General features: G+C 58.5%; 38 protein-coding genes and 1 tRNA gene (1 of these 39 cut by a window edge). 11 read left to right on the top strand and 28 right to left on the bottom strand.

Annotation, left to right across the window (positions count from 1 at the left end; translation table 11 throughout):
* The first annotated feature begins 16 nt into the window (after positions 1 to 16).
* A tRNA-Met gene (locus tag FHR98_RS15485) sits at positions 17 to 93 on the top strand.
* Positions 94 to 412: 319 nt separating this feature from the next.
* Here the strand turns inward: FHR98_RS15485 and yczE are convergent.
* On the bottom strand, positions 413 to 1,054 hold the full coding sequence (yczE, locus tag FHR98_RS15480) for a membrane protein YczE (protein ID WP_221205928.1): 642 nt from the start codon (positions 1,052 to 1,054) through the stop codon (positions 413 to 415).
* 640 nt (positions 1,055 to 1,694) lie between these two features.
* Positions 1,695 to 2,360, bottom strand: coding sequence for an FMN-dependent NADH-azoreductase (locus tag FHR98_RS15475; RefSeq protein WP_183417634.1), 666 nt, complete (start codon positions 2,358 to 2,360; stop codon positions 1,695 to 1,697).
* Positions 2,361 to 2,479: 119 nt separating this feature from the next.
* Between FHR98_RS15475 and FHR98_RS15470 the strand changes: the two genes are divergently transcribed.
* A complete protein-coding gene (locus FHR98_RS15470; RefSeq protein ID WP_183417633.1) occupies positions 2,480 to 3,382 on the top strand; it encodes a LysR substrate-binding domain-containing protein in 903 nt (300 codons plus the stop codon).
* A gap of 132 nt (positions 3,383 to 3,514) precedes the next feature.
* Here the strand turns inward: FHR98_RS15470 and FHR98_RS15465 are convergent, their stop codons facing one another.
* The 3 genes from FHR98_RS15465 to FHR98_RS15455 form a co-directional block, all read right to left on the bottom strand.
* Positions 3,515 to 4,174: a GNAT family N-acetyltransferase gene (locus tag FHR98_RS15465; protein WP_246377918.1), complete on the bottom strand. Its 660-nt coding sequence runs from the start codon at positions 4,172 to 4,174 to the stop codon at positions 3,515 to 3,517.
* Positions 4,162 to 4,401, bottom strand: coding sequence for a DUF1127 domain-containing protein (locus FHR98_RS15460; protein WP_183417632.1), 240 nt, complete (start codon positions 4,399 to 4,401; stop codon positions 4,162 to 4,164). Before FHR98_RS15460 ends, FHR98_RS15465 begins: the two co-directional genes overlap by 13 nt.
* 141 nt (positions 4,402 to 4,542) lie before the next feature.
* Complete coding sequence (locus FHR98_RS15455; RefSeq protein WP_183417631.1) at positions 4,543 to 5,481, bottom strand: homocysteine S-methyltransferase family protein; 939 nt, start codon at positions 5,479 to 5,481, stop codon at positions 4,543 to 4,545.
* Between the two features lie 213 nt (positions 5,482 to 5,694).
* On the opposite strand from FHR98_RS15455, the gene FHR98_RS15450 reads away from it, so the two are divergent.
* The gene (locus tag FHR98_RS15450) at positions 5,695 to 6,276 is read left to right on the top strand and encodes a TetR/AcrR family transcriptional regulator (protein WP_246377916.1); all 582 of its coding nucleotides are present in this window, start codon (positions 5,695 to 5,697) and stop codon (positions 6,274 to 6,276) included.
* 103 nt (positions 6,277 to 6,379) lie between these two features.
* On the opposite strand, the gene FHR98_RS15445 is transcribed toward FHR98_RS15450, so the two are convergent.
* Positions 6,380 to 7,237 carry a LysR family transcriptional regulator gene (locus FHR98_RS15445; protein WP_183417629.1) on the bottom strand — a complete coding sequence of 286 codons (858 nt, stop codon included), beginning with the start codon at positions 7,235 to 7,237 and terminating at the stop codon, positions 6,380 to 6,382.
* Between the two features lie 96 nt (positions 7,238 to 7,333).
* Here FHR98_RS15445 and FHR98_RS15440 point away from each other — a divergent pair, with 96 nt between their 5' ends.
* Together FHR98_RS15440 and FHR98_RS15435 are read left to right on the top strand one after the other, a co-directional pair.
* Positions 7,334 to 7,711, top strand: a complete 378-nt coding sequence (locus FHR98_RS15440) for a tautomerase family protein (protein ID WP_183417628.1) — start codon at positions 7,334 to 7,336, stop codon at positions 7,709 to 7,711.
* A 293-nt stretch (positions 7,712 to 8,004) separates the two neighbouring features.
* Entirely contained in the window at positions 8,005 to 8,193 is a 189-nt protein-coding gene (locus FHR98_RS15435) for a hypothetical protein (RefSeq protein ID WP_183417627.1), read from the top strand.
* 67 nt (positions 8,194 to 8,260) lie between these two features.
* On the opposite strand, the gene FHR98_RS15430 is transcribed toward FHR98_RS15435, so the two are convergent.
* From FHR98_RS15430 to FHR98_RS15400, 7 genes are all read right to left on the bottom strand, one after another.
* Entirely contained in the window at positions 8,261 to 9,112 is an 852-nt protein-coding gene (locus FHR98_RS15430; protein WP_183417626.1) for a peptidylprolyl isomerase, read from the bottom strand.
* Positions 9,109 to 9,846 carry a respiratory nitrate reductase subunit gamma gene (gene narI, locus FHR98_RS15425; RefSeq protein ID WP_183417625.1) on the bottom strand — a complete coding sequence of 246 codons (738 nt, stop codon included), beginning with the start codon at positions 9,844 to 9,846 and terminating at the stop codon, positions 9,109 to 9,111. The genes FHR98_RS15430 and narI overlap by 4 nt, the downstream gene beginning before the upstream one ends.
* Positions 9,839 to 10,576, bottom strand: a complete 738-nt coding sequence (gene narJ / locus FHR98_RS15420; RefSeq protein ID WP_183417624.1) for a nitrate reductase molybdenum cofactor assembly chaperone — start codon at positions 10,574 to 10,576, stop codon at positions 9,839 to 9,841. Before narJ ends, narI begins: the two co-directional genes overlap by 8 nt.
* Positions 10,576 to 12,102: a nitrate reductase subunit beta gene (narH, locus tag FHR98_RS15415; protein ID WP_183417623.1), complete on the bottom strand. Its 1,527-nt coding sequence runs from the start codon at positions 12,100 to 12,102 to the stop codon at positions 10,576 to 10,578. The genes narJ and narH overlap by 1 nt, the downstream gene beginning before the upstream one ends.
* Positions 12,099 to 15,845: a nitrate reductase subunit alpha gene (locus FHR98_RS15410; RefSeq protein WP_183417622.1), complete on the bottom strand. Its 3,747-nt coding sequence runs from the start codon at positions 15,843 to 15,845 to the stop codon at positions 12,099 to 12,101. The genes narH and FHR98_RS15410 overlap by 4 nt, the downstream gene beginning before the upstream one ends.
* A gap of 10 nt (positions 15,846 to 15,855) precedes the next feature.
* Positions 15,856 to 18,546 carry a nitrate/nitrite transporter gene (locus tag FHR98_RS15405; protein ID WP_183417621.1) on the bottom strand — a complete coding sequence of 897 codons (2,691 nt, stop codon included), beginning with the start codon at positions 18,544 to 18,546 and terminating at the stop codon, positions 15,856 to 15,858.
* A 524-nt stretch (positions 18,547 to 19,070) separates the two neighbouring features.
* Positions 19,071 to 19,421 carry a hypothetical protein gene (locus tag FHR98_RS15400; protein ID WP_183417620.1) on the bottom strand — a complete coding sequence of 117 codons (351 nt, stop codon included), beginning with the start codon at positions 19,419 to 19,421 and terminating at the stop codon, positions 19,071 to 19,073.
* A 363-nt stretch (positions 19,422 to 19,784) separates the two neighbouring features.
* Between FHR98_RS15400 and FHR98_RS15395 the strand changes: the two genes are divergently transcribed.
* The 3 genes from FHR98_RS15395 (at position 19,785) to FHR98_RS15385 (ending at position 23,114) form a co-directional block, all read left to right on the top strand.
* Positions 19,785 to 20,606, top strand: coding sequence for a transglutaminase-like domain-containing protein (locus tag FHR98_RS15395; protein WP_183417619.1), 822 nt, complete (start codon positions 19,785 to 19,787; stop codon positions 20,604 to 20,606).
* A 308-nt stretch (positions 20,607 to 20,914) separates the two neighbouring features.
* The gene (locus tag FHR98_RS15390) at positions 20,915 to 21,064 is read left to right on the top strand and encodes a hypothetical protein (RefSeq protein ID WP_183417618.1); all 150 of its coding nucleotides are present in this window, start codon (positions 20,915 to 20,917) and stop codon (positions 21,062 to 21,064) included.
* A 619-nt stretch (positions 21,065 to 21,683) separates the two neighbouring features.
* Complete coding sequence (locus tag FHR98_RS15385) at positions 21,684 to 23,114, top strand: aldehyde dehydrogenase family protein (protein WP_183417617.1); 1,431 nt, start codon at positions 21,684 to 21,686, stop codon at positions 23,112 to 23,114.
* A gap of 42 nt (positions 23,115 to 23,156) precedes the next feature.
* Here FHR98_RS15385 and FHR98_RS15380 read toward each other — a convergent pair whose 3' ends face one another.
* The 8 genes from FHR98_RS15380 to FHR98_RS15345 all read right to left on the bottom strand — a co-directional run bounded on the left by FHR98_RS15380 (position 23,157) and on the right by FHR98_RS15345 (position 32,987).
* Positions 23,157 to 23,816 (bottom strand): SPOR domain-containing protein, encoded by a 660-nt coding sequence (locus FHR98_RS15380; protein WP_183417616.1) that lies wholly within the window; start codon positions 23,814 to 23,816, stop codon positions 23,157 to 23,159.
* A 107-nt stretch (positions 23,817 to 23,923) separates the two neighbouring features.
* Positions 23,924 to 25,177: a DUF1302 family protein gene (locus tag FHR98_RS15375; protein WP_183417615.1), complete on the bottom strand. Its 1,254-nt coding sequence runs from the start codon at positions 25,175 to 25,177 to the stop codon at positions 23,924 to 23,926.
* 112 nt (positions 25,178 to 25,289) lie between these two features.
* A complete protein-coding gene (locus FHR98_RS15370; protein WP_183417614.1) occupies positions 25,290 to 28,490 on the bottom strand; it encodes an outer membrane lipoprotein-sorting protein in 3,201 nt (1,066 codons plus the stop codon).
* 71 nt (positions 28,491 to 28,561) lie between these two features.
* Positions 28,562 to 29,002 (bottom strand): MarR family winged helix-turn-helix transcriptional regulator, encoded by a 441-nt coding sequence (locus tag FHR98_RS15365; RefSeq protein ID WP_183417613.1) that lies wholly within the window; start codon positions 29,000 to 29,002, stop codon positions 28,562 to 28,564.
* Positions 29,003 to 29,117: 115 nt separating this feature from the next.
* Positions 29,118 to 29,900 carry a carbon-nitrogen hydrolase family protein gene (locus FHR98_RS15360; protein WP_183417612.1) on the bottom strand — a complete coding sequence of 261 codons (783 nt, stop codon included), beginning with the start codon at positions 29,898 to 29,900 and terminating at the stop codon, positions 29,118 to 29,120.
* A 12-nt stretch (positions 29,901 to 29,912) separates the two neighbouring features.
* Positions 29,913 to 31,064, bottom strand: coding sequence for a M24 family metallopeptidase (locus FHR98_RS15355; protein ID WP_183417611.1), 1,152 nt, complete (start codon positions 31,062 to 31,064; stop codon positions 29,913 to 29,915).
* Between the two features lie 44 nt (positions 31,065 to 31,108).
* Positions 31,109 to 32,497, bottom strand: a complete 1,389-nt coding sequence (locus tag FHR98_RS15350) for an aldehyde dehydrogenase family protein (RefSeq protein ID WP_183417610.1) — start codon at positions 32,495 to 32,497, stop codon at positions 31,109 to 31,111.
* 241 nt (positions 32,498 to 32,738) lie between these two features.
* Positions 32,739 to 32,987: a hypothetical protein gene (locus FHR98_RS15345; protein ID WP_183417609.1), complete on the bottom strand. Its 249-nt coding sequence runs from the start codon at positions 32,985 to 32,987 to the stop codon at positions 32,739 to 32,741.
* Between the two features lie 190 nt (positions 32,988 to 33,177).
* Here FHR98_RS15345 and FHR98_RS15340 point away from each other — a divergent pair, with 190 nt between their 5' ends.
* Entirely contained in the window at positions 33,178 to 33,978 is an 801-nt protein-coding gene (locus tag FHR98_RS15340) for a phytanoyl-CoA dioxygenase family protein (RefSeq protein WP_183417608.1), read from the top strand.
* 8 nt (positions 33,979 to 33,986) lie between these two features.
* A complete protein-coding gene (locus FHR98_RS16815; protein WP_183417607.1) occupies positions 33,987 to 35,744 on the top strand; it encodes a cobalamin-dependent protein in 1,758 nt (585 codons plus the stop codon).
* Here FHR98_RS16815 and FHR98_RS15330 read toward each other — a convergent pair.
* The 7 genes from FHR98_RS15330 to FHR98_RS15300 all read right to left on the bottom strand — a co-directional run bounded on the left by FHR98_RS15330 (position 35,718) and on the right by FHR98_RS15300 (position 44,343).
* Positions 35,718 to 36,377: a hypothetical protein gene (locus FHR98_RS15330; RefSeq protein WP_183417606.1), complete on the bottom strand. Its 660-nt coding sequence runs from the start codon at positions 36,375 to 36,377 to the stop codon at positions 35,718 to 35,720. The genes FHR98_RS16815 and FHR98_RS15330 overlap by 27 nt on opposite strands.
* Before the next feature lie 93 nt (positions 36,378 to 36,470).
* Positions 36,471 to 37,454, bottom strand: coding sequence for a hypothetical protein (locus tag FHR98_RS15325; RefSeq protein ID WP_183417605.1), 984 nt, complete (start codon positions 37,452 to 37,454; stop codon positions 36,471 to 36,473).
* A 54-nt stretch (positions 37,455 to 37,508) separates the two neighbouring features.
* Positions 37,509 to 39,413: a hypothetical protein gene (locus tag FHR98_RS15320; protein ID WP_183417604.1), complete on the bottom strand. Its 1,905-nt coding sequence runs from the start codon at positions 39,411 to 39,413 to the stop codon at positions 37,509 to 37,511.
* Positions 39,414 to 39,620: 207 nt separating this feature from the next.
* Positions 39,621 to 40,499 carry a TIGR01459 family HAD-type hydrolase gene (locus tag FHR98_RS15315; RefSeq protein ID WP_183417603.1) on the bottom strand — a complete coding sequence of 293 codons (879 nt, stop codon included), beginning with the start codon at positions 40,497 to 40,499 and terminating at the stop codon, positions 39,621 to 39,623.
* 111 nt (positions 40,500 to 40,610) lie between these two features.
* On the bottom strand, positions 40,611 to 40,973 hold the full coding sequence (locus tag FHR98_RS15310) for a TfoX/Sxy family protein (RefSeq protein WP_221205927.1): 363 nt from the start codon (positions 40,971 to 40,973) through the stop codon (positions 40,611 to 40,613).
* Between the two features lie 84 nt (positions 40,974 to 41,057).
* Positions 41,058 to 42,878, bottom strand: a complete 1,821-nt coding sequence (locus FHR98_RS15305; protein ID WP_183417602.1) for an ABC-F family ATP-binding cassette domain-containing protein — start codon at positions 42,876 to 42,878, stop codon at positions 41,058 to 41,060.
* A gap of 43 nt (positions 42,879 to 42,921) precedes the next feature.
* Complete coding sequence (locus tag FHR98_RS15300) at positions 42,922 to 44,343, bottom strand: multicopper oxidase family protein (protein ID WP_183417601.1); 1,422 nt, start codon at positions 44,341 to 44,343, stop codon at positions 42,922 to 42,924.
* A 189-nt stretch (positions 44,344 to 44,532) separates the two neighbouring features.
* Between FHR98_RS15300 and FHR98_RS15295 the strand changes: the two genes are divergently transcribed.
* Positions 44,533 to 45,413, top strand: the 5' portion of a protein-coding gene (locus FHR98_RS15295; protein ID WP_246377914.1) for a cytochrome ubiquinol oxidase subunit I. 550 nt of this gene lie beyond the right edge of the window; the window shows 881 of its 1,431 coding nt (coding positions 1-881); the start codon lies at positions 44,533 to 44,535; its stop codon lies off the right edge, out of view.

Here is a 45,413-nt window from a genome sequence, read left to right as displayed (position 1 = left end):
CGGACCAAAGCATTAACGCGGGGTGGAGCAGCCCGGTAGCTCGTCAGGCTCATAACCTGAAGGTCGTAGGTTCAAATCCTACCCCCGCAACCAATAATATCAAGGGCTTAGGCCGGTTCAGAAATGAGCCGGCTTTTCTCTTGTGGGCATGGTGTAGCCATTTGCCGGTGGCCCAGCAGGTCTGCGATCTGTCTCTGTGTTAGTCCAGCCCTATTCGCCAGGCTGCCAACGGTGTGCCGTAGGTCGTGCAATCTAACATCGCTCAGGCCAAGCGGCGTCACGGATCCTCCTCAATATCTTCTGGATCCTTCCAATCGGGCCGCCAGTGGTGCCGGGAAATTGAGCCTGCACACGGGGGCGGCACAGGTCTCCTCTCAACCGACGTTCTTTTGACAATACCGCCTTGTCCGCTTCAATGCGATTTGCTCTGACACTGCCTTTTTGGCTGTTCCGGTAACTTTGAGTGCGCGGTACTCCGAAGCTGCAGAATTTGCATACCGGCTGCCATTGCTGGTCCAATACCCAAGGCAAAGAAAACCGTGCCCAGGCCGAGCGTGCCACCCAAAGCCCAGCCGATCGCAACGACCGTCAACTCAAGACAGGTGCGCACGAGTGCGATGGGTTGATGTGTGACAGACTGAAGCCCGGTCATAAGGCCGTCTCTGGGGCCTGGACCCAAGTTCGCGATCAGGTAGATGGCCCCGCCGAATCCGGTCACCAGCACCCCCGCCAGAGCCAGCACCGCGTTTGCGGCGTAGGATTCAAATGTTGGCAGAAAGGGTAGCACAAATTCCAACACCAACGCTATTATGATTGCGTTGAGGACCGTTCCAATCCCGGGTGTCTGTTTGAGCGGAATCCATGAAATTAAAACGCATACGCTGGTGACAAAGGTCGCTAATCCCAGGCTCCAACCTGTTACATGGGTCACGCCCTGGGCGAACACGGTCCAGGGGCTCACGCCGACACCCGCGGCGACCAGTAATGCTTCTCCCAGACCAAATACCAACAAGCCAACGATGAGGAACGCGAGCGATATCAATGGCGGCCTCATGGTAAAAGCCTTTGGCGAACTCCATCGGAGAATTGGGACTGATTTGACCGAAAGAAATTTCAAAGCCAGATCCACGAAAAAGCGTTAGCGATTGGGGGTTGTGACCGTGTGGATGGTACACAGAAAGCTTGGCACTTACACGGCATTTACAGAGCACGCGCGCGAACGATGACGATCTCCAATTAGCTCCGCTCCCATCGTCGAAAGGGCAGGTGTGAGCTTTCTACTTGGTTGTTCGGCCAGCGGCCGCATTCCTTGCAATCAGCAGCCCTTACTTCCCTGAGTGCGGCGCCATACAATCGGAATCTATCCGTGACAATGAGTGTGCGCGGGCTAGGCGATGGCACAAGTTCTCTCAACCAAAACTCTTCTGACAATACCGGGTAAACGGTCGGTGGTTTCAGGCCCCCGCAACCAACAATATCAAGGGTTTAGCCAAACAAGGCTAAGCCCTTTTTCTATGCTGGGAAGCAAATAGGAAGCAGGCGGAGAGGCGGATAATTCACCGAAAAATCGAAGTGTTCAAATTCCGCCCACGAAACTAACGACAGTCTATCTTTGTGAGAGAACCCTTTAGAGTTCTCCGCAGAATGGGCGCACAGAATCGGTGTATATGATGATTCCCACTATCTGTACACTTTTAGAAATTGGCCAGTTTCAGAGCCAGACCTTCCGCTGCCTTGTGGGCGTTTGTGACAGAATCTCTGTGCCGGTCGTCGTTAAACTCTTGATACTCGGCGTTAATCTCGTGGAATGTTTCAACGCCCAAATAATGGCTCAATGTCTGTATATGAGGGCCTAAGTGATTCATTTTTTCGCGGATACCACCAATTCCGAAACCAAACTCACCGCTGGAAGTTATCAATACCAGTATTTTACCTGACATAATGGGTTCTAGCGGAAAGTCTCCACGAGCCAAGTCAAAGGAGAATGTCTTGTGGATGCGGATCACTTGATCAAACCAGGCCTTCAAGGTGGCAGGCATGCCGTAATTGTACATGGATGATGACATGACAATGATGTCAGCCTGCTCTACCTCACTGATCAATGTATCTGACAATGAAAGCAAAGCCTTTTGATTGTCGGTTTTGGCGTTATCTGGCGTAAAAACAGCGGCAATCCAGTCTTGACTGATAAAGTCAGGTGGGTTGTCGCCCACATCCCTATAGATGATTTTATCTTCATTATTAAATGTACGCCATGTCTCTATAAATGTGGCCGCAATTGATTTTGATATCGAGTTGTATGCTGGTACTGGATTGTCTGTTTTTCTTGCACTGGCATCTATGTGAAGCAGAGTTTTCATCTGGTGTCCTTTCATGGGCCTATTGACTGTTGAAAGAAATGTGGCCCTTGAAAGGGTATTTGACGAATGACGAATTCTTAGTTATGGATGAAAAAAATTCACCTAGACTGAGGTGTTTAATGTACTCGAAGCTGCCATCCCTTAATGTTCTTAGAACTTTTGATGCTGCTGCAAGACTGAAAAGCTTCAAAAAAGCAGCTGACGAGTTACATGTGACGCCAACGGCGGTCTCTCACCAAATCAAGACATTGGAGGAGGGGCTTGGGACTCGTTTGTTTGAGCGCCAGATCCGCGCTGTCAAGCTAACCAGAGACGGGGAATTACTTTCAGATACTACATTCAACGTCTTTCGGCAGATCAACGAGACCGTCAACGATATCGTCGGCTCAAAAGAGATGCTGACTATTAGTACAACATCTTCATTTGCCTCCATGTGGCTGGTGCCAAACCTAGAAAAATTTTACGAGGCAAATCCTGGTATTGATGTTTCCATTCAAACAGGAGAGCAAAAAATTGATGTCATGCGTGACCGTCGCATTGATCTTGCGATCAGCTATGGGCAGTACGATCCCGCGCAGCCTCACGCATCAAAACTAGTTACTGAAAAATTTGGAATGTACGCTACTCCAGCATACCTTGATAAATTCACTAACCTAAATGACGCTCAACTTCTGGAAACTGAGTGGGTGAACAAATCATTGCCGCCTATTGCCTGGGAAGCGCTTATCAATCAACAAGGACGCGAGGAAAGTCAAGCTAACTACACTGTAAGGCGGTTTGACCAGGAACATCACGTCATTCAGGCCGCTTTGGCGGGTCAGGGAATTGCCCTTGTAAGCTCGATACTGGTCCGAAACGCCGTGAAAGAACAATGGCTTGTTCCTTTTTCTAACAATGCCTTACAGGGTGAATTTATAGGTTTGACATATTACCTTGTCGTGCCCCCCCGTAATCAACGCAACAAAAACGTCGTGGCCTTTACTGAGTGGTTGTTTCCAGAAATCCAGAAGAGCCTCTTCTGACTGATATTGCTTTAGATTGTCGTTGCTTGCGTGCCCCCGCAACCAAACAAAAAAGCCCCCGGGAAGAACCCCGGGGGCTTTCTGATTCCAGCGGGATGTCTGTCAGGCGGCTCGAGTAGCACACCTTTTCACCTAGTCATGGTGGGAGTCGCCTGCGGCGCAGAAATCTATGGCCTTGCTCCCGGCCCACAAGAAGGTCTTGCGGACCATCAACAGCGCATCGCCATCCTTGTAGTGAAGCGTCGGGTGTGGAACGAGGGGGCGGCGATCCACGACAGTGAAGCCGCGTCTGGCATAGAATGCGCGTGCCGTGTCGTTCCGCTCGAAGCAGATGAGCGAGATCCTGGGCAGGGCCCTTGTAATAGCGAGCGCCTCCGCGCAGTCCATCAACGCATCGCCAACGCCCTGCTGCCTGTGGCGTGGATAGACGGCAAGCCCCGAGATGTAGAGCGATCCCGGATCTTCGAGTTCCGAGTAGGGGCGCAGCACCGGATCGGGGTCCGCTTCGCCCCCCGCACGATCGGGCATTGGAAAGGCGTGGAGCATGCCGATGACCTCCGGCCCGGAGGTCGCGATCAGGCAGTTCTGATATGAAAAGAGGACACCCTCTCGCGCGTAGCGGGCTGCGCCGGTCTCTTCCATTGACTGGCCGGGAGAGGTATTGCCGCCCCAGATGTAGGCGGCAAGCCCGTCGGAGGCTATCAGGAACAACCGGGCGATTTCAGTTGCGTCCCCGCTATGTGCCCAGCGGATATCGAAACCGGCGCCTGCCATAGGGGCTATGCGCGCCATTTTCCAGCCTCGGTGCGTTTGAGTTTGCCATGCACCGCGGGCTCGATCTGGTGGCGCAACAGCCCGATGTCGCGCAGCAAGTGGTCGTTCAACTCCGTGACATGCGCGATGGTCCGCCGGTCGTGATACCTGCGCGATGCATCGCGGCACGCTTTGAATAGCCAGTTGGCTGCGCGCAGCCTTCTCCCAACGGACTTCCCTACGCCGGGTGCAATGATTTCCGTCATGTCTTTCGTCTCCGTTCAATGTGATCGCCAGACCATGGGCATTCCGGCCAGGCGGTGGCGATGGCCCGCGCCAGCAAGACCGGCGCGGGCTCTGACCGGCCCTGCCGGTCTGGCTGCCCCGGAAGGGCTCGCCACCTGTCTTTACGCGGCCACCTTGCAGGCGAGGCAGACTTGCTCGATGTGCCGGTGATCGGTGCCACAGCATCCGCCCATGACCCGAAGCTGCGGCAACTTCCGAAAGAGCGCGCCGTAAAGATGGCCGAATTCTTCGGGATTGCCGGCATCCAGTTCCTCGGCCTCATCCAGTTCGGCATGGCTCATGCGGCTGGCGTTGGCACGGATGCCGCCGATGCGCGACACCCAATCACCGGCCAAAACGCCCGCAAAGTGATCGGGATGCGCGCAGTTGATCATGTAGAAAACCGGTGCGCCGCCGGTCGCGGCATCGGTTTCGGCGATGGCGTCGGCAACAGACTGGCCATTCGGCAGGCGGCCGTCGGTTTCGGTCGTGAAGCTGACCACGACGGGCAGGCCGTTTCCCTGGGCCGAGCGAACGATCCCGATGGCTTCGCCAGGGTGGGTCATTGTAACGGCTGAAACCATCTCGATACCTTCATCGGCCATCCAGCCGATCTGGTGCGCATGGACCGCCTCGGCGGCGTCGGGTGTGTAGAGCCGGTCGGGAGCATAGCCGTCACCCGCCGGACCTACCGCACCGTTGATGACCATCGGAACGCCGCTATGCCGCGCGCGGGTCGCATAAGCAAAGCGCACCGCCTCGCGGGTCGCCGCCTCGATATCAGCAAGAGACCGGCCGACGATGTCAGGCCAGTACGCCCCGGAGCGCCAGGTCGCCGTATCCAGGACGAAGCCGGTGCCCGCGCGACGGGCAATGTCGATGTAGCGATCATAGTATCGCGCCAGGGTCGCACGACCTTCCGTGGTATCGAAGACGTGGAACGAGGCGAAGTGGGGCAGGTCGAGCCCGTAAGAAAAAATCAGGTCGGTTTCCATTCCGCCGTCCGCCACCCAGGGCTGATCGGATGCGATAAAGGTTCTGAAATTAGCTGCGTAGTTCATTGCTGTCCTCCATTACTACTGGCGCGGCAGTTGTACTGGCGCGGTACTATCCTTGAACAGAGAACGCGTGGTATACTTACAGGATATTGCTATTTATTGTTTAATATCATTATGTTGGATAGGAGGTGCTTGTACCGCACGCTCCACGATGCGACGGAAACCTGACCAAGGGTTCAGTTTGAAATGCACAGGCCGAGCCAACGAGAGCAGATCATGGACATCGCGCAGGAGTCGATCCTAGCAAAGGGGTTCGACGCGACGTCCATTGAGGAGATCGTGGCGGCAGCGGATGTGACGCGTAGCGGGTTCTTCTATCATTTTTCCGATAAGAACGCATTGGCACTGGCGCTGATCGAGCGGCACATCGAAATCGAGGACCAGATATTCGACAATCTCTGGGCCCGCGCGTGGGAGTTGTCGGATGACCCGCTCCAACGCGTGCTGATCGGTTTCAAGCTTTTGGCTGAGCTTCTGGAAGACATGCAGACCGGGCATCCAGGCTGTCTCGTGGCCACGGCGGCATACCAGGATCGCCTGTTCAACCAGGCGGTCCGCGACGCCAATCGGCGTGCTGTCCTGGGTTGGCGCCAACGGTTCCGGGAGATGTTCGAGCAGATCGCGGAAAAGTATCCGCCCCAGGACGAGGTGGGTTTCGACGCGCTCGCCGATTTCGTCAGCACAGTCGTCGAAGGCGGTATCGTCATGGCCAAGGCGCTGGGCGAGCCAAGAATGACCGCAGGGCAGATCCTTTTGCTGCGTCAGTATGTCAAGCTGCTGTTCACGCCAAGGGACTGAAACCTGGTGCGAACAGCTTTAACCGCTGCCGGTGGATTCACGCCCCGCGACCAGCGACAAAAGCCTCCCGGATGCCGAGGCCGCCATCCCTGCCGTACAGGTGCTAGTCCCGCGCTACGTTCCTGAAGGCAGCGGAGAGGGCGGCAAGCGCAGCGCGGGATCGGTCATTCCTATCCCTCGCATGCAGCAGGATCGGCAGGCGCGGTAGATCCGGAAGGCCCAGCTTCTGCCCGACCTCGACCGCGTCGGACGGCAGCATGCGCCGCGCCATTGCGGCAATACCAAGTCCGGCCATGACGGCTGCCGACACAGCGGCGACGCCGCCGCCGACAAAGACCTCCATCCAGGCCACGCCGGCCGTATCGAGGTGCTCGCACGCCATGTTGCGAACCCCGCAAGGCGGCGGCATGGTGGCAAGCGGCAGCGGTTCGTCCGCTCGGGGTTGCCAATTCGGCGCTGCAAACCAGCCGATTTTCTCCTCGGCGATAACCTCCCCGTCGCTCCGCCCAGCGTGCAGGCGCGCGATCACCGCGTCCAGCTCACGCCGGTCGAAAGCCTGCAACAGGTCGCTCGAAGATCCAATCCGGATCTCGATCAGCAGCTGGGAGTCCTGTAGGTTCATGCGTGCAATCAGCTCGGGCAGTTCCGGTCCCGCGACGTGATCGCTGATACCGATGGTCAGGCGTTGCCGGGCGGCGGCGAAAGCGGCGAAGGCGCGGTCGTGAGCCTCCAGGAGCTCTCGGGCGTGCTGGAGGAAGGTAGCGCCCTGCGCCGACAGCTCGACGTGCCGCGGCGTCCGTTCGATGAGCCGGCAGCCGAGCCTCTCTTCCAACCGCTTCAGTTTCAGGCTGACCGCAGCCTGCGTCGTCATCATGGTCTCGGCGGTGCGCGTGAAGCTGCCGAGCTCGGCGATGTGCACGAAGGTCCGGACCGCGTCCAGGTCGAGGGGACGTTCAGTCATAATCAGACATTATCATTGATATCACAAGAAATAGCATTTCAAAATAATCAGTCGAAAGCTATCTAAACGCAAGTGAAACTGGAAAGGACACATCCCATGCCGTTCTGTCAGATCTCATTGCGCGCCGGAAAGCCGGAGGCCGACCGGCAGGCGATCCTCGACAACCTCTACAAGGCCTTTCGCGAAACGCTTGGCGTGCCGGAAGGCGACCAATTCATGACCATGACGGAGCATGATGCGGCCAACTTCCGCTATGGCAACGCTTTCGGTGTCACCCGCAGCGACGATCTCGTCTACATCGCGATCACCGTCTTCGACACGCGTACCCCGGAGCAGAAGAAAGCGCTTTACAAGCGAATTGCCGAGCTGCTTGGCGAGAGCCCCGGCATCCGGCCGGAAGACCTCTTCATCGTGCTGACCGGCTCGGCAAAGGAGAACTGGTCGTTCGGCCACGGTGTCGCGCAGTTCGCGTGAGGCGAGGGGGTGGATTCCTGAAGGGGCACTGCGTCGATACCGCCACCGGTGGACTCTGGTCTAGGATCTGGTGGTTTCTGGGCGGTGCCATCCTCCGCTCTCGGAGAAACCCCGCCCTCGTTTAGGCTGACGCGACTTCGTCACGGGGCTGGTCCAGACTCTTTGGGTCTGCAACTATGGTGAACTAAACACGAGGGCAAATCCGACGGGCGCTCGCACCATCGGCTGCGCGGCTAACTCCCGGGACAATTGGAGCAAAAGGCGGCGGTCTGACCGCCTCAACGGCAATCGTTATGGCCGAGGCGGCTCCGGGCACGCGTGTTTTGGCCGTCGATCACTTCAAGCTCGTAGCTGAACCCGGTACTGTCGTCGGGCTGGCCGCGGTGCTTAGCGGCCGAATCGACATTCGCGGACGGATCGTCGCAACCTTTATAACCGGCGGCAATGTTGATGCTTCCCGCTTCCAAGCTTTGATCGCATGAATAGAGGAAAGCCTGACAGCGCCGGGTGAGGAGCGCGTGATAGCACACAACCTCGCGGACTCCCTTCCTATCGGAAAGCCCGTGTGTTTCGCCCCTCTTGCAGGTCAATGCCCTCGATCTTCGCTTCGGCGGCGAGCAGGCTGATGTACTGCCCGACCGCCTGGGTCCAAGACGCGATCTGCAAATATTCGGCAATCTGTTCCCGGACCATCTCGAAAGGCATCTGGCGGCCGGGAATCTTGCGCTCCAGCAACACGACGTGGGCGCCGAAGTTCGTTCGGACGGGAACGGGACAGAGCTGACCCTCCTCCAGGTTGAAGAGGAAGGTTTCAAACTCAGGAACGGTTTGTCCCTTCGTGATCTGCCCAAGGCTACCGCCGGTCGCCGCCGATGGGCAGGCGGAGAACTCGCGGGCCAGATCGGCGAAGCGCTCGGGGCGGGCCTGCAGTTCGGCAATCAAAATCTCGGCCTGTCCGACGGCTGCGTTATAGGCATCCTGTTCGGCAGGGCGGGCCGGAAGCAGTATGTGGCTGGCTTCATAGAGGTCCTCGGAACGGAACTTCGCCTGATTGTTCTCAAAGTAACGCTGCAGATGGCTTTCCTCGATCTCCGGCGTTGATATCTCTTGCTCCAGCAACGCGGTTACCTGGCTGTCCTCCGTTGTTTCGATGCGCCCCTTTTCGTCTCGCTCGGGGCTTGCTTCCACACCCAGGCGCTGCGCTTCTTTAATCAAGAGTTCGCGAACCACCAGCGCTCGAGCGGCGGCCTCCAGGGCCAGCTTGGCGTCCGGTGCGGGATGGTTGGCGGCCTCGCGACGGATCGCCGCCGGGTCGATCACCACGCCGTTGACCGTAATCGCCGGCATGGCTTGCTCTTCCGGCGTCATCGGCTGTGGCGCTTTTATGGATGTCTCACTCATCGCTGGAGCCTTTCCACTAGGTGCTTTGTGTTTCCGGATTGGCCTGCGGCATTTCTCCCACGCACGACTTGGTAGCCGGGGCGCCATAGATAGCGGAGCGGGGCACTCAGCATGTGGACCAGACGCGTAAAGGGAAATACCAGGAAGATCGTCAGGCCCAGGAAGAGATGCAGCTTGAAGATCGGATGCACAGTAAGGATGGCGTCGGCTGCCCCCGTGCGGAAGGTAAAGATTCCCTGCGCCCAGGTCATGAAGCGCACCATTTCTCCACCATCCAGATGTTGCATCGAGATGGGGATGGTAAGCAGGCCCAGCAGGAGCTGTAGGTATAGCAGTGCCAGGATCGCGATATCGCCAAAGCTCGACGTTCGGCGAATACGGGGGTCGAACAGCCGGCGGTGCAGAAGGAGCGATGCGCCCGCCAGGGCCATGAGTCCTGCAACGCCGCCTACGACAATCGCCAAGATCTGTTTCGCGCCGTGCGATATGCCCAGCGCATCGAATATCTGAATCGGCGTGAGGAGACCAACCAAGTGCCCAAAGAACACGATCAGGACGCCGACATGAAACAGTACGGAGCCCCAGATCAATTGCTTTCGCCGCAATAACTGGCTGGAGCCGGAACGCCAAGTGTAGGGTTCTCGCTCATATCTCACGATCGAGCCGACGGCCAGAACCGACAGGGCGATGTAGGGGTAGATACCGAAAACCAAGGTATTCAGATACTCATGCATCGACCGACCCTCCGGTTCCTGTGCCGCGCATCGTGGTGACCGCCGCTTCCTCACGCGTCGCCGCCCGAAGGCGATCGCCGATGCGTTCGGCCGGACAAGCCTGTTTGCCGCTGCCGCCGCCAAAGCGCACGGCCTCCTCTTCCCATATCCGATCCAGGGCTTCGAAGTCGTTTGGGTCATCTTCCTCCAGGGTCAACAGGGCCTCGACGACCGTCGGGTCAAGTTTTGCGGCGGCTAGCGCCCGGATCGCGTCGAACAGGTCGGCATAGACGCTGTCGCGCCGTTTCAGCCGCTGGCCAAGCGCGGCGATGATCTGCAGTGGCTGGGCCAGAAAGTCCTGCGCTTCTGTCGCGGGAAGGGTCGACAGAAACTCCAGGAACAAGGGCAGGTGGTCCGGTAGTTCTTTTGTCCCCATCGCCAATCCGCGATCTTCGTAGACCTTGAGGAGATCGACCATCGCCTGACCGCGATCCCGGCTTTCGCCATGGACGTGTTCGAAAAGATGGAGCGAGAGCGAGCGGGTCTGATCGAACAGAAAGACGTAGCGCTCCTGCGAGTCCCAAAGGTCGCGTTCGGCGAGGTCATCCATGAAGCGATGGAGAAGTTGCCGTCCCTTCGCAGGCAGCAGATTTTCCTGCTCTACCACCGAACGCATATCCGCGAGTGCGGACAGAATCTCCGCCGTGGGGTAGGAGAGCAGAAGCGATAGCACCTTATAGGTCCTGGTCATCAGAACACCTCCGTCGGCGTCGAAACGCTCTTTTTGCGTTTCGGGGAAAAGAGATCGGCGTCCGAAGACCCACCCGAGCAGCCGTTGCCAAAGGAGAACCCGCAACCGCCGCGCAAGTCGTAAGCGTCTTCACTCACCTCACGATGGCTGGTCGGTATAACGAAGCGGTCCTCATAGTTGGCAATGGCCATGATCTCGTACATTTCATCGATCTGCCCGGGCGTCAGGCCGACCCGGTTGGCAACGGCGGTATCGATCACGCCGTCGATGGTTTTGGCGCGCATGTAGGCCCGCATCGCCAGCATGCGCTCCAGCGCCAGGATGACCGGCTCGTCCTTTCCGGCAGTCAAAAGATTGGAGAGATAGCGGACGGGAATGCGCAGGTTGCGCACGTCCGGCATTTCTCCATCCAGGCCGATCTTGCCGCCTTCCGCCGCCGCCTGGATGGGTGACAGGGGTGGCACGTACCAGACCATCGGCAGCGTTCGGTACTCCGGATGCAGCGGAAAGGCGACCTTCCAGTCCATGGCCATCTTGTAAACGGGTGAGCGTTTGGCCGCTTCTAGCCAGGCATCGGGAACGCCATCGGCGCGGGCCCTGGCTTGTATTTCGGGGTCGTTGGGGTCGAGGAATATGGCAAGCTGAGTCTCGTAAAGGTCCTGGGGGTCCTCCGCCGATGCGGCTTCCTCGATCCGGTCGGCGTCATAGAGCAGGACGCCCAGATAGCGGATGCGTCCAACACAGGTCTCCGAGCAGACCGTGGGTTGCCCGACCTCGATTCGCGGGTAGCAGAAGATGCACTTCTCCGATTTGCCGCTCGACCAATTGTAATAGATTTTCTTATAGGGACAGCCGGAGACGCACATCCGCCAGCCCCGGCATTTTTCCTGATCGATCAGGACAATACCGTCTTCCTCGCGTTTGTAGATTGCGCCCGACGGGCAGGCCGCTACACAGGTTGGATTGAGGCAATGCTCACAAAGCCGGGGCAGGTACATCATGAAGGTGTTTTCAAACTCGCCGTAGATCTCCTTCTCGATCCCCTCGAAGTTCGCGTCCTCGGAACGCTTGCTGAACTCGCCGCCCAGAATCTCCTCCCAGTTCGGACCCCACTCAATCTTCTCCATGCGCTCGCCGGATAAGAGGGAGCGTGGACGCGCCGTCGGTGTCGCCTTGCTCTCCGGTGCTTTCTGGAGATGCTCGTAATCGAAAGTGAAAGGTTCGTAGTAGTCGTCGATTTCCGGCAGGTCGGGATTGGCGAAGATTTTGGCTAGAACACGCCATTTGGCGCCCATCTTCGGGCGAATCTTGCCGTTGCGGCCACGTTCCCATCCACCATTCCAGCGTTTCTGGTTTTCCCAATCCTTGGGATACCCGATGCCGGGCTTCGTCTCGACGTTGTTGAACCAGGCGTATTCTACGCCTTCGCGGCTGGTCCAAACGTTCTTGCAGGTAACCGAACAGGTATGGCACCCGATGCACTTGTCGAGGTTCAGCACCATGCCGATCTGTGCGCGGATTTTCATTTTTGGACCTCCTGAGCGCCGCCAGCCGGTGAGTCCAGCCAATCGACTTTGTTCATTTTTCTGACGATGACGAACTCATCCCGATTGGAACCGACGGTGCCGTAATAGTTGAAGCCATAGGAAAGCTGGGCATAGCCGCCGATCATGTGTGTCGGCTTGAGCACAGCTCGGGTGACGGAATTGTGGATGCCGCCGCGATTCCCGGTGATCTCGGAGCCCGGCACGTTCACGATCTTCTCCTGTGCGTGATACATGAAGAGCGTGCCCTCCTTGATCCGCTGAGACACCACCGCTCTGGCGACCAAGGCGCCGTTGGCGTTGTAGGCCTCGACCCAGTCGTTATCGACGATGTCGGCGCGTTTTGCGTCGATTTCCGATAGCCAAACGATCGGTCCTCCTCGGGACAGGGTCAGCATCAGCAAGTTGTCCGTGTAGGTGGAATGGATGCCCCATTTCTGGTGCGGCGTTATGAAATTGAGGACTACCTGCGGATTGCCGTTTAGCTTGCTGTCGATGATCGGCTTGACCGACTTTGTGTCGATCGGCGGCCGATAGACGCAAAAACCCTCCCCGAAGGCGCGCATCCAGAGGTGATCCTGGTAGAGTTGCTGGCGTCCGGTTAGGGTCCGCCAAGGGATCAGTTCGTGGACATTGGTGTAGCCAGCGTTGTAGCAGACCTTTTCTGATTCCAAACCAGACCAGGTTGGCGACGAGATGATCTTGCGGGGTTGCGCCACCACGTCGCGGAAGCGAATTTTCTCATCTTCCTTCGGGATCGCCAGGTGAGCGTGTTCCCTACCTGTGGTCTTGGAGAGGGCTTCCCAGGCTTTGACAGCGACTTCACCATTGGTTTCCGGGGCCAGCATCAGAATGACTTCCGCCGCATCGATATCGGTTTCTATCCGCGGCAAGCCCTTGGATACACCTTCCTCGGTCACGGTGCCGTTGAGACTGCGAAGATTGCCGATCTCATGCTTGGTATCCCAAGCGATGCCCTTACCGCCGTTACCAATCTTTTCCATCAAGGGCCCAACAGCGGTGAACTGCTTGTAAAGGTTCGGATAATCGCGTGTCACCGTCGCGATCTGCGGCATCGTTTTGCCTGGAATCGGATCGGTCTCACCGCTTGCCCAATCTTGAACATCAAACGGTTGGGCCATTTCGGCGGGGGTATCGTGCTGGATCGGCACCAGAACCACATCGTCTTCGACACCCAGGACCTCCGGCGCAACCTCGGAGAAGGCCTTGGCGATGCCTTTATAGATTTCCCAGTCGCTGCGGGCTTCCCAGGCGGGGTCGGCCGCGGCCGTGAGGGGGTGAATGAAGGGATGCATGTCAGAGGTGTTGAGATCGTTCTTTTCGTACCAGGTGGCCGTCGGCAGCACGATGTCGGAGTACATGCAGGTCGTGGACATGCGGAAATCCAATGTGACCAGAAGGTCGAGCTTTCCTTCGGGCGCTTCCTCGTGCCACACCGCTTCTTGAGGCTTTTCAACACCGCTCTCGCCAAGATCCTTGCCCTGGACCCCGTGGGTGGTGCCGATAAGGTGTTTCAGGAAATACTCGTGCCCCTTTCCGGAGGATCCCAAAAGGTTTGATCGCCAAACGAATAGATTGCGCGGCCAATTCGCCGGATGATCCGGGTCCTCGCAGGACATCTTGAGGGTGCCGTCCTTGAGGCCCTGGACAACCAGTTCTTTTGCCGGCACACCGCTGCTCTTGGCCGATCGGCCGATGTCCAGCGGATTCGTGCGGAGTTGTGGCGCGGAGGGCAGCCAGCCCATGCGCTCGGCTCGGATGTTGTAGTCGATCAGCGCGCCGTCCCATGGCCCTTCCGGCGCAAGTGGTGAGAGAATCTCCTTCACGCCCAGGGTCTCGTAACGCCACTGGTCGCTATGTGCATAGAAAAAGGATGTCGAGTTCATCTGTCGTGGCGGGCGGTTCCAATCGAGAGCGAAGGCCAGTGGCAGCCAACCCGTTTGCGGACGCAGTTTTTCCTGTCCGACATAGTGTGACCAGCCGCCGCCGGATTGCCCCACGCAACCACACATCACGAGCATGTTGATGATGCCGCGGTAGTTCATGTCCATGTGGTACCAGTGGTTCAAACCGGCACCCAGGATGATCATGGACTTGCCTCGGGTCTTTTCGGCGTTGGTCGCGAACTCTCTCGCCACCGTTATGATTTGATCCGCCGGAACGCCCGTGATTCGTTCCGCCCAGGCCGGCGTATAAGGCTCGTTCTGGGCATAGTTCGTCGCTGTGTTTTCACCACCCAGGCCACGATCCAGTCCGTAGTTGGCGACGAAGAGATCGAAAACGGTTGCCGCAAGCACGCGCCCGTCCTTGGTTTCTACCTTCTTTACAGGCACGTTTCTGTGCAGGACTTCCGGATGGTCGCTGCCTTCGAAGTGATCGTGGTCCCGGCCCCCGAAATAGGGGAACGCGACCGTGGCGATTGTGTCGCGGCTATCGTCCAGGATGAAGGTCGTTTCCAATTCTACATCACGATCCTGGCCGTCTTTTTGCTCCAGATTCCACTTGCCCTCACCGCTCCAGCGATGGCCGACGGCACCGCGCGGCACCACGATTTCACCGGATACCTTATCGAAGGCGACGGTCTTCCACTCCTGGTTCTCCACCTCGCCCAGGTTGTCCGGGAAATCCGAAGCGCGCAGAAAGCGTTCAGGAACGTAAGCGCCGTTCTTTTCGACGAGCCGAACGAGCATCGGCATGTCGGTGTACTGACGGCAGTAGTTCTCGAAATACTCGGCTTGTCGGTCGAGATGGAATTCACGCAGGATGACGTGTCCCATAGCCATGGCCAAGGCGGCATCGGTCCCTGCCGTTGGATGGAGCCATAGGTCCGAGAACTTCGCGGCCTCGCTGTAATCGGGAGAGACAACGACCGACTTTGCGCCCTTGTAGCGCGCTTCGGTGTAGAAGTGCGCGTCGGGTGTACGTGTCTGGGGTACGTTGGAGCCCCAAAGGATGAGGAACCCGGAATTGTACCAATCTGCCGATTCCGGGACGTCGGTCTGTTCGCCCCAAGTTTGCGGCGATGCGGGCGGTAGATCGCAGTACCAGTCGTAAAAAGACATGCACACGCCGCCTAGCAGGGACAGATACCGGGAACCGGCGGCGTAGGAAACCATCGACATCGCGGGTATCGGAGAAAAACCTATCACGCGGTCGGGCCCGTAGGTGTTCACGGTGTAGGCGTTCGAAGCGGCGATAATCTCGTTGACTTCCGGCCAGCCCGCGCGGACGAAGCCGCCAAGACCGCGCTGCTTCACATAGGATTCGCGGGTGATAGGGTCTTCGACCAACGACGCCCAGGCCGCCACCGGCGCCATGGTGTTCCTGGCGGCGCGCCAGGCCTTGAGGAGGCGCGAGCGAATCAGCGGGTACTTCACCCTGTTACCGGAGTAAAGATACCAACTGTAGCTGGCGCCGCGCGAGCATCCGCGCGGCTCGTGATTGGGCAGGTCCGGTCTTGTACGGGGATAGTCGGTTTGCTGGGTTTCCCAGGTGACGATCCCGCCCTTGACGTAAATCTTCCACGAGCAGGAACCGGTGCAGTTAACACCGTGGGTCGACCGCACGATCTTGTCGTGCTGCCAGCGCTTGCGGTAGCTGTCTTCCCACCCACGGTCTTCCGAGGTCCTGGTGCCGTGTCCGTTCGAGAAGGCTTCGTTGCCGTTGGCTTTGAAGAACTGCAGTCTGTCCAGCAGATGGCTCATCGTGAAATTCCTATCGTGTAGTCGGGGAAGGGGAAGTATCGGCGGTGGCCCCGTTTCGCTCGATGTCGTGCAGCAGCCCGCCACGGCGCGTGTAAACGAACCAGGTGATGACCACGCAAGTGACGTAAAAGGCCATGAAACCCCAAAGCGCGAGGGATGGTCCGCCCGTAAGGGCGATTGAGCTGCCGTAAGCCTTGGGGATGAAGAATGCGCCGTAGGCGGCGATAGCCGAGGTGAAGCCTATGATCGCGGCAGACTCCTTCTCCGCCTGCCGGATGCGCTCCTGGGTCGACAGGCTTGGCATCAGGCGGCCCATCTCGCTCCTCATGATGACAGGGATCATCTGGAAGGTGGAAGCATTGCCGATGCCGGTTGCCAGGAAGAGCACCATGAACATCGCGAAGAACCCCCAGAACGCGCCTGGTTGATCCTTGATGCCCAAGAAGTAGAGCACGCCTGCTACCGCGGCGATCATCAGCAGGAAAACCCAAAGCGTGACCCGCGCACCGCCGAAACGGTCCGCGATCCAGCCGGTTGCGGCCCGTGAAAGAGCGCCGATCAGGGGGCCGAGGAACACGTACTGCAGGGAATCAACTTCCGGAAACTGCGTCCTGGCCAGCAAGGGAAATCCCGCTGAATAACCGATGAATGAACCGAAGGTTCCAGTGTAGAGCCAGCACATGATCCAGTTATGCCTGCGCGAAAAGATCACGGATTGCTCTTTGAAGGACGCCATGGCCGAGGCGATATCGTTCATGCCCAACCACGCAGCGACGGTGGCGACGATCAGGAAAGGCACCCAGATGAAGCCGGCGTTTTGCAGCCAAAGCCTTTCGGCATCGCTGGTCATCTGCGGCTCGCCGCCGATAACGCCGAACACGCCGGCCGTGATGACGATGGGCACGAGAAACTGCATGACACTGACACCGGCGTTCCCGAGCCCGGCGTTCAAAGCCAGCGCGTTGCCTTTCTGGCTTTTCGGGAAGAAGAAACTGATGTTCGCCATGGAGGAGGCGAAGTTTCCGCCGCCGAAGCCGCAAAGCAGAGCCAGAATCAGGAAAATCAGATAGGGCGTATCCGGGTTGCGCACGGCGTAGCCGATACCGAATGCCGGGATCAGGAGCGAGGCGGTGGTGAGTGTGGTCCAGAGCCTGCCGCCAAAAATCGGCACCATGAAGGAGTAGAAAATCCGCAGCGTGGCGCCGGAAACACCCGGTAGTGCCGCCAGCCAGAACAGCTGGTCCGTGGTGTAGGTGAAACCGACGGCGGGCAGTTTCGCGACGACGACGCTCCAGACCATCCAGATCGCAAACGACAGCAGGAGGCAGGGTATGGAAATCCATAGATTCCGTTGAGCGATGCGCCGTCCGGTGCTTTCCCAGAATGCCGCGTCGTCAGGCCGCCAGTCCTCGATGAGTGCGCTTGGTCCTTTAGCGTGCTCCGGTTTGTGTATGGGTTGCATTTCGGGAAGCTCTGGGAGCGAACCAAGCTCTTGCTCAAGGGCTGCCCGTTCCATCCGGCGAACTGCGAAGTGCATCCACAGCAAGGACACTGCGGCGACCGCGAAGAGCAGCATGAAACAGCTCGTCCAGATGCCCGTGAGGTCATTGACCACGCCGAAGGTTATGGGCAGCACGAAGCCGCCAAGACCGCCGATCATGCCGACGAGTCCCCCCACCGAACCGACGTGTTTGGGATAGTAGACCGGAATGTGCTTGTAGACGGCGGCCTTGCCCAGGGACATAAAGAAACCGAGGACGAAAATCGTGATGACGAAGGGGATCAGTCCCATCTCGGTGGAAAAGCTGATCGGCCCTTCGATGCCGTGGATGGTGTAGTCCGTCTTCGGATAGGACAGCATGAAGGTGCAGAGAATCGATATGCCAAAGGTCCAGTACATGACCTTGCGCGCGCCGTACCTGTCGGAAAGGTGCCCGCCGTAAGCGCGAAAAAGGCTGGCCGGCACCGAGTAGAAGGCTGCCAGGATACCCGCCGTCTTGATATCCAGGTCATAAACACCGACCAAATAACGCGGAAGCCATAACGCCAGCGCTACAAAAGCCCCGAAAACGAAGAAGTAATAAAGCGCGAAGCGCCAGACCTGCAGGTTTTTCAAAGGCTCCAGCGCCAGGAGGGTGCTCTGTGGCCGCTCATGCCTGGCGCGCCGCGCCGCCGTGACGGGGTCCTCCTTGGTGAAGAAGTAGAAAAGCGCGGCGGCAACCAAGAGCGCTACGGAATAGACCTGCGCCGTCGTCTCCCAGCCGAAAGCCACCAACAGAAATGGCGCGCCGAAATTGGTGATCGCCGCGCCCACGTTGCCGACACCGAATATACCCAGCGCGGTCCCTTGCTTTTCTTGAGGGTACCATTTGGTGACGTAGGCAACGCCTACGGCGAAGGCCCCGCCAGCCAATCCCACACCCAACGCCGCCAGCAGGAACATTGGATAGGTTTCGACCGATGACAGCAGCCAGGCGGCGGCGGCCGAACAGACCATGACCAAGACAAAGACAAGCCGCCCGCCATACTGGTCCGTCCAGATGCCAAGGAAAATGCGGCTCAAGGACCCTGTGAGTATCGGGGTGGCAACCAGCAGCCCAAACTCTGTCTCGGAAAGTCCGAGGTCTTGTTTGATACGCACGCCGATGATGGAAAAGAGCGTCCAAACTGCAAAGCAGACCGCAAAGGCAAAGGTGCTCATGCCGAGCGCGGTGACCTCCGGTCCAGTAGATCTTTTTGTGTGAACGTCTGACACTGCGCAGCCTCCTGCCGAGCCACATAAGCGGGATGAGCCTTTGTGGCTCGCTGTGCAGATTGCGTCGGTTATTGGAAGGGCGCTTTGACGTATATCAAAAACCAAAAAACTTATTTTTGGGGGTGTATGCAAGCAACGTAGCGCCAATTGTGCTGCGGTCCGCTAGGCCAGGAACCGGCCCGGTTCCTGGCCGCTCAAGGACTGGCGTTAGGTCGAGAGTCGATTCAGGGCCGGCAACAAACAAAGCCCACCAAACTGATCATCTGGCGGGCTTATTGCGGCCTGGAGGTCTTGCCCCGGGATTTCTTGCTTGGTTAGGGAAATGCGGCCCGGTCCTCAAGCTGGGATCAACCGGCAAGGCTCCGGGCCGCTCTAGTGTCTCTTACCGCTCACACCTAAGATAGCTCCCCGCTTAGTTTGAAAGCGCTTTATGCCGCTGCAGGGTCAGGTTGAACGCCGCTGATACAAACTCAGAACTCGTCGGAAAGCTTTTCCAGACAAGCCGTCGCAACGTATCGGTTGGCTTCACTCGAGCCCGGCATGGTGGCCCAACCTGCCTCCATCAAGATGCCCCGACGCTGATAGCTACTGGCTTCCTTGAGCTTCAAGAAAGTTTGGCTCGCGAGGGGGTCCATCTTGGACAGTTGAACGCAAACCGGCACCAAGGCGGTGACGACTTCTGCTTGTGCCATGTCCGAGGCCATTTTGTTGGCGGAACCTTCAGTCAACCAACCGCCCCAGGAAAATCCAACGATGGCGAGCGCAGTGGCGCCCGCGGCGGCGCCTACTAAACCTGGCTTAAGCCATTCAGGCATGTCCATTTTTCTATTCCTTATGATGTACAATAATTGAAAAGCATTGAGGTCTTGATATGGTAGTAAAAATGTAAAAAACAACCAGTTTTATCATAATATTTGTGATTAAATTATTTGTAGAAATAATGTAATAGAAAAAAGTGATGACGATACAAATATAAATAATATGATTTTTTAAAATAATTCCGGGATTTTTTGTTGGACTAATGTTGGGCGTCTGATCAGACTGTAAAGAAAACTGCTTTGAAACTGCCGCGGTAGCAAAGGCGGGCTTGTCCTTCCAGTTCGTGTTTTTCGCTAGCGAAGCGGTGATGCATTTGGGGTACACAAGAAAGGCGCGACGCATGAAATTGCGGTGCGGAATACACTATGCTCATCCGGTACGGATACGACATCACGGTTAATTGCCAGCAGGCCACCCCGATGGTCTGCCTGATGGCTGTGCATGATGATCGCGCCAAGGACATTCGGTCACCTGAAGTGGTCGTCACCAATCCGCACGTTCAGACTCGCACTTACCGAGATCTGTTTGGAAATATTTGTCGCCGATTCCTGGCGCCGGCAGGCGATTTTTCGATCTGGAGCGATGGCACGATAGAAGATGACGGTATCTGTGACCCGATCCGGTCAGAGGCGAAGGAAATACCGGTTGCAGATCTGCCTGACGGATGCCTGCTCTATTTGATGGGCAGTCGCTATTGCGAAACCGATAGACTTAGCCAAATCGCTTGGGATTTGTTTCAAAACGTCAGCCCGGGGTGGGCTCGTGTTCAGGCGATTTGTGATTTCGTGCATCAGCATATCGCGTTTGGATACCAAAACGCGCGCGCTACAAGAACCGCCCTCGACGCTTATCAAGAGCGGGTTGGTGTATGCCGAGATTATGCACACCTGGCGATCGCGCTCTGTAGATGCATGAACATTCCTGCGCGATATGTGAATGGATACCTCGGCGATATCGGCGTTCCCATAGTTGACCCGGCGGACTTCAGTGCGTGGATTGAAGTGTTTCTAGACGGACGCTGGATGGTCTTCGACCCTCGCAACAATGTGCCGCGCATCGGCAGGATCGTCGTGGCGCGTGGGCGCGATGCTGCCGACATCCCCCTGATCAACTCGTTCGGCCCGCATGTCATGAAATCATTCCGTGTTTGGACTTATGACATCACTGAATTGGCCGTAGAAGCGTGATCGTCTGGCAATGGGGGCAGCGTCGAGAAAGTCCGGCTCCTGTTGAACTTTCCGGGTTGTGTGGGATTGAGAAAATGCCTGCGGCGGCATGCCGCGTTACCCTATCTCCAGCTAAATACTGCAAGTCATTTCACGATTCCGGACGGCGAACGTCGACGCGCTATTAATAAAAACAGACTAAATACAAACTATTTATTTACATTAACAATCTGCTCATTAATAAATAACGCTCATTGAAAAAATAAAAATAACCACCATATAAGTATTTAGCAAGATATCATGCTTGTGTTTAACAGGAGATTTTTCACATGTCATTCAAGAACTTCTCAATGGCGCAAGATCACACGAAGAAACCGCAGGCAGATGGTCAATCCAAGGCCGCATCAAAGACCGAACAGTCGGCTAAGGCTTCGGACGCGGGCGCCTCGGCTGAGCCCGCCCCGGTTTCCAAATCATAACGGGCAGCCCAGACAACTTTTTTGTTTCCGCATTCTTCTAAGACCCCCTGTTTCGTGGGTGAGGTGAATGCGGAAACGGCTGTCTTTCTCGGCGGGCTGTTGACGTTCGATATTGGTTGGTGGGGTGCAGGCGGTGGCTTGTAAGTTTACGGGAGCACAAGATGATGAAATCCCAGCAGAATCTGGCGTTTGACAAAACGCCTCTTCGCAGCGAGCGGAGAAACCGAAAATGCCTGAGGTGTCGTACAGAATTTAACAGCGAATGGGTTGGCGAAAGAATTTGTACCCGCTGTAAGTCGTCCAATGCTTGGCGTTCGGGCGTTCCGGTAACTTTCCGGCCGTCTGGGAAGTGATGGCTTCGTCGTGAAGGACCAATGCCATTTGTCGGCACCTCTTTGATGTTCAAGATTCTACAAGAGTCCGGAAAAGTGCAATCTCGGCCTGTAGCTCTTCCTGCCCTCTGGTTACCAGTGGGACTGATCGCTCGGTAACAAAGGCTGCAGATTCTAGTGTTCTCCCGATTCTTCGGCTGATACAAAGCGGCTCCGGGATTAGGCCTCTAAGCTGGCGGCGTGGATAGCGTCGAGGGCGCAAGTATCAGGAAGCGAAGGATGCAGGTATGATTAGCAAGCGCGAGTTCTTCATTGATGGAAGGTGGGTTGCTCCCGCCAGGCCCCACGATTTGGAGGTCATCAACCCCTCGAATGAGGAACCCTGCGCGGTGATCTCGTTGGGCGGACAGTCGGATACGGACGCGGCAGTGGCCGCCGCCCGGCGCGCCTTTGCGAGCTGGTCCATGACCGCGAGGGAAGAGCGCTTGGCCTTGGTCGAGCGGATTCTTGAACTCTATAATGCGCGAACCGAAGAGATGGCACAGGCCATAAGTTTGGAGATGGGGGCGCCGATTGAACTTGCGCGAACCCAACAGGCGCCGGCGGGAAGCTGGCACATAAAGAACTTCCTGCGTGCCGCTAAGACCTTTTCGTTTGAGCGGATGCTGGGCGACCATGCCCCCAATGATCGCATCCTTTATGAGCCGATTGGCGTGTGCGGCTTGATCACTCCCTGGAACTGGCCAATGAACCAAGTCACGCTAAAGGTCATTCCTGCGCTGTTGACGGGCTGCACGATGGTCTTGAAGCCTTCCGAAATCGCGCCGTTGTCGTCATTGCTTTTTGCCGAGATCGTGGCGCAGGCGGGCGCTCCAGCGGGTGTATTCAACCTCGTGAACGGCGACGGTCCGGGCGTTGGCACCCAGCTCTCGACCCACCCGGACGTCGACATGATATCCTTCACCGGGTCGGCGCGCGCCGGCACGGCAATATCCAAGAATGCAGCCGATACGCTCAAGCGTGTACATCTGGAACTAGGTGGCAAGGGCGCGAATATAGTCTTCCCCGATGCCGACGAGAAAGCGGTCAAGCGCGGGGCGCTGCATTGCTTCAATAACAGCGGTCAATCCTGCAATGCGCCGACCCGCATGCTCGTCCAGCGTGATCACTACGACCAAGCGGTGGAGATCGCGCGTGCCGTTGCCGACGCCATGCCTGTCGGTCCGTCCAATGAGCAAGGTCGGCACATGGGCCCTGTGGTCAGCCAGATGCAATTCGACAAGATTCAAGGCCTGATTCAGAAGGGCATCGACGAAGGGGCGCGGCTCGTAGCCGGAGGGCCCGGTCGACCGGAAGGTTTCAACCGCGGTTACTTCGTCCGTCCAACGGTGTTCGCCGATGTGTCCAACGATATGACCATTGCTCGTGAGGAAATCTTTGGCCCGGTGCTGTCGATCCTGCCGTTCGAGACCGAGGAGGAGGCGATTGCCATCGCCAACGACACGACCTATGGCCTGACCAACTACGTGCAGAGCCAGAACAGCGAAACGCGGCAGCGGGTCGCCAGACGTTTGCGCTCGGGCATGGTCGAGATGAACGGTCAGCCACGCGGCGCGGGAAGCCCCTTTGGCGGTATGAAGGCGTCGGGCAATGGACGTGAAGGCGGCGTTTGGGGGCTCGAAGACTTCCTTGAGGTAAAGGCTGTTAGCGGCTGGTGAGTTGGTCGCCGACCTGAGTGAGAGCAGCGCTGCCCCGTTCGTCTAGGGGGCGACGAAGCAGTCGACCCCCTGTGCCCGAAGCGTATCGCAGCGTTCGCCCGCCAAGGCCGCACTCATGAAAGGCCCGGCACGAAGTCGATGGAAGACGCCACGACCTTCGATATCCCTGGTGTCGATGATAATCTCCAGATCACCAAACAGGCCCGGAAATGTCTCGGCTAGGCGTTTACCCTCTGCCTGGGCGACATTTTGATCGCGATAGGCACCTAGCTGAAACCAGTAGCCGGAACGCGCCGACTGCGTGTTGGGGACAGGAGCAGGCGAGGGGCCGTTAGTGCTCGCAGCCTCGTTGTTTGGTGTTTGCTTTGCGGGCGCGGTCGTTGCCACCGGGGGCGCGGCTTTGGGTGCTTTCGCGGACAGTTGGTCAGCGATCTGGTTAGCCGTTGCAGCCCGATCAGGTTGTCCGGCGGCCATGTAAGCCTCGGCCAGCGCGCGCATTGCCTCTGCGGATTGAGGCGCTTTGCGAACGGCTGATTCGCAGAACACCACGGCGAGTTGTGCCTCGTTCCGATCCAAGGCTTGTCTGCATTGTTCCAGCACCAGTTGTTCATAGCTGGTCTGTGCGGCCAGCGGTGGGGCGATGGCAATAGTAAGCAGGCAAATCCAGGATACTTTTATCAGCCGTTGTATCCTGGATTGCATCCTTGCCTCAGCCCTGATTCCAAATACTTACGATTAGTTGCGCCGCCTACCGCGCACCCTTTGGATTCTAGCACCGGACCACCGATCTCGGTAGGCCTTGGTTGGCGTCAGAAGCCTAACTCGACCCCGAACGTCAAGCGGGTGGCGTCTTGAAATTGACCGAACAGGCCGGAACGGTCGCCATAAAAGAGGTCCGCGCCTAACTTGAGAATCACATCAGAGCGCCATTCGTAGTTTAGGTCTGCCTGTAAGACGCCGTCGCCATCATTGAGGCTTTGAATAATCAACAAGCTGGCGCGGCCGCGATCGTTCAGAAACTGCTGGTCCAAGCGTAATGTTGCTTGACTTTCAACGCGGTCTCGAAGGAATCCCGTATCATATTCCGTCAGTAAGCTTTGAAAGAACTGAGTACTGATGAGTAAATCGGCGTCCACGCTGTAATCGAGGGCAGCGACATATCCCAGTTCCCCGGACCGGGCGATTCCGTCGCTGTCATCCGGATCATTCGACAGGAAGAATCTGTCGGTTGAATAGCCGAGTTCGCCCCGCAATGTGAAATCACCAAAGGCATTGGCAAATGTTCCGCCGACCAGATGGGTTCGTTCGTATCGCGGTGTGATCGTGATACCTCCAGCGTCTCGCGTCTGATAGAGGACCGCTTGGTCGTGATGGTGGTAAAGATAATTGAGGGTCAGGTCCCATCCGCCCAGGAACGCGGACACCCGACCTCCGATATCCGAATCGGCGACTGTGCGGTTTGGTCGGTTTGGCGGTTCAACAGTTACCGGAACACCCGGTGGTGCTGCTGGAACGACCAGCGGCGAGGTGAAGGCGAATGTCCCGTTTGCTTGGGGCGGTTGGTCGTACGTTTGGTCGGGAATCCAGATAAACTGACTCGCGATAGGACCAACAGGCGCTTCGATACTCAGGGTCCACAACGGTATGCGCCGGTCTTCGAAATCCGGCAGGATGAACTCTCGAAAGTCAAAAGGATTGACGATGTCGAGGACGCGCAAACCATCGGCTTGCCCCCAGACCGTTTGCTGCTTTCCAACCCGGAGCAAGCTGTTTCCGATACTGGTGTCGAGATATAGCTCCCGAAGCTCCAAGTCGTCGTAATCGCCCGTGAAGTAACGGCGCGACAGAGGCGAGCGATTGTCGTTGAGCGACGTTGGTCGGCCTGGTTCGAGTTTGTCGATCGGGTCGAACCGCAGGTGACCCAGCGCGGTCAGGCGAAGATTATCGTTGAAGTCGACTGTTAGCTCGGGTTTCAAGATAAAGTCCCACTTCTGCAACTTCCCGTCGCTAAGTTCCACGGCGGCGGCGCTCTCAAAAAGCCCGCGTAGCTCGATCTGTTTCACGCCGGTCTCCTGGGCTAGCAGGGTTGTGGCCGAAACGGTCGTCATAACGCAGACTACGAGCAAGAGAACGTGCCGAGGATACGGAGCGGATGCCTGCAATCCCGGCATGTTGCTAGAACCCTCTCTTGAGCAGGCTTTGCTCAAATCGTTGGTCGGCAACGGGGGAACTGTAGTCGACGTTGGAGAAAGCGAAGTTCGTGCGATGGCCGGTCTTATGATTCACGGCCTGTATTCTCAAGGCTGTCCAAATGCCATCAATCTGTTCGACCTGCGGCAAGGTGATCGTTTTCAGATGATTGCCGTTGGTATCCCAAAACTCCGTCTTGCGTGACATCCAGATCGTCGGATCCACCCTCCAGAGCACGCGGCTGTAGCCCAGCTCTTTTGCCACGTCTTCATCGACAGGCAATCCTTCGACAACAATGGTCGGGCTGCCTGCGACATCCTCCCAGCCAACGCTTTTGAAGGCGTAGTCGGAGAGTTCCAGCTTATTTTCCTTCTTGATCTCCTCGTATGTGAAGTCGGTGCCCAGGAAGTAGTCACCGCGATTGGAAGCGGATATGCGCCGAACCTTTCTGAGCGCTGGCAGGTAAAGCCACTGATCGTCGTCCACCTCCGCGTCAGGGTAGTCGTAGGTCAGAAAGGCCGTTCCTTTGATGTTGGTTGGGTTGACGTAGAAAATGACCGTCCGCTTTTCGGCCCCGTAGTACTTTCGGAAGGCTTTGGTCTCCTGCACACGCGTCGTGCCGGAGCGATCCGTGAGTTCCATTCTCAGGTCACGCGTGACCCAAGGGCCTTCGTTTCGAGCGACGACCTGCTCCATGACTTTCGTTCCGTCGGGCAGTTCCTCGGCGGCGGCATGAAGTGCGAGCACGCTGGCGAGGCTGCCGACCAGAAGCAGCAATCCAGTGCGCGCGATCTTACTGCGTACCCAGGCCGCCTGGTCGCTCGAGGTCGGTTGCCTTCCGAGGAACGACGGCCTGGCAAGCTTTACGATTGCGGGAAGCAGAGTCATCGAGGCCAGGAAGGCTGTCGAAACCGCAACTGCGACGAGAGAGCCGAAGCGCACCAGGGGTGGTACGTCACTTGTGATCAGAATGGCAAACCCGAGGGCGACTGCGGCAAAGTTGTAGAATAGCGCGCGGCCCGTTTCCGGGTATAGCTTCAGCAACGTCTGATCGGTCAACCCCTCCGCCTGCACAAGGGTTTTCAAACGGTCCAGCGAGTGAATGGCGAAGTCGATGCCAAGGCCAATGGCGATAGAGGCGAACATGGATGTGCCTACACCCAACCAGACGCCGCCGAAACCCATCACGGCATAGACGATCAGGACCGCAAGGCCTATCGGCAATATGCAAATTGCCGCGGCTACGAGAGATCGGAACACGATGGCTGCCATGGCGGTCACCGCCAGCAGCGCCAGGAGGACGCTGCTGGCGTGGTTGTCGGCGATGTTCTTGATCCAGTGGTAATTGACGTTGATGCGCCCTGTCACCGTGCCGACAATGCCGGGTGAATTGAACGAGTCGGTTAGGTATGCCTCAACCGCGTTTACCAGCAAGCGGTTGCTCGAGTGGACGCCGGTGCTCACATTCGCGCGGACAAGGGCGTTCTGATAGTTGGAATCCACTTCCTCCTCGAAGTCGGTGGGATCGGCGGAGGCGGAATAAAGTAGGAAGAGTTGGGAAATGAGGAGGGGATCGTCCGGCACCACATAGAATTCTTTGCGGTTTTCGTTCACCGCCCGATTCATCTGCTTGATGTAATCGACCAGTGATGTCGTGCCGCCGACCTGTGGCAGGGTTTCCAGGAATCGTTGCAGCTGCTCAATTTTCCTTAGATTTTCGGGACGATGCAGGCCCTCCGGATTGGGTGTTTCAACGACGATATCAAGGTAATAGGTGCCGTCCATCGACCGGTTGATGGCCTTGTCCGCCTGATAGATTGGTTCCGAGGGATGGAAGTTTTCGATCTGCTGGTCTTCAACAATGACCCGTGCTGCCCCCAGGGCGCCAGCGACGGCGACTACAACGCCGAGTGCGACAACTCTTTTCGGATTAGCCAGGACCAAGCGACCGAAGGCCAACATGAGACGGCTGGCGAAATCGCCCTGCCGTTGGGCTGATTTTGGGCGGAAGGGCCGGCTTATGCGCTGGCTGGGCCAGAGCGTCAGCGCGGCCGGAAGAAACGTCATCGAATAGACCCAGGCCACCGCGACACCCAACGCACCGAATAGACCGAAGGCGCGCATGGGCGGCATGTCCGATGCCGCCGCCAGGGCGAGGAATCCCGCAATGGTCGTCAAGGTCGTCAGGGTCACCGGGCGCCACATTGCCGCCATGGCTCGGGTGACGATCTCGCGTTTGGGTGCTGTCGGCTGCGCCCGCTGTTCCTCGTAGTACTGGCTCAGGATGTGGATCGAATCTGCAACGGCGATGCCAATCAGATTAACGATCAAGGCGTTGGTGATCACATAGAAGCGCACGCCGAAGGCGGCCATCGTGCCGAATGTAAAGGCCGCCGTCGCCAGTACGATAATGTTTGGCAGCAGCGCGCCTCTCACGCTCAGGAAGGTCACCACGAGGACAAGAGTGATGATTAGGCCGGCGAGTGGATTCAGGCGCTGCGCGTCACGGTCTATGTAGGTCGCCAAGTAGCCCGCGACGGCTCCTTCGCCTGCTACATAGACCTGATCTAAACCACCGAGAGGAGCGTCATCAAGAAGGTTAAGGATGACATCATAGGTTTCCTGGGCCTGCTCCTCATCGACCAATTCCACGACAATGAGCGTGGCCGTGCCATCTCGGGCGACAAGGTTTCCCCGATACAACGGGAAATCGTCAATGGCCGCACGAATCTCATCGGCGCGCGCTTGTGTTCCAAGAGGAGCGGCGAATCCTTCCGCATCTTCCTCGAAAAAATCCTCGACCAGCATCCCGTCGTCGGTGCCGACGATGTTACTCTCAGTCGCGATGCTAAACACCCTTTCGGGATCGACATTCGCGGTGCCTTCTATTTTCTCGGTGAGCCATGCCACCAGTTCAAGACTGGTGGGGTTGAAAACCCCGGTTTCTCCACGGTTGACCACAGCCAGCACGATAGGATCGCGCAAGCCGAAGGTTTCCTTGACTTTGTTTCGATAGATTAGCGCCGGGTTCTGTGGGTCAATGAAAGCATCGGCCCCGGTATCCTTGACGATCTTGGGAACGAACGCGCCCGCGGCAGCGATCGCCAGGAAGCTGAAAACAAGGATCGGCCACCGGAACCCAGTGATATGCCAGAATGTTTTTTGCAGGGTGCTTATCCGGGTCATTCGATCGTTCCTCACTTGTATCTACACATATCGAGATGTAACTACACATGTAGGCTTACAGCAGAACTGGCTTATGCGGTTGAGATAATCTCCGACAACAGTGCCTTTGCCTCGATCCAGCGGCCCTTGCCCAATTTGCGTACAAGTTGATCCTGGGCTTGTCGCCAAACAGGCAGGGCGGCGGCCAGTTTCTCCTCACCCAACGGTGTCAATTGCATGCTACGGGCCCGGCGATAGCCTTCAGGCCCAATGGTCGCCAGCCCCTGCTTCTCAAGCAGTTGCAGATTGCGTGTCAGCGTCGTGCGTTCCATGGCAAGCGATTCGGCGAGTTCGGATATCGAATCAGGGATGCCGTGTTTGATCGCGACCAACAGCGTAAACTGCGTGACCTTTAGGCCCAGAGGCCGTAGGGCCTCATCGTAGGTGCGGGTCACCTTACGGGCGGCCATACGGGTCCGCAACACGGCGCATTCCTGCTCGACCACCGCCACCGTCACTTCTTCCTTGGTCATTCGCTCGTCCTCTTTTATAGAAAATGTATCTACACATGTTATCTGATTTGTCAAGGAACGGCCGCGTTGTTGCTTCCCACTTTGGGAGCTATGCGTCCAACGGATTGGCAGCGTTCTAGAGTTGAAGGTTTGCCTGATCGGTAAGATATGCCAGACGCTTGCGGGCCCTTTCGACGGCATCCCTTTCCAAGTCGGCGAAAATGAGAGCAGGGCTATGTTTCGCGGTTGCGAGCTCCAACCCGTCGGGCCCGACAATCCGGCTGCCTCCAAAGTAGCGAAGATCTTTCTCTATGCCCGCGAAGTTGGCATAGGCCAGATAGATGCCGTTCTCGAAGGCGCGGGCCGGTATGACTTTCTCGGCGACCACCGACCATTCCTCTGCAAGTGCGGTGGGCGCCAGGATAAGCTCTGCGCCGGCCAGCGCTGCGGCGCGCGCGGTTTCGGGAAACTCAACGTCGTAACAGATCAACATAGCCACACGCCAACCCGCGAAAGTGCAAAGCGTCAAGCCGTGGTGGCTGTCGAAATAGAGCTTTTCATAAGCGCTCGGGAGGGCAAGCTTGCGGTGATTGGCAAGCAGATTGCCCTCGGCATCGACCAAGGCGACTGCATTGTAGAGCCTATCTCCGGCAGCTTCGGGATACCCGTAGGCGACCGCGACGCCCCAGCGCCGGGTTAGCTCTTGGACGCCTCGAAAAAAGGGGCCGTCGCTGGGCTCCGCGCGGTCGCGTATCGCCGCGCCCGCATTATAGCCGCACAGATAGAGTTCCGGACAAAGCAGTAGTTGCGTTTCTGTTTGAGCAGCCTGCTCGATTGCCGATTCGAGGCGTTCCAACTTTCGGGCCGGCGCATCGTAAGCCGCATCGGGTTGTAATACTGCGATCCGAAGGTTGTGCATGATCATCGGGCCTCAGACAACCAGTAGGCGGCGGGGGTAGTCGGTCAGGTAATCGCAGCCCGTTTCCGTCACGACCACGGAATCGCCAATGCGGCCCCCGCATGACCCATCGACGGAAATGCCGCCATCGACGGCGAAGGTCATGCCCGGTCGAAGGATTGTCTTGTCGCCTTCCTTCAACTCCGGGGCTTCCAGATAAGCCACCCCGATCGATCGCCCTGTGCGGTAACCGGTTTTATAGCCCCGCTGCCGGTAGACCTCGTTGGCTGCGAAAGCGATCTCCTCGGCAAGGACGCCGGGGCGGATTGCGGCGATGGCGGCCTGCTGTGCATCGATTGCGGCCTGTTGGACCCGTGCGGCCTCATCGCCCACCTCGCCAATGTGGAACATGCGGTCGAAGCCCAGCTTGTATTGTTTGAACTGGGCCATGTTGCAAAAACAGAAGTAGACCGGGTCGCCGCGGCGGTAGGTCTTTACGCTGGCGCGACGATGAACCATAGAGGTATCGCTACCGCTCTGCAGTATCTGCAGATTGTGGATCATCGGCGACACAAAGGCCTCCCAGCCCTTGGCAGTCAAAAACCCTGCGGCTGCGCGTGTCCCGGCGTTAATGACCGCCAGCGCGGACTCATACTCGGGCAAGCCTTCCTTCAGGGACCCTTCCGCCGCACGCATCATGTCTCCGGCGATACGGCCCGCCTGTCGCATGACGTCGATTTCCTCCGGTGCCTTGATCATGCGCTGTGCGCCCAGAATCTGAGAGATATCGTGCAAGGGCACACTGGGATAACGTTCGTCAAGGAAGGCGCGCACGACTGCTGGCAGGCTCATGCTCTCGACCCAAATTTTCTCCGGTGCGCTACCAAGGGTCTCGTTGAGCACCCGGGTCCAGTTGTTTTGGCCAAAATCCTCCCATGGCCGGATGTCGCTTACCCAAGTCATGGCCGAGACCATTTCGCTTTCCATCAGTGGCGTGATCACCGTGGGTTCGCCTTCGGGACGCAGGATCAGGAAAGTCGGACGGCCAAACTCGATACCCAAGTACCCCCAGAACCCCGCCAGATAGGCTATGGAGCTTTCATCGGTGAAAAGGGCGAGATTGATACCTGCTTCCTTCATGCGGCTTTGCAGTTCAACCGTCCGGCGTTTCGCGTGGTCAAGCATCCGCTATCCCTCCTGTTTCGCGCGGGGGCGGGATCGCAGTCACATTACGCGCTGCGTTTCCTCAGGTGATAGGATTTAGGCCGGGTTAGATTGTGGTAGCCAATCTCCGACAAGGCTCCGCCACGGCCGGTGTTTTTGCAACCTGTCCAGCAGAGCGCAGGGTCCAGATAGTCTGCCCGGTTCATCATCACGGTGCCGGTTTCGATCCTTGCCCCGATGCGCGCGGCGCGAACCGGGTCACTGGTCCAGAGCGACGCCGTAAGACCGAACTCACAGTCGTTCATCAGGGCTATGGCTTCCTCATCGTCTCTGACCCTCATGATCCCAACAACCGGGCCGAAGCTCTCGTCACGCATCACGCGCATGTCGTGAGTGACGTTCACCAGGACTTGAGGCATCAGATAGGTGCCGCCATCGTCCTCAGGAAAAAGCGTCGGGTCGACCAATGGCGTTGCTCCGGCCGCTATGGCCTCCGCCGTCTGCGCGCGAACCTCGGATGCGAAGCGCGCGTTGGCCATCGGCCCCAGGGTGGTTTCCTGCACCAGGGGATTGCCGAGTTTCAACTTCCTGGCCCAGGCCGCGGCCTTTTCGACGAAGGCATCATAAAGTGTATCGGTGACGTAGATGCGTTCGATACCACAGCAACACTGCCCTGCGTTGTAGAGCGCGCCATCCATCAAGACGTCGACGGCCCAGTCGAGGTTTGCGTCTTCCATGACATAGCCGGGATCCTTGCCGCCAAGTTCCAATCCCAGACCGGTGAAAGTACCCGCAGCAGCGCGCTCGATCGCGCGGCCGCCGCCGACGGAGCCGGTGAAGTTGATAAAGTTGAAGCTCCCCGCGGCAATCAGTGCTTCGGTTCCTTCGTGGTCAAGGAAAAGGTTGATGAAGAGGTCGTCCGGGAACCCGGATTCGGCAAAGGCACGGACGATCCGCTCTCCCACCAGCAACGTCTGGGTCGCATGCTTCAAGACGACGGCGTTTCCAGCGATCAGTGCGGGGACAATAGTATTGATGGCGGTTAGGTAGGGATAATTCCAAGGCGCGATGACCAATACGACCCCTTGCGGCTCCCGCTCAATCCTCCGTTCGAAGGTCTCGGATTCCTCGACGACCATGGGCGCCAGCGCGCGGGCCGCGATCTTCGCCATGTAGTCGGCTCGCTCGTTCACGCCACCGAACTCACCGCCATAACGCACCGGACGCCCCATCATATGGGCCAGTTCCGGGACGACCTCGTCGGACATGCTGTTCAATTGGCGAACCCCTGCCTGCACCAAGGCGATACGTTCCTCAAGCGGCCGTCCGGCCCAAGCTTTCTGGGCGGCGCGCGCGCGGGCAACGGACGCGGCGGCCTCTGCCGGTGAGGCGACGGGACGCTCCGCAAAAACCGAACCGTCGATCGGCGAGATGCATTTCAGGGTCTTGCTCATTGTCTTATGATTCCCGCTGTTGATGCTGTAATCCCGGGCGCTGGACGTGGAAGAAGGTCCGCGCACTTCTCCGCAGCCTATGCCGGATTGCGGGCTGGCGGCAAGGTAGGCTGCGGTGGCGCGCTGCGGTTAATTAGGCCGTCTCCTCATCGTCCAGCAGGAAGGCTTCGAACTGAAAAGGCTTGGTGGCGATAGCGCGCCAGTTCTGCACGACCTCCGGGTCGAAAACGGTCAGGAAGTGCTACCACCACTCAATCTCTTCGGTAACATCATCGAGCCATTGCGCATCGAGGTCTTCGTTATGGTGCCGAATTTCCTTGGTGCAGCGCTTCGCCAGCACCCGTGCCGTGTGCTTGAAGGCAGCGCATTTGTCGAAGAAGACCTTCGTGGTTCGCGCAAATTCCGCCCGCTCTTCCGGCGGCAGAGGGCGCCCTTTCCGGATTGAGGATATCAAGCGGGTGATTTGCTCTTTGGTAAAACGTTCATCCATTCGCTTTTCCAGCTACCAGAGTGGATCGGAAAATAGAGTAACGTTTCAAATGTTTCGCCAATGTAGTGATTTGTCGTGCAGTGAGGACATGCCAGCCGTCAGATTTAGATCCTTCATGGTGCCAGGTTGGCGGGTTATCCTCGGGGTCAGATAGTGTGGGAAAGCGCAATTGCAGGGAGTATCGGTGGCAATGGCTCTGAGTGATTCTGAGATGGAGACTTACAACAGGGATGGACTCGTAATTCCGAACTTCCGGTTATCCGAAGAAGCTCTTTTGCGCATCGGCGGGGCCTACGACCGCCTCTTGGAATCCCATAAGGATGATCCGAAATTTTCGCCCGATTTTATTCTGGGTCCTCACTTGCAGTCCGGTGGGTACGGCGTCAAAGGCGACCCCGAGTGGCTGCGCATCGCCACGCGGCCGGAGATACTGGACATGGTCGAACAGGTCATGGGCCCGGATATCATCCTTTGGGGCGTTACGATCTTTGGTAAACCGGCTGGGCAGGGTAAAGCCACGCCCTGGCATCAAGACGGCGACTACTACCCCATCGAGCCGCTGGAGACCTGCACGGTTTGGATATCCCTGGACGGGTCTTATCCGGAAAACGGCTGTATGCGCTTCATTCCCGGATCGCATCGGGAACGGAAGGTCTTCAAGCATCACTGGGAAGAACGACCGGACTACACACTGGCGCAGGTCATTGACGAGGATCAGGTGGACCTAGCTTCTGCCCGCGACATCGTCTTGGAGCCGGGGCAGGTTTCCCTGCACGATGTCTATCTGGTGCACGGCTCCAATGCGAACACCTCCGATCGTCGTCGCATGGGCCTGGTCCTACGCTTCATGCCGGGCAGTTCCTATTACAATCACGCCGGCGGCCAGTCGACCGAGCAGGCGGGATCGGCGCACGGCTACTCCAAGCGCGCTCTCTTTCTGGTGCGCGGCGAGGACCGCACGGGCCGCAACGACTTCACGCTTGGGCATTGAGCTGTCCGGTGCTTGATCCAGTCACCAACCCTCTGTTCGGCGACGGCTTACCCTCCGGCAAGGTAGCGCTGGAGTCAGGCCGAAAGCGCAGCCGAGAAGTTCAAGTGGGCGCCAGTGCCTTCCTCGATCACTATGGAGTCGATTGCGAGATAACCTATAAGCGCCAGGCAATTGCCGAGGGGCGCATCATGCAACATGCGCAGATCGGCTTCCGTGACCCGGCATTGAGCCGAGAGGCTTGGACCGCGATTGCGCGTGCGGTCGAAGCCGAAGGAGGACGGATCGACCGGTATGGCATTTGTCTCGATTGGTCGATGGGTTACCCGCTTGCCGAGCGCACGCATCGCGGCAAGGGCACAGGGCTGATACTGGAGGGTGCCGAGGCCTTTCGCGCCTTGACGGCGGCTGGTCCCGTTGCACCCCACTTCGGTGATTTCGTGATTGGGCTTCCCGCTGCGCTGGAGAACACCGCGTTCGCCTTGCAGGCCGGGGCGACGGCTATCGGTAACTTGGGTCAGTATTTTACCTTCCGCATGCCCGGTTGTACTGAGGATGTAGCGACCACCCAGGCGACCGTCGAAGCTTTGGCGCTCTGCGCCGCTCAACCTGTCCCAATCCTGATTCATTCCAATCTGGACGACGGCTTTGCCGCGCTCTTCACGGACCTGGCCTGCGCCTTCGGGGCGGTACTGCTGGAACGCTACATTGTCGAGGACCTGATCGGCGGTGTTATCGGTCACTGCTACGGTCATACTTTTTCCGATCCCCTGGCGCGTCTGGCCTTTCAAAGGGCGCTGGCGTGGGATCGCGACATTCCCGGCACGATGGTCTACGGCAACACGACGCTTTACCGCGAGGCCGTACCCGCTGCGATCAATCAGGCGAAGCTCGGCAGTTACCTGACGATTGATATGGTGGCTCAGGTCTTGCTGCCCAGCGGGCACGCGGTGACGCCCATACCCGTAACCGAAGCCGATCGCATTCCCGACATCGGCGAGGTGATCGACGCGCAACTTCATGCCGTCGGATTGGCGCCGCGCGCTGCCGCCCTCGCAGATCTATTCGATATTGCCGCCGCCGAGGCGCAAACGGCTTTACTGCTGGAGGCGGGCGGTCGATTCAAGCAGCGTGTTCTCGACGGGCTTCAAACCGCCGGTGTTGCCATCGACGATCCTTTGCACCTGTTGTTGGCACTCCGCCGGATTGGTGCGCGTCGCTTGGAGGAACTTTACGGCCCGGGTGAGGCGGATCCGGCGGTGTTGCGCGGCAGGCGGCCGGTGATCGAGGCTTCCCCGGTGCGTGAGTTGCGCGATCAGGCGGAGGCCGTGACGGCCTGTCTCAGCGATACCGAGCGGGACGCGCTTTCAGCGGCGAATCTGTGTGTCTGCATCGCCTCCAGCGATGTGCATGAGTACGGCAAGATGCTGTTGGCCGAGACGCTCCGGCGCAGCGGAATTCGGACCTCGGACGCCGGTGTGCATGCCGAGCCGGAGGCACTGGCCGCGCTTGCGGCGAAGGAAGGCGCGAGTGCGTTGGCCATCAGCACCTACAATGGTGTGGCGCTTGATTATCTGCGCAGCGTGAAGGCGGCATTTGAGGCCGCCGGGCTCTCGATTCCCATCTTTATCGGCGGCAAGCTGAATCAGATTCCCAAGGATAGCAATTCGGCCTTGCCGCAGGATGTGAGCGGCCAGCTCCGGACCCTGGGCGCCGTCCCCTGCCGACGGGTGGAGGACATGCTACGGACGTTGGCCAAGGGACTCTGATAGCGGATTGGGACCGCCCGCTGCCAACCTTGTTGGCGAGCCGGAAATCAGCCAGCGTGGTTCCTGGAGAAGAAAAAAGACAGGCTGCAAGGTTGGGTCGGTGATCTGGAAGGTGAATTGAGCGGCCGCGCCGGAATCGACACCGCCGTCGATAAAGCTGATCCGGTCAAGCGGTTCGTCGAGTTGGTGCCAGATATTGAAGCTGTCGGATTCAAGCTTGCGTTCCGAACCTGCCATTTGCCCAAACGAGAGACCGTCGCCATAGGGGCTGGGTGTGTTCTCCTCCTCACGCAGTTCCATATCGAATGCCGACCATGCGCGCTCCGTCCGGTTGATGACGACCTTGATCACTGACAGGTTCAAAGTTGAAGTCATACCGGATTTGCCCCTGTGCAAATCCAGCGTGTCACTGTCTGCGCGAATCACCAGGAGTACCGGTCCAAAGTCGGTTATCTCCTCGACAATCACCAGGGGGTCCAGCTTGTGTCCGCTTCCCGATACGGACAGCAAATTGAAACCGCCGCGTTCGTCGCTGAAGGTGAAGCCGGCGGCGCGAAAGCTTTCGCCTGCTGTACCCCTACCCGACGAGAGGAGGCCGCAAAACAGGAGCGTCATGACGGCAAGGCTTCTCATGGAATGCCCCCCGGTTTGGTTGCGCCATGCGGGCGCCTTTCTGTCCACCGGTTACTATGCACCGCGATGCCGCCTGCTGCCAGAGGCGTCGGTTCAAGGATCGATCATGTTTCTGTTGAGGAGTGTTTGGACGAAGGTCCATTCGTCGAGGCCGGGGGTGATGGCCGGGTGGTAAAGCAGCTTGAGGGCGGCTAGAGCCTTAGCCTGTTCCTCCGGGGTTACGGGGCCCTCCTTAAAGAAGAATGCCTCGGTCGGGTGCAGCCCCAGCGTCACCATCAGCGCGCGAAACAGGCAGTGTTCCACCGTCGGCTCCCCCAGGCGATGAAAGATGCCTATGCGGCCCTGATGCACCCGGTATTTTTCGGCGGGCGGCATTTCACCCTCTCCAGTCCAGGCATTCTCCGTGGCATGGAACGCTGGATGGGCGCTGCAGCCCTGCGCAACCATGCGCTCGCCGATCTTGCCCGACAGGAACGGATTCCAGGCGCCGCCGCGATGTTTTGGCTTCCACTCCTTCAAGGCGGAATAGACGCTGATCTCCGCATTGGTTTCGGGGTCCCCAGGCGGCGTATCGTCACCGATTGCCAGATAAGCTTCGGGCAGTGCAGGTACCGCTTCGCGGATATGGCTGTAGAAGTCCAGCACATAGGTGTTGCCAAATTCACCACTACCGGCTCCCCAAATCCCTACCGGTCGCCCATCGAAGCGCCGAGTGACGAGGCCAAACCGCTCCGGGTCGGTGAGGGGAATGTCGTCTTCTGTTCCCTCTTGAAAGAAGAAGCGCTTGAGATCGGCGCGGGTCAGGCGGGGCAGTGTCTGCACCCTGCCTGACCCGCTAGAGGTCTCTGCCCCAGAACCCTCAGGTCCCAAAACCTCAGGTCCCAGTATCGCGGGCCAGGGTGCAACCGGGGCCGGGGCCGGGTCGATCTCATCGGGCGGCAGGTAGCTGCCGTAACCATCGTCGGTGAAGTGCCTCCAGAAAAAGGGGATGTCATCGATGGTCACAAGGAACATGATGAAGAGCGTGCGGTAGATTCCCTTGCGGGTGGGGCGAAATATCTCCCAGAACAGGTGCATTCTAGCATTCCTACAAAAATACTATTTTCTTTGCAACTGGAGAGAGATGAGAACTTACTTCTTATTGATGATGATCTCCACCAGATCAGGAGAGACGCTGAGGATCTGTCCCAAGAGCTCCAGGTCCTCTAGATTACCCACGACGTCGATCGCCTTTTGTGGGTCCTCGCGCAGCAAACGCGGCAGGTCGTCCAGGCTGCCATCCGCCAGCATCTGCTGCAGGCCAGCGACCGTCCCATCGGTCAGCCCGCCGAAAACAGCCCCCTTTGCAAAACCGCCAGCGGCTCTCGTCACCATCCGTGGAACATTGGGAAAGGCCTTCGCACCCTCTAGCGCCCCGGTTGCTACACCGCCGATCAAACTCCCCTCTTTTATCGCCTCGCCGACCTGGAAGACCTGATCCAATACCTCCCGGCCATTGCGGGCCTCCACCAAGGCCGCCAAGCCGTGGCCGACTTCCAGTTGGATCAAGGTCTTGGACTTCTCCGTCAGGGTCTCCTGCGCTGTTGCGGCTTCTTTTGCAGCATCGCTTTGCTGGTCTTTCAGTTCGCGCAGTTCCTGACGTTCGCCCGCAGTCAGGGTCCCGTCAAACTTCTTCTGTCCCAAGGCGGCGATGGGTGCGGCCAGAGTATCTAGCGCCGCATTCTTCTCCTCCAGCGTTTTGGCCAGCTTGGGAAGGTCTGAGGCATCCTCACTTCGCTTGTTATAAAAGCCCTTTGCCGCGTCATTCAATTCTCCCCTGGTTTCGGCCTGCTGGCGTAACTCGCCCAGCCGCCCGGCGGCTTCTCCAGCCTTTGCCGGATCGCCGAAGGACGATTGTTCCAGGGTCCGCGCACCGGCGGCCACAAGCCCCTTGTTGAACTGCTCGTGGATCGGATCCTCTGCACCAAAAGCCGTTCTGGCCTGGGCCTGAGCCTCCTTCACGGAAGTATCACCCGTTTCAAACTGTTTCAGAATGTCGTCCCGAGCCATTACCCGGGCCTTACCCAGGTTGCGTTGAGCCTCCTCAATGTCCTTCGCTACGGCCTGTTGACGTTGGGGTCGCGTCGCAGGGTCGTCACGCTCCTCAGCCGACTGTTCCAGGATCGCGCGTTGGCGCTGGCGTTGGCGCTCCAAATCGGCCTGCGCCCGCTCTACGTCTTCGAGGTTACGGCGGGTTGCATCGTTGAAAGGTTGCAGGTTGCTCTCGCGTTCTCGCGCATCGGCCTGGGCTGGTGCCTCGTTGCGTGTGGCATCAAAGTCAGGGGACGATGACCGCGACGGCACGGAGGTTTCGCGGATTTGCTTCTCGCGGGCGAAGTCGGTTTCCATCTCGCCCAGGTCTTCCTCCATGATGGCCAGACCCTTGCGCTCCAGTCCGTCGTTGGAGGCCGCCCTGCGGCTGCGCAAGGCCGTCATGCCTTCGTCCAGGTGCTTGCCGGTGGCCGCGAACTCCGCCTCGTCGGTCTGGCTCAGCCCTTGCCGGAAGGCGGTCTTGCGGGCCAGGCGTTCGCGGCTGTTCGGGGTAAAGCGCGCGCCGGCGTCCTTGGCCAGGCCCGAGAGGATACCCCGCTGCGCGCCGCCCTCCCGCAGGCCCCGGCCCGGCGTCAGGTTAAGCGGGTTGCTGGAGCGCTCCTGACCCTCACCCTGAGGAGAGGCCGGATCGAAAAGCAAAGCCCCGCGGGGCCCGAAGGCAAAGCCGTCACGGGCCAGCGCCCGGCGCTGCTCTTCGCCGATGCGGTCCTGGGGCGCGCGGGCCTTGTCCAGCAACTGGCGGTTCATCTTGAGGGACAGATCGGCAGGGCTACCCTGTTCCGCACCCAGAGCGTCGCCGCGCTCGAGCGCCTGCATGACCTCGGGCGCGCGGCCCCGCGTGCCATCCGCCCGCTTGGGCTGCGCCAGCGCCTGGCCCAGGGTCTTCTCAGCCCGCTGCCGGCGCGTCTCCTCCTCCGCCATGAAGGCGGCCAGAAACTCTTTCATAGTCATACGATCCTTGTCGCTTGTCGGGGAAAGGCCGCAGTCCCAGCAGCCCGCATGGTATTACGGCCGACAAACTACAAGAAACAACGACAACAAAACCACAAGAAAAGTGTATTAACTTGTCACATCAACAACCACCCGCCCGAAAGCAGGGCAGGGAGAGCGGGTCGACAGTGTTGCTGCTGGAAAGGCTAGAGGCTCTGTAGATTACCAGCGCAGCCAGTCCTGGGCGTAGGTCGGATACAAGCCTTGCGAGGCACAAAAATCAGACAGCGCAGTGGGGGAGGGCGTCTTATCAGGCGTCAGGTCGAGCGCCTGCGCATGGATGCCCGATAGAATCCAGAGCGAGTCGAGTCCCGCGACCTGGGCTCCGGCGACATCCGTGCGCAGCGTATCACCGATGCAAAGAATGGGGTCGCCAGGTGCAAGGCCGAGCAAGCCCAGCGCGCGTTCATAGATGTCGGGGTGCGGCTTGCCGTGGTAACGAACTTCACCACCCAAGGTTTCGTAGTAGGCGGCCACCGCGCCGGCGCAGATTTCCCGCGTTGAACCGCGCAGGACCTCCAGGTCCGGGTTGGCGCAGATCATCGGCAAATTCAATGCGGCGCATCGCTGGGTGACCGCGGCGAACCGTTCTAGGGAATCCTCTGGCATGTGCGCGCCGGTGTGCAACACAAAGTCCGCTTCCTCAGGCGCTTCGACGAAACTGAGGTCCAGGCCCGCGCGCATTCCCGGATCCTGATCGGGCCCCATGTGAAAGCAGCGATTACCCAGGTTCACATACCAGGAATCCGGCCTCTCTTTCAGGTGCCGCCAGGTTTCCTCGCCCGAAGACAGGAGTTCGTCGTACACACTGCCATCAATGCCCATGGCCGCGCAGCTTTCCCGCACGGCGCAATTGCGGCGCGGGGCGTTGGAGAGGATCAAGAGTTTCCCGCCACCAGCGCGGTAGCGCCGCGCCGCCTCGACGGCTCCTGGAAGCGCCGCAACACCATTGTGCAGCACACCGAACAGATCGACGATCAGGCCCTTGTAACGCTTGGCCAAGGGCTCAAAGCCGGTCATCAGTGGAATGTTGCTGTTCATACAGGGATCCCGATACTCGGATGGCGAGGCAAGGTGGAGAGGAATTAGCCCGGAAGCGCCTAGGCCTCAAGTGCGCAGTTGCCAAAAGCGCCTTGGTTGCCGGATTTCTTGCTAGGAACGGCTCCTGGATTTCTTGGAGCGCCGGGCTGCGGCCAAGGCGCTTTCGGCCCAGGCCGTGAAACGGTCGAAATCCTTCATGACCGTCGCTGGCGGACTCCAATAGGACATGGCGACGGCCTTGCCTTTGGCGTTATAGGTGAATTGCTTGGCCTTTGCCTGTCGGAAGGTTGCTTCGTTTTCAGCGTCGGCTTTCAGATAGAGGTCGCCGTCCGCAACCAGAGCGAACATGATACCGTCGAGAAAAATGCCCCAACCGCCGAACATCCGCCGCGGCGCCACGGGACCCAATGGCATCAGCATGGCCTGATAGCTGGCAATGTATGGCGGTTCTTTGCGGCGCGTATCGTTCATCATTGGCAGCATAGTGTGGGTGCCGGAATATGAAAGCCTGAATGGCGCCCCCGCGATCGGCAATCTACCTGCAAAGCAGGACCGGCCTCAGGACTCTTCGATTTCCTGCCGCAGAATTTCAAGCTCCAGCCAGCGTTCCTCGGCCTGCTCGAGAGCGCCGCGTTTTGCTTCCAGTGCTTTTGCGATTTTCTCGAAAGCTTCCGGGTCGCGCTGAAACAGCTGAGGATCGGCAAGTTTTTTCTCGAGTGCCGCACTTTCAGCCAGCAGGTTTTCAATGTTGCCGGGCAGGGTTTCAAGCGCGTGCTTTTCCTTGAAGGATAATTTCCGCTTTGCGGTCAGGCGCGCTTTGGGTGTCGCTTCCGGCGCTTCCTTTGCGGGTTTGGCCGCTGTTGCCACCAAACCTAGGCGTCCCGGAAGCGCTGTACCGCGCTGGTTCAGCATATCCGAATAGCCACCGGCGTACTCGGTCCATAACCCTTTGCCTTCGGCAGCTATGACGGAGGTGGCGACACGGTCCAGGAAGTCGCGATCATGACTGACCAGGATAACCGTACCCTCGTAGTCGGCCAGAAGCTCTTGCAGCAGATCCAACGTTTCCAAATCCAAGTCGTTGGTCGGTTCGTCAAGCACCAGAAGATTGGCCGGCTGGGCGAAAGCGCGGGCGAGCATCAACCGTCCGCGTTCGCCGCCCGACAGACGCGATATAGGGGTGCGTGCCTGCTCCGGCGAAAAGAGAAAATCTTTCATGTAGCTCATGACATGCCGTGATTGGCCGCCGACCCACACGCTATCGCCGCGACCACCAGTCAACGCCTCGGTCAGGGTCCAGTTCGGGTCCAGGCTTTCCCGTTTTTGGTCAAGCGTCACCATTTGCAGGGTCACGCCCAGTTTCACGCGGCCGGCGTCCGGCACCAGGGAGCCGGTCAAGAGGCGGAGCAGTGTGGTTTTCCCCGCACCGTTCGGCCCGACGATTCCGATCCGGTCGCCGCGCAGAATCCGGGTTGAGAAGTTTTCGATAAGAGGGCGCTTACTATAGGCCTTCGACAGGCCTTCGGCTTCGATCACCAGCTTGCTGGATCCACCCGCCTTCTCCAGGGTAACCCGCATTTTGCCGGGTGCCTTGCGCTGCTCCCTGCGTTGCCGCCGCAGATCTTGCAGGGCGCGCAGGCGGCCTTGATTGCGCTTACGTCTTGCGGTCACGCCGTAACGCAGCCAATCGGCCTCGGCGACCAGTTTTCGATCCAGCTTGTGCCGCTCCGCCGCTTCTTGCTCAAGCACGTCGTCGCGCCAGGACTCAAAGTCGCCAAAACCCTTATTCAGCAACCGCGCTTGGCCTCTGTCTATCCAAACAGTGCTGCGCGACAACGCTTCGAGGAAACGTCGGTCGTGGCTGATCAGCACGAGCGCCGAGCTGCTGCTCTGCAGCTCGCTTTCCAACCACTCGATGGTTGGCAAATCCAGATGATTTGTCGGCTCGTCGAGCAGCAGAATATCGGGCGCCGGCGCCAGCACCTTTGCAAGGGCCGCACGGCGTGCTTCCCCGCCGGAAAGCGTCGCGGGGTCTTCGTCTCCGGTGAGCCCAAGGTGTTCCAGCAAGTAGCGCGCCCGGTAAGGGTCGGCGACCTCGTCGAGTCCGTCTTCCACGTAGGCCAGGGTCGTCTTGAAGCCTGATAACTCCGGCTCTTGAGGCAGGTACCGGAGTGTCACGCCTTTTTGCAGGACCCGGTCGCCGCGATCCGCTTCGATCATTCCGGCTGCGATCTTCAGCAAGGTCGACTTGCCGCTGCCGTTACGGCCAACCAGGCACAGCCGCTCACCCATACCGACGGTCAAGTCGGCACCCTCCAGCAGCGCCGGACCGCCGAAGCTTAGATGAATATTCTGCAGGGTGAGTAATGGAGCCGCCATGACGTGCGAAGGTGTAGAGTGCCGACGCCGCTGCCGCAAGGGGTCAAGTGCCGACCTCCAGCCAGGTTCCCATTCCGGCAGCGTGGTGTTCGAGCATGTGACAGTGGAACAGCCACTTGCCCGGGTTGTCCGCCACAAAGCCGATCTTGAGACGCTCGCCCGGGAACATCAGCACCGTATCCATCCAGTCCTGATGACGCGCTGGTTCGCGATCGATTTCCAGCACTTGGAAGTGATGGCCATGAAGATGCATCGCATGGGGAAAGCGCGTGTCGTTAAACATGTCGATTGCAACGCTCCGGCCTCGCTCGACACGCAGCAGCGGGTCGTGCATGTCGCTCATGTCGCCTGCAACCCCGTTGAATGTCCAAATCTTACCAAAGGACATTAACTCTCTTGGCGTCATTTCCTGTCCTTGGAACCGTCCGCTTTCCATTCTGCCCATAGCGCCGCCTTCCATCAGCAGACCCTGTTCGACCATGTTGGCATGATCCAAAGGCGGTCGTTGCGGCGCCTCGAGCGCACCTTCGGGACGGCCCGCGATGCGGTCGCGCCCTTCGGTTTGGTCATACTCGAAAACCGCGGCCTCAACGGGATCTCCACCGCTCACGGCGTTCAACACCAACCTGCTTCCGGGCTCGCCCGTCAGATCGACGATGAGGTCGGCGCGTTGACCCGGTGCCAGCTTGAGCGGCCCGTCCAACCGCCGCGGCGTGACGGGCTGTCCGTCCAGCGCAATCAAGGTCGATTCGGCGGGCGATAAGTCGAGGTCGAAAATGCGCGCATTCGCGGCGTTGAGGAGACGCAGCCGTAAGCGGTCGCCGGCGCTTACGTTGAACTTGGCGAGCGATTTCCCGTTGACGGTGAGCCAGTTGCCCATGCGCCCGGCATGCGACAAGTCCATCATCGAGCCGAACGAATCCTCGTGGATTTGCCCGTCGTCGGCTATGCGCCAATCGTCGATTGCCAAGGTCAGATCATGATCGACTGCCGGAGGGTTCTCTTCCTCAACCACCAACGTGCCGTAAAGGCCGCGCGCGACCTGTTCCCAGGAGCGGTTGTGGCTGTGATACCAATAGGTGCCGCTGTCCGGCACGACAAACTCATAATCGAAGGAGTCGCCGGGCTCGACCGCGGCCTGTGTCAATCCTGCGACGCCGTCCATGGCATTGGGGACACGCAGGCCGTGCCAGTGAATGCTCGTCGGCTGTTCCAGTCCGTTCTGCAGGCGGATTTTTGCGCGCTCGCCTTTGCGAAACCGCAAAGGGAGACCGGGGACCGTCCCCTCATAGGCCCAAACGGCGGTCATGGGGTCATCAGGCTTGCCGTCCAGCAGCATCGCCTCTGCGGGAGCCGCTCGCAGCCGTGTCCAACCGCCTTCGTCGCTTCGGGCAACGCCGGGCAACAACAGTCCGCCGGTGGTAAGCGCCGCAGTCTGTAAAAATTGCCGCCGGGTGATAGTCATAGTCACTCCCAGATCGCTAGATTGCGTGTTCCATCATATAGCGGTTTTCGGTTTGAGTATCGATAGTTGGCTGCTTGGCTGCGACAAAGCGGCCACTGGTAAGACGGCTTGTTGGCAATTAGATGGGCAGGTGATGCTCAACCGCCGAATGTCTGGTAATCTACACGAACCAAGAGGGAGGTTCCCAGTATGGACGGCTTGATGGACAGCTTGTTCGATCCCGTGATGTTGGCACGGATACAGTTCGCCTTCACGATTTCCTTTCACATCATATTCCCGGCGTTCACGATCGGTTTGGCAAGCTACCTGGCGGTTCTTGAAGGTCTCTGGTTGTGGAAAAAGGACAGCGTATTTCTGGACCTGTTTGATTTTTGGAAAAAGGTCTTCGCGATCGTGTTTGGAATGGGCGTCGTCTCCGGGATCGTGATGAGCTACGAGTTCGGTACCAACTGGAGCGTCTTCTCTGATAAAGCAGGTCCCGTTATTGGCCCGTTGATGGGGTATGAGGTTCTTTCCGCCTTTTTCTTGGAAGCGGGGTTCCTGGGTGTGATGCTCTTCGGGAAGGAACGTGTCGGGCCCGGATTACACTTTTTCGCCACTCTGATGGTTGCAGTCGGCACCCTGTTCTCGGCTTTCTGGATTCTCTCGGTCAATAGTTGGATGCAGACGCCGGCAGGATACGGGATGAACGATGTCGGGCAGTTCATCCCGGTTGATTGGTGGGCTGTGGTGTTCAATCCCTCCTTCCCCTATCGGCTGGTGCATATGGTTCTGGCCGCCTATCTGACGACCGCATTCGCCGTGGGGGCCGTGGGGGCGTGGCATCTTCTGCACGACAGGGATAATCGTCCCGCACTGATCATGTTCTCCATGGCCATGTGGATGGCGGCCTTGGTGGCGCCCTTGCAGATCGTCGCCGGCGACCTCCATGGTCTCAACACGTTGGAGCACCAACCAGCCAAGATAGCTGCGATGGAAGGCCATTACGAAACGCGACAAGGCGCACCCTTGATCTTGTTCGGCCTGCCGGACGACGAGGCCGAAGTCACGCGCTACGCGGTCGAGATTCC

The organism is Limibacillus halophilus (assembly GCF_014191775.1).
Lineage (GTDB): Bacteria > Pseudomonadota > Alphaproteobacteria > Kiloniellales > CECT-8803 > Limibacillus > Limibacillus halophilus.
This window is presented reverse-complemented; position numbering and strand designations above follow the sequence as displayed.

Coding starts and splice junctions, on each gene's coding strand:
- yczE (WP_221205928.1), bottom strand. CDS start 1,054: ATGAGGCCGCCATTGATATCGCTCGCGTTCCTCATCGTTGGCTTGTTG.
- FHR98_RS15475 (WP_183417634.1), bottom strand. CDS start 2,360: ATGAAAACTCTGCTTCACATAGATGCCAGTGCAAGAAAAACAGACAAT.
- FHR98_RS15470 (WP_183417633.1), top strand. CDS start 2,480: ATGTACTCGAAGCTGCCATCCCTTAATGTTCTTAGAACTTTTGATGCT.
- FHR98_RS15465 (WP_246377918.1), bottom strand. CDS start 4,174: ATGGCGCGCATAGCCCCTATGGCAGGCGCCGGTTTCGATATCCGCTGG.
- FHR98_RS15460 (WP_183417632.1), bottom strand. CDS start 4,401: ATGACGGAAATCATTGCACCCGGCGTAGGGAAGTCCGTTGGGAGAAGG.
- FHR98_RS15455 (WP_183417631.1), bottom strand. CDS start 5,481: ATGAACTACGCAGCTAATTTCAGAACCTTTATCGCATCCGATCAGCCC.
- FHR98_RS15450 (WP_246377916.1), top strand. CDS start 5,695: ATGGACATCGCGCAGGAGTCGATCCTAGCAAAGGGGTTCGACGCGACG.
- FHR98_RS15445 (WP_183417629.1), bottom strand. CDS start 7,237: ATGACTGAACGTCCCCTCGACCTGGACGCGGTCCGGACCTTCGTGCAC.
- FHR98_RS15440 (WP_183417628.1), top strand. CDS start 7,334: ATGCCGTTCTGTCAGATCTCATTGCGCGCCGGAAAGCCGGAGGCCGAC.
- FHR98_RS15435 (WP_183417627.1), top strand. CDS start 8,005: ATGGCCGAGGCGGCTCCGGGCACGCGTGTTTTGGCCGTCGATCACTTC.
- FHR98_RS15430 (WP_183417626.1), bottom strand. CDS start 9,112: ATGAGTGAGACATCCATAAAAGCGCCACAGCCGATGACGCCGGAAGAG.
- narI (WP_183417625.1), bottom strand. CDS start 9,846: ATGCATGAGTATCTGAATACCTTGGTTTTCGGTATCTACCCCTACATC.
- narJ (WP_183417624.1), bottom strand. CDS start 10,576: ATGACCAGGACCTATAAGGTGCTATCGCTTCTGCTCTCCTACCCCACG.
- narH (WP_183417623.1), bottom strand. CDS start 12,102: ATGAAAATCCGCGCACAGATCGGCATGGTGCTGAACCTCGACAAGTGC.
- FHR98_RS15410 (WP_183417622.1), bottom strand. CDS start 15,845: ATGAGCCATCTGCTGGACAGACTGCAGTTCTTCAAAGCCAACGGCAAC.
- FHR98_RS15405 (WP_183417621.1), bottom strand. CDS start 18,546: ATGAGCACCTTTGCCTTTGCGGTCTGCTTTGCAGTTTGGACGCTCTTT.
- FHR98_RS15400 (WP_183417620.1), bottom strand. CDS start 19,421: ATGGACATGCCTGAATGGCTTAAGCCAGGTTTAGTAGGCGCCGCCGCG.
- FHR98_RS15395 (WP_183417619.1), top strand. CDS start 19,785: ATGCTCATCCGGTACGGATACGACATCACGGTTAATTGCCAGCAGGCC.
- FHR98_RS15390 (WP_183417618.1), top strand. CDS start 20,915: ATGTCATTCAAGAACTTCTCAATGGCGCAAGATCACACGAAGAAACCG.
- FHR98_RS15385 (WP_183417617.1), top strand. CDS start 21,684: ATGATTAGCAAGCGCGAGTTCTTCATTGATGGAAGGTGGGTTGCTCCC.
- FHR98_RS15380 (WP_183417616.1), bottom strand. CDS start 23,816: ATGCAATCCAGGATACAACGGCTGATAAAAGTATCCTGGATTTGCCTG.
- FHR98_RS15370 (WP_183417614.1), bottom strand. CDS start 28,490: ATGACCCGGATAAGCACCCTGCAAAAAACATTCTGGCATATCACTGGG.
- FHR98_RS15365 (WP_183417613.1), bottom strand. CDS start 29,002: ATGACCAAGGAAGAAGTGACGGTGGCGGTGGTCGAGCAGGAATGCGCC.
- FHR98_RS15360 (WP_183417612.1), bottom strand. CDS start 29,900: ATGCACAACCTTCGGATCGCAGTATTACAACCCGATGCGGCTTACGAT.
- FHR98_RS15355 (WP_183417611.1), bottom strand. CDS start 31,064: ATGCTTGACCACGCGAAACGCCGGACGGTTGAACTGCAAAGCCGCATG.
- FHR98_RS15350 (WP_183417610.1), bottom strand. CDS start 32,497: ATGAGCAAGACCCTGAAATGCATCTCGCCGATCGACGGTTCGGTTTTT.
- FHR98_RS15345 (WP_183417609.1), bottom strand. CDS start 32,987: ATGGATGAACGTTTTACCAAAGAGCAAATCACCCGCTTGATATCCTCA.
- FHR98_RS15340 (WP_183417608.1), top strand. CDS start 33,178: ATGGCTCTGAGTGATTCTGAGATGGAGACTTACAACAGGGATGGACTC.
- FHR98_RS15330 (WP_183417606.1), bottom strand. CDS start 36,377: ATGAGAAGCCTTGCCGTCATGACGCTCCTGTTTTGCGGCCTCCTCTCG.
- FHR98_RS15325 (WP_183417605.1), bottom strand. CDS start 37,454: ATGCACCTGTTCTGGGAGATATTTCGCCCCACCCGCAAGGGAATCTAC.
- FHR98_RS15320 (WP_183417604.1), bottom strand. CDS start 39,413: ATGAAAGAGTTTCTGGCCGCCTTCATGGCGGAGGAGGAGACGCGCCGG.
- FHR98_RS15315 (WP_183417603.1), bottom strand. CDS start 40,499: ATGAACAGCAACATTCCACTGATGACCGGCTTTGAGCCCTTGGCCAAG.
- FHR98_RS15310 (WP_221205927.1), bottom strand. CDS start 40,973: ATGATGAACGATACGCGCCGCAAAGAACCGCCATACATTGCCAGCTAT.
- FHR98_RS15305 (WP_183417602.1), bottom strand. CDS start 42,878: ATGGCGGCTCCATTACTCACCCTGCAGAATATTCATCTAAGCTTCGGC.
- FHR98_RS15300 (WP_183417601.1), bottom strand. CDS start 44,343: ATGACTATCACCCGGCGGCAATTTTTACAGACTGCGGCGCTTACCACC.